Here is a 57,671-nt window from a genome sequence, read left to right as displayed (position 1 = left end):
ATAGAGAGCACGGGTCATACCGGCACCGGCGTCGGTGCTTTGTAAGCTGGATATTAAGGCAACACCAGTAATGCCAGGAATACCAAGAATGGGACGCAATATGGGAGAAAGCAGCTTTTGAGCCGCTTTTAGTCCACCAAGATGCTCAACTACTTCAATAATACCTAAAGCCAGCATGACGCCCGGAACAAGGCTTAGTGCAAACATGAATCCGTCCTTGGCTCCAAAGCCTCCGCTGCCGACGAATGTTGCTTTTGCGGCATCTTTCATAGTACCAAATTTGCCGTTGAGGGTATCAAAATCAAAGACAGTAATCCACCCTTTAGAGCTAGCAAAGATACCGGAAAAAATTAGAATAGCAACTACTAAAATAATGTAACCAGATAAAGGAACGGGGGAGTTCGACTGGGGCTCGTGATTTGGTTCATTAGTCTTCAATTTGTTATCCTCCTTAAAGTTTTATTGTTAATCCACTACATGAGTATGCAAGTATTGTGCCAGTGGCCGTTTGTGTGTGTTATTGTAATAATGCCTGGATTATTTGTTGTTTTACCTGTAAAATAAACATAAAAGGGATGAAAAGGGAATCCCTTTTCATCCCTTTTATACCGATTGAAGTATAATAGGACCGGTAATGGAGGATGAACTAGTGAGAAAGCTTGCGCTTATTTCCAAACGTCAAAATACTTCCAAGGCGCTGACCAGACAATTGCAAAACCTATTAAAAGATAAAGTTACCGTTACCGGATACTACTTAGAAGGCAATATCAAATTGTTGAGCGGGGAAGATCTTGTTGTGATCACTAGTCAGCAGATTTATCACGAGGCACAGCAATATATTGACCCCGGATGTCCGGTGATTGTTGCAAGGCGGTCGATTAATTACCACGAAATAGAGCGTCTTTTTACGATTCCGGCAGGTTCAGAAGTACTATTAGTGAGTGATTTGCTGACAACGACGGTAGAAACAATCCTGCTGCTGGAGACGCTGGGGATAAATCACATTAACTACTATCCTTGTGCCCCTGATGCTAAGCTGTATCCTCGCTTAAAAACAGCTGTTACTACCGGGCAAGAGGAGCTTGTTCCGGACTTTGTTGAGAATATCGTGGATATTGGGCACAGGAATATTGATTTTACAACACTGGTAGAAATTTTAGGAGCTTTTTCCTTATTAGATGATACGGCCAATTTGCTATCGGCTAATTATGTTAGAGAAATCATTGAGTTCATCAAGCAAACCCGGCAGATGGCCGATAGACATAGTCAAATGCAGAATCAACTGCAAGTCATTATTAATAGAGTTCATGACGGTATCATCGCCTTTGATGAAAAAAATCATGTTACGGTAGTGAACGCTATTGCCGCGCAGCTCTTAAACTTAAGCAGCGCTGAAATTGTTGGTAAAAAACTAAATCCAAAGCAAATGGATAAAAACAGTTTCAGGCTGTTTTCCAAGGAGGCTGACAAAGAACAGATTATCAAAATCGATAACCGGCAGTGGATTGTGACGGCAGCCTCTCTGATGCAGGGGGATAGCTCTGGCGGCAGAATCTATACTTTTAAAGATGTAACGGAAATTCAAAGAATGGAAGAAGAATTAAGGCGGAATTTGGTTCGGCAGCAAAATTTTGCCCGTTATACATTAGATCAAATTATTGGTGAAAGTGAAGAAATTCAACGAGCAAAACAATTAGCACGCAAATTAGGAAACTCAGAATCGCCGATTTTGATTCAAGGCGAAAGCGGAACAGGCAAAGAGTTATTTGCTCAGGGCATTCATAATGTATCATCACGAAGAAAGGGACCCTTTATTGCAGTGAACTTTGCAGCACTTACCGAGAGCCTGCTGGAAAGTGAATTATTTGGATATAGTGAAGGTGCTTTTACTGGTGCCAGAAAAGGCGGAGCGCCTGGATTATTTGAGCAAGCGCATAAAGGCACTATCTTTCTAGATGAAATCGGTGATGCGCCTTTATCGTTTCAGGTTAAGCTGCTGAGAGTTCTTCAGGAAAAGCAGGTCCGTCGTATTGGCAGTTCTCAGATTATTCCCGTTGATGTGCGAGTAATATCGGCTACTAATGTTGATTTGAAAGCACTCATTCACCAGGGGAAGTTTAGAGAGGATTTATATTATCGGTTAAAGGTTTTGCCAATTAAACTTCCGCCTCTCAGAGAGAGAAAACCGGATATTCTCGTTCTGGCAAGTAGTTTTTATCGTGAATATTGCAAATCGTATCCTGCGTTGAAGGTGGAAGAATACTTTCAGTTTATTGCTCCCTATCTTACGGCATACAACTGGCCTGGTAATATCCGGGAATTGCAGAATGTAGTGGAGCATCTGGTCAGCCTTTCCCCTCAAGAGAGCCCGGACGAGCAATTGCTGCCGGAAGAATTACTAGCTGACTATTCTGGTTGTAATCATCGTCAAAAAGCGAATCCTGCTATTCGGGAAATACTATTGTTGATTGCCAGCGCCAATAATGGTTACAAGCCTATTGGGCGCAGGTCCTTGGCAAATCAGTTGAACATACCAGAAAGCGCAATGCGCCATTATATCGCATTATTGGAAGAGCGGCAATTCGTTATTGTAAGCCGGGGGAGAAATGGACTTGTACTGACGGAAAAGGGAAAAGAGTTTTTGTACAGTTCGTTATAAGCAAATAAAAAACAGCTCAGAAATAGAACGGATTCTATTTCTGAGCTGTTTTTATTGTGAATCACTGCAATACTAGTCTTGCAGAATGGGTACGGTATTTGCGGCATGAGCCATAACGGTTATTGTGTAATCTTTGCGGCCCAGCTTTTCTTCGGCTATCGCCATCGCTTCTTCCATGGTCGTTACGGCGATCATCCCTGCCTTTTCAATAAAGGCTTTGTTTTCGGGAAGAGTTACAACGATATGGGGGATTTGCTTGGCCATCAGACCGCATTTTACAGCAATAAAACCAGGAACAGTAAAGCCTTCGCGAAGTGCAACTTCCCGGTCGTATAATGACTCGTAGTTGAACCAGCTGCTGAAGTCAGGCGGCTCCATAATATCACGGCACTCTAAAAGCAGAATAATAACTCCATCTTCTTTGGTGGCCATGAAGGCATTATCAATTGTTTTAGAGCCTTGATACAGATTAATGTCTTTAGGGAAACCACCGGCTGAGGCAATAACCAAATCTGCTTTCGCGGTAATGGGAACGCCGAAAATACGCTCAACTGTGCGGGTGCCTTCCAGCCATGCAGTATACCAATGACCAGCTACAAACCGCGAGAACTTTCCTTCTGCATTGAAAACAACATTTAGTAGAAATGCTGGTTTTAATAATTCGGCCATTTCTGTCATGTCTTCATGCATGTTATTGCCTTCCAGTTTACCGGAGATACAGTGCGGACTAACGCCCTGCCCAACTACATCATGGAGGCAGAAACTATGATTGCCTTGAATGGTTGCGTATCCTGATATACCAGGCATAACCGCCTTGCGGCCGCCGCCGAAACCGGCCATCAGATGATAGACAATTCCGCCTGTCAGAATAACTTTATCTGCATTAACGACATGCTTATTGAAGTAGGTGTCGACACCGCGCGAGGTTTTGCCAACATAGACGAAGTCCTCTTCCGTTGGAGCATGACTTTGTACGATTTCAATGCGACTGACTGTTTCCTGACCATATACTAATATATTTTCCTGATCAGTATGGTGTCGATGGGCTCCAAGGGCAACAACCAGTTTAATAGCACTGTCCGGTATGCCTGCTGCGTTTAATTCATCAAGTAGTACCGGCAGGAACTGATCATGTTTAATCCACTGGCGAGTAATATCACTGGCAATAATAGCAACTGTATCGCCTGGAGTTACCACCTCTTTTAATGGCGGCGAGTCAATGGGATTAGCCAGTGCCTCTTTTACTGCTGCGGCAATATCGCTAATGGCATTGGCTGGCTTACCTTCAACCACATTGATGACTTGTTCTTCCGGCAAGGTGACTTTCAGTTCTTTATCACCAAACCCCAATGAAAATTCTTTTACCAATTTTAACCCCTCCTAACAGGTAATACTAAGCGGTAGCAGGCATATCCTGCATAAATAAAGTAGAGTTTCAAGCCATTTAAAAAAATAAACTCCGGCAGAAAGTCGCAAAGTACGACCTTCCACCGGAGGTATCTCCGCGGTGTAGTGCAGCGCTGCACCTGTACTACTTGGTTAAGACCGAACAGAGCAAGTAACGGTCTCGTGTACATTTATTACATCGATGTATTTTGTGTACACACAACTATGCTTGAGTATTATTATAGACATTGTTCAGTGTACAGTCAATACAAGGTTTAATTATTTAACGGCAGGTTAGTAAAAAACAAGAACCCGTTGATCATTCAACAGGCTCCTGCAATAGGGATATATGTTATCTTGTGTATACTATACGCATGATAAATGAATAGGATCGTACGAAGTTTCCGAGAAATTACGGAGCTTTTGTTATTAGCAGCCCTGACCAATAGAAGTAATAGCGCACAGATTAACTGTAACATTACTTAATTGGAAGGAGTAGTCTAAGCCGGGCGGAAATACTGCTACATCTGTAAGCAATGCTAACCGGTCTTCTACGCGGGCCAGGCGCCCTTCGGCATTAAATTGAAACAGGCCTACTGTTCTGATATTTACGCCTTCTTCGCCTTCTAATCTCCGTAAAACATGAAGAAGACGGCAGTTAAAGTCGCGATTTACTAATTCGTCGCTCACCTTTATTTCCCTCCTCTTTCGCAGTCATCTTCCTCAAATGGGTTTTCAACTACATTTTTCGATAATGCAACGATCGTGCAAACATCGATATACGATAACTCTTCTGTAACTATGTCGCCGCCAGGAGTTAATATGAAAACCTCATTTTCCCCTGCAGCCGGAAGCAAAATAACGATACCATCTTCTACACGGTCTAATAACCCGAAGAAGGCGAAGCCGTCAGCTGTAAATAATACGACATTAATTCCGCAGCTACACTCTAGCTCCTCGCACCAATGTCTATTACATATGTCATCAAAGAATCCCATATGCACTTTTCTCCTCCTTTTTGCTGATTGCTGGTTCTATTACAATCTATGCAGACACAACAAAAAAGTACACAATACAGATAAATTTGTTGCAGAGTCTCGCAAATAATAAGGTGACGATAACGCAAAAACGCTTAAGCAGCAATGCTTAAGCGTTTTTGCGTTATCGTATTATTTTTGATCGGGAGCACAATGGGGACCACGTTTGGGGCCGTGCTCAGGGCGAAGGGCATCAGCAACTAATTTCGCCTGATCCTCAGACAAATCACCGGCAGCGGCTAACTCAGCGGCCAAATCGGGGCGGTCATGATGTTTTTGCTCAAAATAAGCTTTACGTTCATCTTCTGTCATGCCTTTTAATTTTTCAAACTCGGCTTGGCGCTGGGTGTGTTTTTCCTTAAAAAAGGAGAGAAGCTTATCCGATTGTTCCTGTGTTATACTACCCTGGCTGACTAATTCACTAAGTTTGCCAGTCATGCGTTCTCCCATTTTTTCATGCATTTGTGGCGGGCGAAGAGCCTCCAGTACAGCTTTAGTCTGTGTTTCAGTCAGGCCGGCAGCTGATGATAATTCTTTAGCCATTTGCTCATGGTTTTTTTTGAACTGCTGGAATTTTTCGGCCCTCTCGTCGGGACTGGCATTTTTCATTTCTTCTCTGTTGGCACGGTGTTCGGCTCTTTTTTCACGAAAGAAATTAGCAATTTTATCAGACTGCTGCTGACTAATGGTACCGTTTTGCACCAGAGCAGCAAGGCTGCTGTTGAAATGCTGCTCCATACCACCATGATTGGGTCTGCAGGTCTGGGCTGTTTGCTGTCTTGTATCGCCTGTTTGCTTTGCTTCCTTTGCAAGTACTAAGCCACCAAGGGAAAGAAGCAGGCAGCCTATTGCAATTCCACTAACTACTTTTTTTGACATTCTTGTTTTCATGTATTTCACTCTCCTGAGAAATATTGTGTTCTGATTGTTATTATGCAGGAGAATTGTTACAGTTTTGTTACAAAAATTTAAACATATTAATTATTTTCAGCTTTTGTTAAATCAAACCAGAATGCGACACCCCCGGCCATGTTGATACTGCCGTAGGTATTGCCGTGCAATTCCTGGAGCACCCGTACGATAGATAAGCCCAGCCCATAACCACCATATTCTCTTGTGCGGGCTTTATCGATTTTGTAAAAGCTAGTCCAAATTTTTTCCTGGCTGTCTTCTGGTATAGGCTTTCCCGAATTATAGATAAAAAAGCGGAGCTTATCAGCTACAGGTGTAATATAGATTTTAATTGATTTGGTAAATTCGGTATGATCAATAGCATTGTTCAGCAGATTGAGGATGATCTGTTCAATTCGAAGTGAATCGCCATTAATAAGGATCTCCGCTTCTTTGGTAACCTCTAGAGCGATCCCTTTGTCGTGTAATACCGTTTGATATTTCAGCAAAATATCATCAAGCAAGAGAGAAAGATTAAAGTCAGTCCGGTTAAGCTGATAGAAACCAGATTCGATTTGGGATAAATTTAATAAATCTTTAATTAGCTTATCCATCTTTTCGGCCTCATCAATAATGACGGAACAATAGTAATTTTTACTTGCTTCATCGTGAATGACATTTTCTTTTAAACCTTCTGCATAGCCCAACAAAAGGGAGAGCGGTGTTTTTAATTCATGAGAAACACTGGAAATAAAATCTTTGCGCATTTTGTCCAACTTACGCTCTTTTTCCACGTCTGCCAGCAGCTGCTTGTTTTTGGAATTGAGATCGGTTATAGCAGTATCGAGCTGATCCGATAAGTGATTAATATTCTGGCCAAGCTCACCAATTTCGTCGCTGCGATTTACGGTATATTTCTGCGAGAAATCAAGCTGAGCCATGCTTTGAGCGAGACGATTGAGCTCCAGTACAGGCTGAGTAAATTTCCTTGCAAAAAAGAAGGCCCAAATGCAGCCGGCAAGCAGGGAAAGCAAGCCGGTAAAAGCAATAAAATGCGCAGTAGCCTCTGCACTCTCTGACATAGGGGCCAGCGGCTGCCTGATCAGCAAAATATCTTCATTATTTAACTGATGCTTAAGAACAATGAAATCAATTTTTAAATCACGGTCCTGCTGCATTTCAAGCATTGTTTGGGGGCTGATGATTTCTTGCTCTCTTAGCGACGATAAAGGAATATTTGGCAAGCGAAACGATCCTTGGCGGGGATGATCAGGGGGAACAGCACTGGGAGGATGATGGAGCATACCGGGCAAGCGCTCCATGAGACGCTGATTAAAGATGCGGCCAAAGGAGCTGTATTTGACATAGCCGTCTTTAGTGAAAATCACGATGCCTGCACCTAGCCTGTTGCCGATTCGTTCTAACTCAAGTGATATTTCTTCCGGATTTCCCGGATACATTTCATCAACGGTTTGGCTGGTAGCTACGAGAATATTTTTCTTTTGCCAAATATAAAACTTTTCTAAGCCCAATAATGTCAAAATTAAGGAAAGACAGACAAAAAACAATACGAGGGCAGTGAGGCTTAAGAATAGTCTTGTGCGAATGGATACTCTCATTTGTCCGCCTCAAAGCGATAGCCATAACCCCGTATGGTTTGAATAAGGCCGCTTTTATGATTTAATTTGGTGCGAAGCCGGTTAATATGAGTATCTACTGTACGAAGGTCACCGAAATAATCGTAGTTCCATACTTTATCTAGAATTTGCTGGCGACTGAGCGCACTGCCGCGGTTGTCGGTTAAATAAATGAGCAATTCATATTCCTTTGGGCTCAAATCAAGTGTTTTTCCGTCAATTGAAGCCTGCCTCGCGGTAGTATCGATTTCCAACCCGCCAAAGGAGAAGGCCCTATCTCTTTCATGACGGCGAAAAATAGCATTTACCCTTGCTGTTAAAATTTTAGGACTGAACGGCTTGGTAATATATTCGTCAGCACCTATTTCAAAAGCGAACAGTTGATCAATTTCCTCTCCTTTGGCAGTAAGCATGATGACCGGAATAGCGGATTTTTTTCGTATTTCCCTGCATACTGTCCAGCCATCATGTTCAGGCATCATGACATCAAGAATGACCAAATCTACCTTTTCTCTGGCGAGAATATCCAAAGCGGCCCGTCCATCCGCTGCTTCCAGAATTGCATAGCCCTCCCGTAGGAGAAAGTCTGCAACCAGTTTTCGCATACGCAATTCGTCATCGACGATTAATACCGTTTTATTCATTAGTGGGTCACCTCCTGCCAGTTTTCGTTCTGGCTATTTTAGTGAAGCTGGGAAGTCAAGGACTTGGCGATATTTCAGAAGTAAAGTCACAAAAAAATCGCAGGATTTTTTTAATATGAGGGGAATTGTAAAGGCAACAGTAAATAGCAATAGGATATACGAGGTGAATACGATGCCTGACATACTAACGCTAGGTGAAAGTATGGTTATGATGGTTGCCGATCAAAGTGATTCGCTGCAGTTTGTAACTAACTATAGCCGAAAAATTGCGGGTGCCGAGTCTAATGTAGCAATTGGGCTTGCCAGAATCGGCCACAGTGTAGGCTGGTTGAGCGCACTTGGTCAAGATCCGTTCGGAACTTATATTCGTAATACCATCAGAGGAGAGGGTGTTGATACTTCGCAGGTTTCTTTTTCAGTTGAATATCCTACGGGGTTATTAGTTAAGGAGTTAAATGAAATTGGCGATCCGTTGGTGTTATATTACCGGCGCGGCTCAGCGGCCAGTAAAATGACACCGGAAGTATTAAAAGCCGATTACTTTGCTGATGCCAAGCTGCTCCATGTTACCGGTATTTTTCCGGCGCTTAGCTCTTCTTGCCAGGATACTCTGTTTGCGGCAATTACCATTGCAAAAGAAAAAGGCTTATTAATTTCATTTGACCCTAATATTCGTCTGCAGCTATGGTCAAAAGATGCTGCCCGGGAAACGCTTCTTAAGATTGCTGGAATGAGTGATCTCATTTTACCGGGAATTGCAGAGGCTGAACTGCTGTTAGGTACGGCAGAATGGGACAAGGTGGCTGATTCTTTTCATAAGCTGGGGAATAAATACGTAATTATGAAGAATGGACCTGATGGGGCCTATTATTCGACAGATAATCAGGATGAAACCTGTGAAAGAGGCTACCAAAAGGGGTTTCGGGTTAATCGTGTTATTGATACAGTCGGTGCCGGTGACGGATTTGCCGTTGGCGTTCTTTCCGGCTTGCTAGAGGGGTTGCCGCTGGCTGATGCCGTTGTTAGGGGAAATGCTATTGGTTCGCTGGCAATCACTGTAAGAGGCGATGTGGAAGGGTATCCTACACGGAACCAGCTTGATGCCTATATTGCTCATCACGCCAGAAATATCTAAGTAAATATAGGAATAAGAGGAGAATGCACAGTAATGTACTTTTGTCTTGATACAAAAGTACCAAAAAATCAAGACCTGTACAGAAATGGCCTTGAAAACAGGTTCCTTGCTGAAATTCCGAAACTCGCTGCGCTCAAACAGTCGGAATTTCTTTACGCAAGAAAGGCCTGTTTTCACCCTGCGGGACGGCAATTTCAGTAACGGTCGACGGGACTAAAACAAGGAACGGAGAGGATACGGGACTTACGTTCTTTCGTAACTATTTCTCTCCTCTTTTGGCCCTTCTGGAAATAGCCGGTCCGAAGGATGGAAAATTGCCGGATTACGTTAAGAAATTCGTACTGTTTGAGCGAAAACGAGTTTACGAATTTTAGTAATCCGGCAATTTTCTAAGGCTATTGGAAGATTAGGCCTAGACTTTTTGGTCCTTTTGTGGCAATGACAAAAGGACGGAACCGGGCTTTCCCCTCCTGCTATGAGAGGGCTGTCGCACTATATTTGATAGTGCGACAGCCCTCTTATTTTGTTGTTACATCAAACAAAAGCCTCCCTGACACATGGCCAGGTCAATATCCGGATCGTGCTCCATTGGCAAGTTAACGCGGGTTGTTAATTGGCAATCAGGGCGCATATAGCGAATTTCATGTACGACCAGACGGTAAATCACTAAGCTGTTTTCGTCTTTGTCGGCAAAGTAATGCTTCATATCCGGTATTTCAGCTACCATCAGGTCCCGCAGAGCTCTGAAAACCGGTGATCCTGGCTTGGTATCATCTTTGAGACGTCCATAGATACTCAATACTTCCTGATCTTTTCCCATCAAACACAATTCAACTCTTGGATTGGATTGTAAGGCCGATATTTTTTGGGAGTCATAGCGGCTGAACAGCCAAATATGTCCGTCTCCATCAATATAAGGCTTCATGGGCCGCACCCGAGGGCGGTTATCATCAACACTGCCCATGAATGCTACTCCTGAGCGCACCAAATCAATGACTTCTTTTTCGTACATAATGCTACCTCCTAATTTGAATACCTTTTGTTCTACTTATTTTGTTAGACGACAGCAGTCGTTTTCCTGCAGGCTTTGTGTTTATTACATGAATAGTTCCCGGATTTCAGCTTCCGTTAATTTTGTTACAAGAGTTTCTCCCGGTTCTATGAGTGTATCAATTAATTCTTTCTTTTTTTGCTGCAGAAGGTAAATCTTTTCTTCAATGGTATCCTTGGTGATTAACTTGTAGACTTGAACGGAATTATTCTGACCGATACGGTAAGCCCGGTCAGTTGCCTGTTCCTCAACAGCCGGATTCCACCAAGGGTCATAATGAATAACCATGTCAGCACCTGTCAGGTTTAGGCCTGTTCCACCTGCTTTGAGGGAGATGAGAAAAACGTTTTTGTCACCTGCGTTAAAGGCATGGACTAAACGAATGCGCTCTTCTGCTTTAGTGGCACCATCCAAATAATGAAAAGATATATCAAGCTCAGTCAATACTTGTCTAATTAGATGGAGCATACCGGTAAACTGAGAAAACAATAGAATACGGTGGCCGCCGCTAATGGCATCTTTAATAATTTCCTGGAGTGCTTCCAGCTTGCCGCTGCCGCCTTGATAATTTTCAATAAATAAGGAAGGATGACAGCAAATTTGACGCAGTCTGGTAAGCAGGGAGAGAATTTTTATCTGACTTTTTTCAAAGCCGCTTGTGTTCAGTTCAGTTTCTAATTCGCTGCGAGCTTGTAATAGCCAGGCCTCATAGAGTTTAGCTTGCTCACCGGTCATTTCGCTGACCATTTTACTTTCAATTTTTTCGGGTAATTCTTTAAGAACAGTCTTTTTCATGCGCCGTAAAATAAAGGGCCTTATATGGCGGGCTAACTCCTGACGAGCAATAGTATCGTCATTTTTCACGATAGGGATTTCAAAGCGGCTGGTAAATGCTTTGTGGCTGCGTAAATAGCCAGGCATAACAAAGTCAAATATGGACCACAATTCGGTTAAGGTATTTTCAATGGGAGTACCGGTTAAGGCAAAGTAACTTAACGCCTTGATCCTTTTTACCGCTTTTGCATTCAGGGTATTAGGATTTTTAACATGCTGTGCTTCATCAAGAAAACAATACTTGAATTTTTTTTGTTCGTATAGAGATATATCCCGCTTTATCAAGCCATAGGAAGTTACAATCAGATCAGCCTGCTCAAGTCCCTGCAATTGCTCTACCCGATTACTTTGCTGGCCTGCCACCACGATGATTTTGAGATCAGGAGCGAATTTAGCCACTTCATCCTGCCAATTGTAAACTAAAGAGGTTGGTGCAATTACAATGGATGGTCCAGGAGCAGTTTCTTTCTCAGACAAAAGGAAGGTAAGCACCTGTAACGTTTTGCCCAGCCCCATATCATCGGCCAAAATTCCGCCCAGACCATAGCTGGCAAGTGATTTTAACCATTTAAAGCCGGTTTTCTGGTAATCACGCAGTTTTCCCTGAATACCTTGGGGCAAGTTGTATTCAACATCCTGGGGTTCGCGAATATCTTGAACCATTTTTTTGAAGGACCGGTTGCGTTCAATTTGAAAGTCTTCGCTTTCCCGTGCGAGGCTGTCCAAGTAAAGCGCCCGGTACTTGGGTAATTCAACGGTTTGTTTTTCAAGGTCTGAAGAACGCAGGCCAAGTTGATCAATTAATTTGGCGGCTGTCTGAAAATCCGGTGCGTCAAGCGAGATGAACGAGCCATCCTGCAGGCGGTGATAGCGCTTCTTTAACTTGTATGAAGCCAAGAGGGCAAGCAGTTCTTTCGGAGAAGTACCTTCATGATGAAGGGAGAACTCCAGCATAGTGCTATCAGCGTTTAACCGGATACCGGCGGTGATTTTGCCTGTACTGGATAATTTCATATGCTTAAAGTCATCGGCATAGAAGATTTCAGCAGTACTGCGCAGCTCAGGGAGAGCTTGCTGCAAAAAAGTATAAATGGCATCTTCATCAGACTGAACCAGTTTCCCCGCTGCGTCAGTAAATCCATACCGTTTAAACAGGCTGAGCAAGCGACTTTCTTCCAGAGTGGACCTTACAACCCATTTACCATTGGCATCTGGCTGCTGCAGCACAGGTGCAGCTAAAGGGTTAATAACAATATCGCCATAGCGGAATTCAATTCGGGCACTCATGCCGTCCCCGAATCGATCAAAATAAATCAGCTTTTCCAGAGGTTCGTGATAAAATTGTTCTTGAACTGCGGCATCTACCTGTACCGGGATAAGGGACTCAAGCGCAGGCAGTACGGTAGTAACAAAATCGGATACCGCAGCAGAGGGGATGCGGATTTCCGGTTTTTTGACCTCCTGGAAGCAATTAATCAGTGGTTTCATATGACTGGCAAATAAAGAATCGACGTGATATAGCTTTTGCTCGTGAAAAAGATAAGAGAAATCGGCGTCAAGTCCATAGATGGCTGATCCAGCTAAGTCGGCAGAAACCAGCAAACCGCCGTCGATTGCCTGTACTGCCATGGTAAGCGATGGCCGTCCATCGTGAATACAGATAGCGGGAAAGCTTGTATTATTGAATTGAGCGGCAAATGGCTGTTTCCCTACAGCATCAAAAAAACGCAGCAGGTTAGTGTTAGTAAGTCGAAACCGGCGTGCTTCAGCGAATGCGGAAGTGGCAGCACCGTATTGATAGCCCCAGGAAGAGCGTTGTTTTTCCTCTTGGTAAGCATGTTGTAAAATAGCAAGTAAGGACTGTGAAAAAGGGTCAAACGATGCCTCTTGCGGGCGTAACGTAAAACTTTTTCCATAAATTAATTCCTGACCGCTGTCAAGTGCGGCCATAAGTTGAGGAATATCTCGCACAACATACATTCGTTCTGTGCCAATCATAAATTCGAGCCAGCTTATTTTTTGATAGGATGTGACGCTGAAGCCATAGGTGGGCCGAAGTGTTACTTGCTGCGAAGCAGTAGGTTCAAGCGTGGCTAATGCGTTGCGCTGAAAAAATGTTAGCATTTCTTCTGTAGCCCGGGTTAAGGGAAGCTGCTTTTCTAAGCCGAAATATATCGACCAGTCCCGCTGGAGCGTTTTCAAAGCGGCAATGATATGTTTGCAGGCGCCATTGTCGCTATAAAATGCCGGGCAGTCACATTTGAATTGCTGAACTTCCTGATCGTCATTAAAATTTATGTAAGCGGTGTAAAGCTCCCGGCCAAGCACTCTGGCCTCAAAGGTATAATCACTGAGCAGGCGTAATTTACGGACATGCCTATCGAGGTAATACTGGCATCCCTTAGTATAAGCAGAACTTGTAGCTGCTTGGAGACGAATAAGCTCATCAGTTAACATAGGTATTCGTTCCTTTCTCCAAGAGTGACTTATTATTTCAGTATAACACATTTTTGGCAAAGACCGATGCTTCTCAAAGGAGTTCGTCAGTGTGTACAGAATAGATAACGTAACGATTTATCCTTTAGCTTGTTCAACTATGATGTATTTCATTTATGGAATAAAGGAAGGATAATGCAATGAAATACATACAATATGGCGGGTAGTACGCGACTACTGTGAGGCGTGAATTGTACCAGCCAGGGTCTATTAAGGGAGGGAAAACTATGTTTTTTAGCCGGATCGCTAATAAAGAGGCAGATAAGGCGATACTAACTGAAAATTTACATGCAGGGCTGGAGTATATTTGTCATTCTGACTGGACAAACATTCCTGATGGCCGGCATGAAATTGATGAGCATAACTATGTAATAGTATCGACGTATACAGTAGAGCCTCCGCAAGACAGAAGGCCTGAAGCTCATAAAGAATATATTGATATTCAATTCATTATTGAAGGGGAAGAACTGATCGGGTACGCTGATCACAGTCAGGCTGGCAAGCTGCAGGAGCAAATTCCCGAAAGGGATTTGTATTTTTATGAGTCAGTGACAAATGAAACATATCTAAAAGTGACTGCAGGCAGTTATGCAGTATTTTACCCGTGGGATATTCACCGACCTAATTGTCAGAGTGTAGCAGGCTCAAAAGTGAGAAAAGCGGTTATAAAAGTTTTATATAAAAGATAAACATGAAGGTTAATTACAGAATGCAGCTTGAGTGGATGTGGACTCAAGCTGCATTTCTTTTGCGGCAATTATATAAAACGGTAACATGAAAAAGGATTTCTTTTTTGATACGGGAATACATTGCTATATAAATTTGGTGAAAAAAGGAAAAGGAGTGAAGTAGAGTGAAATATCGTGCTTTAGGTAACACCGGCTTAATCATTTCGGAGGTCGGTTTCGGCTGTATTCCTATTATTCGTTTGCCGGCAGATGAAGCAGTGAGGGTATTGCAGCACGCTTACGGTCAAGGCATAACATTTTATGATACAGCCAATGCATACCGGGACAGCGAAGCCAAGATTGGAATGGCTTTTCAAGGCATTCGCGATAAGGTGATATTGGCAACAAAAACAATGAAGCGCGATGCGGCGGGGGCAAGAGAACATTTAGAGACCAGTCTGCGGATGCTCAAGACCGATTATATTGATTTATTTCAATTGCATCAAGTTGCTCAAGAGAAAGATTGGCAGTCAATTACAGCTGCCGGAGGTGCCCTAGAGGCGGCAATAAAAGCGAAAGAAGAGGGAAAAGTACGCCATATCGGCATTACCTCTCATAATTTATCTATGGCCATCAAACTGATGAAAACAGGAATCTTTGAGACCATCATGTTTCCTTTTAATTTCATAGAAGATGCCGCTAAAGAGGAAATGATCAGCCTGGCTCAGGAAAGCAAAATGGCCTTCATTGCGATGAAACCTTTTGCCGGTGGCGCAATTGACAATGCAGCTTTAGCATTTAAATTCTTACGTCAATACCCGGAAGCTGTTGTTATTCCCGGTTTTGACTCGGTTTCTTCTGTGGATGAAGTGTTGTCCTTTTATGAGAAAAATAATACGTTCAGCGAACAGGACAACGCTGCGATAGAACAGGTTCGGCAAAAATTAGGTAAGCAGTTTTGCCGTCGCTGTGAGTATTGCCAGCCCTGTCCCCAGGGAGTGGCAATCACACCGGCAATGGGATATCCTATTGTAGCTGCCCGGATGTCGCCGGCGGTATCTGTTGAGTTTTCCAAAGGGCCGATGGAAAGCGTTCCCAAGTGTGTAGAATGTGGAGTATGCATCAACCGCTGTCCGTACGAGCTGCCTATACCTGAAATTTTGAAAAGAAACTATGCCTTATATGAACAACACAAACAGGCTTAAAAAGGGGGAGCAGCTGACGGATGATTACAAAGGAAATAAAAGAACAAATTAAAAAAATAGTCGGGCCGGAAAATGTGCTCGACTCCGATCTTGATCGCTTCGGGTACTCGTATGACTCGTCCTTCGTTCCCCTGGTGCCTGCCAATAAACCTGAAATCGTAGTGCGTCCCTTAACTGCAGAGCAAGTAGCAGCAGTCATGAGAATTGCCTGTGCAAACAGGATTGCCGTAACACCCCGGGGGGCATCCAGCGGTCGTACCGGCGGCAGTATACCGTTAGCCGGAGGAATATCACTTTCGCTTGACCGGATGAAAACGATCATTGAGCTAGACCAGGAGAATATGATGATAACGGTAGAGGCCGGTGTTCTAACGGGTGATTTGTATAATTACTGCGCAGCGAAGGGGCTTTTTTATCCGCCTGATCCGGCCAGTTATAAATACTCGACCATAGGGGGCAATGTTGCCGAGAATGCCGGCGGTATGAGGGCCGTAAAATATGGTGTCACGAACAATTACGTGATGGGTCTGGAAGTGGTGCTGGCTGACGGTTCTATTATCAATACCGGTGGTAAAGCAATAAAAAATGTAACTGGTTATAATCTCACTCAGCTTTTTACTGGCTCAGAAGGTACGCTAGGGATTATTACGAAAGTATTGCTCAGGCTGATTCCCATGCCCAAGGTTCGCAATACGCTGCAGCTGATGTTTGGCTCTCTTGATGAAGCCTGTGCAACTATCCACAAAATGCTGCAATCCGGTATCGTACCGGCAGCAGCGGAACTAATGGATAAAATCAGCCTGCAAGCGGTTGCCCGCCATCGTAAGTTGGAGATTGATCCTGCTACTGAAGCCTGCGTTATTACCGAAATAGATGCCGATAATCAGCAAGGACTGGCAATGCAGGCAGAACAAATTGAGGCAATTGCCAAAAACTTTGGGGCGCTAGCTGTACGAATTGCGCAATCAGCACAAGAAGCGGAAGATATATGGGCAATTCGTCGTGGATTAAGCTCGGCAGTAGGCGCAATGGCTCCAGACCGGCTGGGTGAAGATATCTCTGTACCTCGCAGCGCTTTTCCCGAAATGGTTCGCCGTATTCGTGCCATCGGAGAAAAATATGAGCTGACTATTGCCGTTTATGGACATGCAGGTGACGGTAATCTTCATCCTTCTATACTCTGTGATTTAGCCGATAGCGAGCAGGCTGAGCGCGTACACAAAGCAGTGCATGAAATTTTTGCAGAAGCACTTGCTGTTGGTGGCACATTATCAGGCGAACATGGTATTGGCATTACCAAAAGACCCTACATTTCCAGTGCGTTGGGTGAGGCCGGTGTTACTACCTTAAAGCTGATTAAGCAGGCGCTTGACCCGCAAGGTATTTTAAATCCGGGAAAAATCTGGTGATTATCAGGGTAGTGGAGGTAAGACCGTGAAGCATAATGTGCAAGAAGCTTTACTAAAGGAAGCTAATCAAATTGCCAGTCAATGTGATCGCTGTGGCAGCTGCCGGCTGGTATGTCCTTTATTTGGAGTTAACGATATCGAGTCAGCCAGTGCCAGAGGGAAAAATAATATTGCCCGTTCTTTGGCGATGGGCGGACTTGAGCCTACGCCAGAAGTAACCGCAGCTGTTAACTTTTGCCTGCTTTGCCGGGCTTGTGTGGAGAACTGTCCCAGCAAAGTAAAAACTGATGAGGCAATGATTGCTGTTCGGCAGCATTTAGCTGATTACCAGGGAGGTACCAGTGTAAAATACAAATTTCTTGGTACAATGCTTAAGACGCGGGTGCTTGTAAAAATAGCTGCCGGGGCTATGGGGGCAATGCGCAAGACCGGGATTCACCGTATCATTCCGAGGGGAATGGTACCGGCAGCGTTTACGCGGCAGCAATTTCTTTCCGCTTTTGCCGGTCCGGCCACACTGGGAGAAGCTGCCGCTGTTTCAGCCACGCCGGTATCAACTCAGGCTAAAGTTGCCTATTTTTACGGCTGTGGTATGCGAATGATGTTTCCCGAAGCTGCCGCCGATACCTTGGCTATTTTGCGCAGTCTTACTCAGCCACAGTTAGTCGATAATGTTTGCTGTGGCCTGCCTCATCTTGCCCATGGTCTGAGAAAGGATTTTCTTGAACTTGCCAAAGAGAATATCCGCTTATATGAAGATTGTGATGTAGTGGTGAGTGACTGTGCAAGCTGCAGCAGTACGCTTAAGCACATTGCCAGTTACTTTGCTGATGATCATGAATGGCGGGAGCGGGCACTAAAGTTCAGCCAAAAAGTAATGGATCTTACGGAATATCTGGTGAAAGCCGGCTATCATCCTCGTCAGCGGATCACTGCAAAAATGACGTTTCATGAACCCTGTCATTTAGGCCGGGGCCAGGGGATTAAAAAACAGCCACGGGAATTACTGCAGGCTGCAGGTGATTATATCGAGATGGCCGGAGCTGATACATGCTGCGGAGGCGCAGGGTCCTTTCCTATGGATTTTCCCGCTGTATCAGATCAGGTTCTTGCTAAGAAACAGGCTGCTATTGAAGAAACTGCCGCACAAATTGTTGTCACCGAGTGCCCTGTCTGCTTAAGCCAAATGACTAAGGCTGCTGAGCAGAGCGGAGGAAAGTTTCGTGCTATGCATATTAGCCAGGTCATATAGAATTGTTGCTTAGTGTATCATCCGGCGGGAAGCTGAAGTAGAGCGTCGAGGATTTTTGTCGCCAGGCGAGGCGGAGGAAACGCGCATATCGGCAATATGTAAGTCGACGACAACGAAGCCTGACGACAAAAAGACCGGCGGCATACTATAGATTCTCGCCGGGTGATACACTGTAATACTTAACAGAATAAAAAGATTATTCTTGTGAAAACGCCTATTGAGTTGCCTGATTCTTGTGATATAATGATTTTGAACGGCCAACCAACCAGAACGAACTTCCTGGTGAGACTAGCAGGACTGTGTTTTCCGATAAAAAGGGGAGCTGCAAGGAATGTTAGTGACAGAAAATCTGCTCCAAGAAGTTCTCATCTAACCGGATGTCCGCCTGCATATTATATGGAGGTGCATTCGAGTGAACGGACAGGAAATCGTGCTTCTCGTTTTGGTAGGAATCGGTTGGTGCTCAGCATTGTACTATCAGTCATGCAAGATCCTGAGCTTAGAAACCCAGAACAAATAGTACCCTTTTCTACACAGCAAACCCCACTAGCAGCAGCTAGTGGGGTTTGCTGTGTATTAGTGACTCCAAAATATTTGCTGAATCTCAGCCGAATCAGTAGTCTTAGTTAGGGCCAGCATTAATAATATCCTCGCTTTTTGCGGGCTGAGGGTATCTGCGACTACAAAACCGCATTGATCATCATCAATAGCTCCATTTCGTGTTACGACCCCATTGCTAACACGCGTACTGCGTACCACGATAATTCCTGTTTTCTGGATATGACTGAGCGTTGTTCGAAGCTGCTGTGACATATTGCCATTGCCCAGTCCCGCATAAATAATCCCTTTTGCACCGCCGGTTACGGCTGCCTGAGCCAGTGTACCGCTATCGTTGACATGGCCATAGAGAATTTCCACTTGTGGGAAGTCGGTAAGGTTCTCAATGGAAAAATCGGTTAGATGTGTATGCCTGCGTGTCGGCATGCGATAGAAATGCGGCTGCCCATCTATGATATATCCCAGATATCCCAGCTCTGGAGCTTTAAAGGTATCCTGCAGAGAAGTGTTAGTTTTCGTAACATCGCGGCTGGAGTTAATCGTATCATTTAATGCTACGAGGACTCCTTTGCCGTAGGCGGCAGGGCTGGCTGCCAGAAGGATAGCATTATACAAATTCATCGGACCATCTGAGCTGATTGCTGTGGAGGGGCGCATGGCACCTACCAGAATCACTGGTTTGGCGGATTGAATCACCAGATTTAAAAAATAGGCTGTCTCTTCCAGGGTATCTGTTCCGTGAGTAATGACAATACCATCGACGGCTGGATCTTGTAGTAGACCGTTAGCTCGTTTGGCTAGCCGCAGCCATAGGTCGTGATTCATATCTGCACTATCGATTTGCGCAATTTGTTCGCTGTAGACATTGGCAATCGTATGTAGAGAATCGATTTCAGCCAGTAATTCTTTAATGGGAAGAATGGCAGATTGATAGCTGGTTGTGTCAGTGGAGGAGTGGGAAACTCCGGCAATTGTACCACCGGTTGCTAAAATAACGATATTTTTCATCAGTAATCTCCCTCTATATCCTAATAATGATTAGATTACAGCAGAACCATATATACCGGAATCGCCACCATAGAAGCGAGCGTAGTGATGGAAGTCATGACGGCGGCATATTCTGTGTCTGCCTCATAAATTTTGGCTAGTATCGCTGTTTGAGTCATAGCGGGCATGGCCGCCTGGATAACAAATACTTTTAACATCAGTTCAGGGATAGGGAAATAATGAGCAACAAGTAAAACCATCAGCGGGGAAATAATAAACCGGCCAATCAATAAGACGAGCATATCTTTCGTAACCTTGACTTGCTTTAGATTAACAGAATAGATGATCATTCCGATAAAGAGCATCGAGAGGGGAGTGGTCATAGAACCTAAATTCTTGAAAGTAACGGCCAAAAAGTCTGGTAAAGGAATTCCCAGGAATATTAAAGCTGTGGCAATGGTAAACGCAGTAAGGGGCGGGGAGAAGATATTTTTGACAGTTGCCAAGCTAAAGTCAGGCTTGACAAAGTTTTTTCCATCAGAACTGATACAATATACCCCAAGTGTCCAGAATAAGACGGCATTAGCCAAAAAGAAAAGTAATACTGAAGGAACACCCGCATCACCGAAGAGTGCTAAGTTTACCGGCAGGCCAACAAAAATAGCGCTGGAAACAAAGAACATAGAGCGGAAGAGGCCGCGCCGCCCAGTTGGTAATTGCAGCATATTGGCAGCTACATGGCCGATACAATAAGTTAATAGCATGGCAATAAACGGCACTAGTGTGCCAGGCAGTATTGCCAGCAGCTTGTCATGGGTAAAGGTAGTCATGAGATTCCATGTCATATAAGTGGGCAGCGCCACGTAATTTACCAATCGCGGCAGCAGTGTTTTTGCCTCGGCAGTAAGCCAGCCTTTATGAGTAAGCAGATAGCCGACCATTACCATAAGCAAGATGGTTACTACGCCCTGGAGGGCTTGAATAAAAGGCAAAGGTTATCACCTTCTTGTTTAGACACTTTTTGAAAAGGGGACAGTCCCCTTTTTTAAGCTTACAGGATAGAAGCATAAGCAGCTACGATCATAATAACATTTAAAATAAAGACGGGCCGCAGAGTTTTAAGAAAATCAGCATGAAAATAATCCAGGGTAACGAGTAAGCACATGTGAGCGGGAGAAAGCATTTGTCCGGCAGTGCCCATGACAAAAGAAATCATCGCCAAGGTTAAGTCGCCAGGTGCCATGACGGCAATAAAGGGGAAGGCAATAGCGACAAACCCCTGGGAAGTACCCGTTAAGAGTCCTGCAACAAAGGCAATAATTCCAATAACGACGGTAGCCGGAATAGAAATTGCATTAAGCAGCAGGGCGATTTCATTGATGGCGCCGGATTGTTGTAAAACCTGTTGAAAAAAGAGAATACCGACAATGCCCCAGAGGAGTTTACTGTCTAGTGCATGAAGCAGCATAGCGCGGATGTCGGTTAAGCTTTGCCGTAAGACAAGAATCATTGCACCCACAACGAGTGCCATAGAAATAGAAGCAGGCATTTTCAGGAAAACCACCAGAATAAAGTTAGCTATAATGGGGGCAGTTGCCAGCAGTAGAAAATGATAGCTGGTGCTGCCTGAGTCAGAAATAATTACAGTATTGCCCGATAGCTGATTTTTTTTGAGCGGTGATATAAGTAACAGCCATCCGATGACGGCAGATAAGACCGTTAGCCAAGCCATATGAGAAATCAGGGCGTTTAGTGAAAGCCCGGAAATTTGACTGGCAAGCAGCATGCCGGTAAAAATAGGGTTCGTGTATTCCCAGATGTGACGGAACCAGTAGTTAATAGCAGTTTTAGTTTCAGCTGAAAGGCTGAAAGGCTTACTGGCGCTTTCCACTAGCGGGGCAGAGAAGATCGCTCCACCCAAAGACGGAAGGAACCCTAAAAATGCCGGCATCATTGCCAGCAGGACGCGGTCACTTCGCAGCAGACTGCGGGCTGTAGCCATCAATCCGTCAATAATTCCGCCAGTGCGGAACTGGTATTCAAGACACATGACAAAGTACAGGGCAAAAAGAATTTCCCAGGTGCTGTGGCTGGTGGCAGTACGAAGGGCGGCATTTGCCAGTTTAGCTAATGTTGGCTCAGACAGGATAAATAGAATAGCCGACCCGGCCAGCATGGCATTACCCATTTTTACTTTTCGGTTAAGAGCTATAACAATAACAGCCAGCGTGGCAAGAACTTTTAGTACAGCGAACATCTACGATTGCAACTCCTATGCGAAGAATTGAGAGCATTTTTAAAAAGGTATTCCCTATAAATATAGGGTATACCTGCAACAAAAAAGAGACTGAGGTGGAATTTCTCAGTCCCTGTAGTGCTAGCTTAATTTAATTATGACGAATTCGTTTAAGAAAGGCTTTTGTTCGATCCTGCTCGGTGTTCTCAAATAGCTTCTGCGGTGGACCTTCTTCTACGATAACACCCTGATCCATAAAGATAACCCGGTCTGCAACCTCACGGGCGAAAGCCATTTCATGTGTCACCACAACCATTGTCATACCCTCTATTGCTAGCTCCCGCATAGTAAGCAGAACTTCACCCACTAATTCGGGGTCAAGAGCAGAAGTAGGTTCATCAAAGAGCATGATTTTAGGCTTCATGGCTAATGCCCGGGCGATAGCCACCCGTTGCTGCTGACCGCCTGATAATTCACGGGGATAGGCATCTTGTTTGTCAGTCAGACCAACCTTTTCTAAAAGCTCCAAACCGAGGGCCTCTGCTTCCGATCTGGGAGTGTTTTTTACGATTATCGGTGCTTCAATAATATTTTCCAAAACTGTTTTATGCGGAAAAAGGTTAAAACGTTGAAAAACCATACCGATTTGCATGCGCAGCGCACAAAGATCGGTTTTTGCATTGAGTTCACGACCCTCGAAGGAAATATGGCCTGACTGAATGCTCTCAAGCTGATTAAGACATCTCAGAACGGTACTTTTTCCTGAACCGCTGGGTCCAATGATGACAACTTTTTCTCCTTCGCTGAGGTTAAGGGTAAAGCCTTTTAGTACTTGAACCGCACCGAATGACTTGTGAATGTCCTTCATTTCAACGATATAACTCATTGTCTGGCCATCCTTTTCTCCAGTTTGTCTGCAATGATCATAAAGACGGAATTCATAATCAGATACAGTACAGCAATTGTTGTATAGACCTCAAATGTTCGAAAAGTAGTATAAATAAGTTGCTCGCCAGTACGGAGCAGTTCGGTAATCGTTACAAGAGAAGCGATTGATGAATTTTTGAGTGTCATGATAAATTGATTAACAAGAGGTGGGATACAAATCTTAGTTGCCTGTGGTCCGATGATCCGCAGCATTGCCTGACGGTAATTCATGCCAAGCGACATGGCGGCTTCCATCTGCCCTTTGTCGACAGCTTGAATGCCTGCCCGGATAATTTCGGTAACATATGCTCCTGTATTAATTGCTAATCCCAGTATGCCTGCCGTCATGCTGGATAGTTTAATGCCAAGCTGGGGCAGACCGAAATAGAGGATAAAGAGCTGAACCATTACAGGCGTGCCGCGAATAATCCAAACATAGAGAAAAGCGAGTGTGTTCAGCAGCCGGTTGGAGGATGTCCGGAACAAAGCGCCGCTGATGCCAAATACCATGCCTAACAGCAGAGAAAAAAAGGAGATTTCCAGGGTTACTAGACAGCCTTCTAATAAAACAGGAAACTTAGCTAGAATGATAGAATAATCAAGGTTCATAAAGATGTCCTTTCTTATCAGTTAGTTAGGTGAAGTTACCCATTTTTTATAAAGCTTATCAGCTTCACCGTTTTGTTTCATTTCAGTGAGAACGCTATTAATAACGGTCAGCAGTTCCTGATCCCCTTTTTTGACTGCAATCCCTAAAGACGATTTGGTAAAGGTGTCGCCAACTACTTTAACGCCAGGATGAGCTTTGTTATACTCCAACTGATTCAGCAGGTCATTAACGGCAGCATCTAAGCGGCCATTTTCTAAATCAAGTAAATAGTCAACCGTTTCTTTATAGCTTTTGATTGTGATAGCTGCTCCCTTTTCTTTCAATTCATTGGCGACTTTTTCGCTGGTAGCACCTGTTTTGACGCCAACAACTTTGCCGTTAAGATCACCGGTAGATTTAATATCGTTGTTTTCCGAGCACACAACCAGTACCATTCCGGTATCCATGTAGGGATCGGCAAAATCAACTACTTCTTTGCGGGCATCCGTTATGTACATGGCAGCGATTACTAAATCAGCCTGTCCGTTTTGAACAGAGGGAATCAAACTGGTAAATTGCATTTCCCGTACTTCTAAAGGAACACCAATCTTTTTGGCGATAGCCTCGGCCACATCAATATCATAGCCTACGATTTTATTGGTCTTCTCATCGTGATATTCAAAGGGGCGGTAATTGCCTGTAGCCAAAACCAGCTTTCCGGCTTTTTTAATCTCATCGATACGGCTTGTTTTTTTTGCGGTGTCACTGGTAGCGACCGGTGTCTGACCGCAACCGGAGAGCAAGGTCGCAACGAATACCAGTATTGCCAGCAGGCCAAGGGCTTTTCTGAATGTTTTCATATCCTATCCCTCTTTCTTAAATGAATTATAGTAAGGCTTTTGCCTTATTACCAAATAAAGAGACGGAGCCTGTGTTTGGTTAACACAAGGCTCCGTTGCCATAAAAAAACAGAAAAACCCCGGAATATATTTCCGAGGCTTCATTGCCGAAATCATCTATAGAATTTATTTAAGCATAACAAATTAAATGAGAATTGACAAGACGTTTATTTAAAAGGCTGGAACTTTTCTAGAAGATTTCAGTTGATAATGGATGAGTAGTTGATATAATATTCTAATTATAGTAAAATATAATGGAATATTCTATATTATATGGAGGAAAGTGGAATGAGAAAACAGATTGCTTTTTTGCTGGCTGCATTATTAATTGTAACTATGGTAGTCGCTGGCTGCGGCGGTTCGCAGACGGCCAAAAAAGAGGAAGTAAAATATCCTACTAAACCGATTGAGCTTATTGTACCCTTCGCTGCAGGCGGTGGTACAGATGCAGTGGGCCGCGCTTTTGCCGAAGCGCTTAAAGGCAATTTAAAACAAGAGGTTGTTGTAGTAAATAAAACGGGTGGCGGCGGTGCTGTCGGTATGGCAGAAGGCTTGAAAGCCAAAGCAGATGGCTATACGCTGACCATGGTTACCCGCGAGGTAGTTTCGCTGCCGCTTCAAGGGCAAGCACCTTTTAAGACTGCAGATTTTCGTCTCATTGCCAATGTTAATACTGACCCTACTGTTATTGTTGTATCTACAGATTCAAAGTATAAGACCATTGAGGATCTGCTCGCTGATCTGAAGGCTAATCCAGATAAACTTAATTTTGCTGCTTCTGTAACACCAAACTTTTATGCTATCCAGTTTTCGCAGGCCGCAGGTGTCAAATTTGTCACGGTGCCTTTCCAGGGCGCAGCTCCAGCCATGACGGAGATCCTCGGGGGAAGAGCAGATTTTGGTATTTACGGACCGGGAGAAGTAAAAGCACAAATTGACGCAGGAAAATTACGTCCTTTGGCAGTTATGGCTGATAAACGTTTTGACGGCTTAAAGGATATACCGACGCTGAAAGAAAAAGGAATCGATGCCTCGACAGGTACCTATCGCGGAATTGCTGTTCCTCCTGGAACACCGGATGCGGTTGTGAAAGTGCTGGAGGAGGCAGTAGCCGCTGCTGTTAAGGATGCTAAGTTTGTTGAATTTATGAATAAATCCTTTTTAGGAATCGACTATAAAAATGCCGCAGACTATAAGACATTCCTGGAGAAGGACACTAAAATACTTGAACCGATTATAGAGGCTGGCAAAAAGAAGTAAACTGTAAGCAAGTGGCGGAGCGAAGACTGATAAGCTATCAATCTTCGCTCTGATGTTTTTGAAAGGATGTGTTACGGCGTGAGCAACGCTGGAATATGGGCTGGCAGTATTATATTACTGTATGCAATCATTATATTTTATCAATCTTTCTCACTGGACTATTCAACCCGCCTTGGGCCTGGACCTGGCTTTTTCCCAAGATGGCTGAGTGGTGGATTAATTCTTTTGACTCTTATGTATATATGGGATTGCGCGAAAAATAACAAGGTTTCAACTAGTGAGCTATGGCCTAAAGGAAGAGCTTTGGGAACTATCCTGTCTATGCTGGGCGGGCTGGTTGTTTTTACCGTTATAGTAAATACTACCGGCTTTGTGATAGCAGGCAGCATCTTGCTGTTTGCCATGTTTATCCGCGATTACAAGTGGTATTACGCACTTAGTGCCTCTGTTGCTATAGCGGTGCTATTACTGTTTGTGTTTCAATCGCTGCTGGGAGTTTCACTCCCCGTTAATGAGTATGGATGGTAGGGGGAGAGTAGGAAATGGATTCATTTATACCGTTGCTTGACGGTTTTGCAACAGCGTTAGCAGGCTGGAATTTGTTATATTGTCTTATTGGTGTAACAATCGGCATGCTTGTGGGAATATTGCCCGGCCTGGGGCCAACAACCGGCACGGCTCTGCTGCTGCCAATAACATTTTCCATGGAGCCTGTACCGGCCATTATTATGCTGGCAGGTATTTACTATGGTTCACTATATGGCGGAACGATTACGTCCGTGCTGATCAATACACCTGGGGAAGCAGCCTCGGTGGCAACTTGTTTTGATGGTTACCCAATGGCCAGGCAGGGGCGGGCAGGAACCGCTCTAGGAGTTGCTGCCATTGGCTCTTTTATTGGTGGAACCTTTGCGGTTATCAGTTTAGTATTTATTGGGCCTCCGTTAGCGGAATTCGCCTTGAAATTTGGTCCTCCCGAGTTTTTTGCGTTAATGGTGCTTGGTTTGGTTATGGTTGTCGGGTTAATGGGAAAGTCGATTATTCGCGGTATTATTTCTGCAGTTATCGGCTTGACACTATCCTTAGTCGGTATGGACCCAATTTCTGGCGCTCTCAGATTTACTTTTGGTGAACTTCACTTAATGGAAGGCTTTGATTTTGTAACAATCGCCATGGGTTTATTTGGTATTTCCGAAGTGCTGCAAGGTATGGAGTCCTCTCACCATGCCGGAAAGCCTCCTAAAGTGGGCTCCCTGTTTCCGCGCCGCGAAGAATGGAAACCTACGCTGATGGCTATTGCCAGAGGAACAGGTATCGGCTGCCTCACTGGCTTAATTCCCGGCTCTAATGCCGTTATTCCTACAATATTATCGTACACGGTGGAAAAGAAAGTAGCAAAAGATCCTTCCCGGTTTGGCAAAGGCGCCATTGAGGGAGTTGCCGGTCCTGAAACCGCTAATAATGCGTATTGTGGCGCGGCGCTTATTCCTCTATTTACGCTGGGAATTCCCAGCTCTCCAACGATTGCGGTACTGTTCGGAGCTTTTATTATGCATGGTCTGACGCCTGGACCGGCTTTGTTTCAAAGCAATGCCAATTTCGTCTGGTCAGTTATTGCCAGTATGTTCATCGGCAATGCAATCCTGCTTGTTATGAACCTGCCCTTAGCCCGGATGTGGGGAAAGATTGCTACCATTCCGCCCAAAATGCTCTATCCGGCAATTGTTATTGTATCTGTTCTGGGAGCATATAGTGTGAGCGGCAGTGTGTGGGATATTTGGGTAATGATCGTATTTGGAGTGCTCGGTTATATCATGAAGAAACTCGATATTCCCATGGCACCTGTTGTGCTGACTTTTGTGCTGGGCAAAATGATAGAAAGTTCATTGCTGCAATCCTTGATGTATTTCAAAGGGAGCTTTCTGGGGTTCTTCAACCGGCCTATTGCCGGTACACTGCTGGTCTTAGCGATGCTGCTGTTAATTTTGGCCATAGTGGCCAGCGTGAAAAACAAACGGGGTATATTGGCTGATGATGCTGAGGTGTAATCGTAAGTATGTAAAAACCGGAACACTCATGTTCCGGTTTTTACATTACTGTCAGGCCTCTTCTTTTTGTTCTTCGCTTTGCTCTTCTTCTGGCACACTGACTTCTTCAGGCCGTTCTAAGGATTGGGTGCCATTCAGGCGGATTTTCTCCAGTAATTCGACCATCTGTTTGTTTTGCACAATGATAATTTCCTGGTTCTTTATCATGGCCTGCAGGGGTGTTAATGCCGTTTCAAATCTGTCCGTCACATATTTAACCACTTTTTCGTAGGAAGCCAACTAAAATCCCCTCCTTAAACTATTGCGGTACTTCATCATATTGCAGGACGAGTAAAAAAGTGACTAGTTAAGGAAAGGTTTGCATATTTAGTTATTATATATTAGTATTACAGTAATGGAATATGGGCGAGGGGTGCCGGAGAGACCGGCTGAGATACAGAACGTGTTCTTCTGTGACCCTTAATTCACCTGATCTGGGTAATGCCAGCGTAGGAATAGCCAATAAGGTCTTGTATGTGTCTTGATGCGCATCCCTTATGGGATGCGCTATTTAATTTTAAAAGAAGGTGAAGGAATGAATAGTACAGGCTCTGCCATGGAGTTTAAGCATTTTCTATTTTTGTGGTTTGGTGCAGCAGTGTCTATTGCCGAAATTTTTGCCGGTGGTATTCTCGCTCCACTCGGATTTGCCAGTGGTATTAGCGCGATCCTGTTAGGGCACCTCATAGGGATTGTGCTGTTAGTATTATGCGGTATCATTGGCTCCCGCGAGCGTATTTCCGCTATTGAATCAACCCGCATATCTTTTGGCAGTTATGGAGTGTACTTATTTTCTATATTAAACGTGCTGCAATTGGTTGGCTGGACAGCCATTATGATTATGTCAGCGGCAAAGTCTGCCAATGAAGTCACAAAAATGCTGTGGCAAGGGGATTATCTCGTTGGTTGGCAGCTGGCGATCGGTGGACTTATTATGCTATGGATTGCTTTGGGGCGTGAAGGCGGCTGGAAGAAGGCTAACATCGCAGCAGTTGTTATGTTGTTTGTACTTACTCTGGTTCTGAGTGGCCTGGTTTTTAATAATATCAGCGGTCTCTCTCAAATTCCAGCAGTCGGTGGAATGCCGTTTAGTGCCGGATTAGAGCTTAGTGTAGCGATGCCTCTCTCGTGGCTGCCGCTTATTGCCGATTATACCCGGTATGCAAAATCGGCGAAAAGCTCGGCCTGGGGCAGCGGCCTGGGATATTTTATTGGCAGCTGCTGGATGTATATCATCGGCTTAGGGGTTGCACTTACCGCCGGAACTGCCGATCCCGCTTCCATTATGGTGGCAGCAAATCTGGGATTAGCGGCTCTGGGGATTATTATCCTGGCTACTGTAACTACGACATTTATGGACGCTTACTCGGCGGGGGTCAGTTTTTCCAGTCTTTGCCCCGGATTGAATGAGAAATATATTGCCTTGTTTATGGCTGTAATAGGCACAATGCTGGCCCTTATCGTTAATATGGAGCAATATGAAAGCTTTTTGCTTGCGATCGGCTCCGTTTTTGCTCCCCTGTTTGCTATTGTACTTACTGATTATTTTTGGCTTAAAAATCGCCGTATCAGGCCGGAATTAAAAGCAAACTTTCTAGCCCTGGCAGTATGGGGGCTGGGCGTAGCGCTGTATTACAAGTTTCTTGCATGGGAGCTTGCAATTGGAGCAACAATTCCGGTGCTTGTATTGGTTAGTCTGCTATATGCTATTGTAGGGAGGGTGGCCAATCCATGGATGTATTGCAAGCTGTCTGCCAAACACTCGAGCAAGTAAAAGCACAGAACCCGCTTGTACACCAGTTAACCAATTTTGTTACAGCTAATGACTGTGCGAATGTAACACTGGCGTTGGGAGCTTCGCCTGTAATGACAAATGATCCCGGCGAGGTTGAAGAAATGGTGAGCTTTGCCTCAGCATTGGTTTTAAATATTGGTACATTGAACGGTCAATTGGTTGATTCCATGATTCTTGCCGGCCGAGCAGCAGCGCTAAAGGGAATTCCAGTAATTTTTGATCCCGTAGGAGTTGGCGCCACTAAACTGCGCACTCAGGCAGCCGAGCGGATTATTCGGGAAATTCCACTGGCAGTGATCAGGGGGAACATGTCGGAGATTAAGACACTTGCAGGAATAAATGAGGGAATCCGTGGCGTTGATTCTACAGCAGGTCAAGAGCAGGGACAAGTGGTTGCAGCAAGCCTTTCTAAACGACTGGGGTGCGTTGTGGCAATAACGGGAGCAGTCGATATTATTGCTAGAGAAGATGAAGTGTATCATATTACCAATGGTCATCCGCTGTTAGCGGATGTTACCGGAACCGGCTGCATGTCTACTGCTTTGACAGGCTGCTGCTGTGGTGTTGCTGATTCTGTTATTGGCGCCGTTGCCGGTATTGCCGTTATGGGCATCGCCGGTGAAATTGCCCAAAAGTCTCTGGCAGAGAAGGAAGGCCTGGGAACTTTCCGTGTCCGGCTGATTGATGCCATATCTGCTATGAACAGTGATACGTTTAAGACCTATGCTAAGATAAAAGGAGCGTAAGCAGATGGATATAAGAAGAATGAGCTTTGCGGCTTTGTTTATAGCAGTGGGAGTTTTTTCCGCTCATTTAATCTATATTCCAGTGGGGATTGCCAAGTGTTTTCCCGTTCAACATGCCATTAATGTACTGTTGGCGGTGCTCTTAGGAACGCGTTATGCCGTGAGTGCTGCTTTTGGGATTTCAGTGCTGCGGGTACTGCTCGGTACCGGTTCGCTGCTTGCTTTTCCCGGCAGCTTGTTTGGGGCAGCGCTGGCTGGAATCCTTTATAAACGGACGCAGCATATCGGTGGAGCGGTGCTGGGAGAAATAATTGGCACAGGAATCATCGGTTCACTGGCAGCGTATCCTGTAGCTGCATATATTATTGGATCAAAGGTTGGAGCTTTGTTTTTCGTTGTTCCTTTTCTGGTCAGTACTGCAGGCGGCAGTCTTATTGCCTGCATACTATACTATACGCCTATTACTGCCTATTGCCGTGAGCACCTGGATCATAAATCTGCTTAAGCAGGAATGGTCTATCCTTGGTCGAACTACTTTGTAGTAAAGCAGTACAAGGAGATGGTAGCTATGACCAGAACAGCTTATTCGGCTGAGGGTGCTGTTGCGGTAGGTCCTTATTCACATGCAGTTGATGCAGGGCAAACCATATTTTTTTCGGGGCAGACTCCGATTGATCCGGCAACAGGTGAATTAGTTAAAGGTGATATTGCTAAGCAAACAGAACAGTGCTTCTGTAATTTATTTCAAGTTTTGCAAGCTGCGGGCTTAACACCGGATGACATCGTAAAGGTAACGGTGTTTTTAACCGATATGGCTGATTTTAAGGCAATGAATGAAGTTTATGCTAAGCAATTTCAAGTTCCATATCCTGCAAGAACCACTATCGGAGTAGCTGCTTTGCCGCTGGGAGCGAATGTAGAAATTGAAATGATTGCCCGCAAGGCAACAAAATCCGGGGAGTGAGTGCAATTATTACGTATAAGACAAAAGGGGTATGTGCTACTGAAATCCGTTTTGAAGTAGAAAACGGTGTTGTCACCGATTTGGTATTCGTCGGGGGATGTCCTGGGAATTTAAGTGCAATGACCACATTAATTAAAGGTATGCCTGTTGGTGATGTGATTAAGAAACTGCGCGGAACAATCTGCAGGAATGCAACTTCCTGTGCTGACCAGCTGGCTCAGGCTTTGGAGCAGCATGCAGCGACAACAGAATAATAGGTTGTAAAATGATAAAGACCATTGCTCTAGTGGAGCAGTGGTCTTTTTTTGTTAAAATATGTGTACACATTTACGACATAAAAGTATATCAAAGTACAAATTAAAGTGATATACTTATTGTGACTAATCAGTCATATTTTTAAAATGCTGCTGCTAACTAGGAAGGGTGAAGGTAAGTGCCTTTAACGAATAAGAAGAAGATGGCTATTGTTCTTGCTATTGTTATTACCCTTACAGGGGTAGTGGGGTACCGAATTTATCAAAATATAGCTGCGAGCAAAGCACGTGCCGGCAATATGCAGGCAAAGGCTGCCACTGTTCAAGTCGCCCAGGTTGGCAGGAAGGATATTATTCCCAAGGTCGAGTACTCAGGCAGTCTGGAACCTGTCTGGAGTGCTGACGTATCTGCAAAAGTTGACGGCCGTGTAAATACGCTGACCGTATCTGAAGGAGATCTTGTAAAAAAGGGAACTGTAATCGCGACTCTTGATACGAGCGAACTGGCGGCACAAGTGTTGCAGGCACAGGGAAATCTGATAGCAGCCCAATCTGGCTTGGAACAAGCAGAGTTGGATTACAATCGTTATGCAGTATTAGCCGAAAAGGGAGCAATTGCTGCCCAAATGCTGGACGGCGCCCGCACGAAGAGAGATTTGTCACTCGGTCAGGTCCGGGCTGCTGAGGGGAGTCTGGCTTTAGTACAGGAAAAATTGAATAATGCTAACGTTCTTGCTCCACGGGAGGGAGTCGTTACAAAGCGATATTTACAGGCTGGAGCCTATACCAGAGCTGGTTCGGCAATTGTAACGGTGGCCGATGTATCCAGCTTACTAGCTAAAGCTACTGTTGGTGAGGCACAGGTTGCTGACCTGGCAGTAGGTACGCCGGTTAAAATTACAATAAACGCCCTAAACGGACAGGCGTTTACCGGTACAGTTGCCCGTGTATCACCGGTAGCTGCTTTACCTGCCCGAACTTTTACAGCTGAAATTATTGTGCCAAATGAAAGCGGAATGTTAAAAGCTGGGATGTTTGCCAAAGTGGAACTGGCAACCCGTACCCATCCCCAAGTGATCACTATCCCCGAAAGTGCCTTGGTAATGAGGGAAGATCAGAAGACGGTATTTGTTGTTAGTGCTGATAATAAAATCCAGCAGCGCTTAATTAAGCCAGGCTATATCGGGGATGGTCTTGTAGAGGTGCTGGAAGGACTGACTGACGGAGAAACCATCGTTGTTGACGGCCAAAACAAGGTAAAGGATGGAGCGGCCGTTTCACCAGTGAAAGATGGTGGTAACTAATGGGAGGAATTGCAACATTTATCAAACGACCTGTATTTACTACTATGCTGGTCATGCTGTTGGTCGTTTTCGGGCTGGGAGCATATCCGGGGCTCGGGATTGATTTGAATCCGGATGTGGATTTTCCGCTCGTCATGGTATCAGTAAGTTTTGCCGGGACTTCACCGGAGGAAATGGAGAGTTTGGTAACAAAGCCAATTGAGGATGCGGTCAGTTCTCTGTCCGGTATCAAAAATCTCTCATCAGTAACGCGGGAAGGAAGTTCCCAAATTACCATTGAATTTGAATTTGGTACCGATCCGAAGCTCGCGGCAAATGAAGTTCGCGAGAAAGTATCGGTTGCACGTAAGCGGTTGCCTGATCAAGCTGACGAACCTGTAATTCAGCGTTTTGACATGGGAGCTCAGGCTATTGTCTACTACAGCCTGTCATCGGACAGTCGCAGTCCCGGCGATATCCGCAAATTAGCTACGGATATTGTAAAAGATGAACTGCAGCGCGTCGATGGCGTAGCTGATGTGACCGTATCAGGTGGTTCCGAGCGGGAGATTCGAGTAGCAGTCGACTCCAAAAAACTCGCTGCTTATAATATTTCAATGACCCAGATTTTAGACGCTGTTAACAGCCAAAATCTAAATGCTCCTGGCGGCCGGGTCAGTGATAAAGGTACTGAGCTGACGGTGCGCACCATCGGCAAATATAAAAATGTTACCGATATTGAAAATGTGATTGTCGCCAACAAAGAAGGACTTTTGATCCGTCTGAGCGATGTTGCAGCCGTTTCCGATACCTGGGCAGAAGAACGTATGCTGGCCAGGGCCAACGGTCAGCCGAGTGTGCTGATTGCCGTTCAAAAGCAATCAGGCACCAATACAGTTGCGATTGCCGATAAGGTAAAAACAACGATGTCCAATGTGCAAGCCTTGCTGCCTCCGGATGTAAAAGTGGCAATCACTCGCGACAGCTCACAATATATTCGCAGCAGTGTAAATGATGTTATGGAATCGATGATTTTTGGCGGTTTGCTGGCAGTAGCAATAACGTTTCTTTTTCTTCAGAATGCCAGAGCAACCGTGATTGGAGCTATTGCCATTCCTACGTCAGTAGTGGCTACCTTCTTTCTATTAAAGATGATGAATTTTACGCTGAACAATATGTCGCTTATGGGGCTTAGTTTGGCTGTTGGTATTCTCATTGACGATGCCATAGTCGTTATAGAAAATATCTACCGCCATATGGAACTGGGAAAAACGCCAATGGAAGCTGCCCGTGACGGTACTTCTGAAATATCGCTGGCTGTTATGGCAACGACCTTGTCCATATTAGCTGTGTTTGTTCCTGTCGGCTCTATGAATGGCATAGTAGGACAGTTTTTTAAACAGTTTGGTTTAACAGTTGCTTTTGCAGTTGCTTTTTCGTTGTTTGTTGCTTTGACACTGACACCGATGCTTTCCGCCTATTGGCTTAAAGCCGGGCACGGTCAAGCTGCCGCACACACAGGAAAAAAGGGCTGGCTGCGCTCGCTGCTGGACCGTTTTGAAGCAGGTTTTCAGGAGTTTCAGCAATTCTATCGCCGCGTGCTGAGCTGGGCGCTGGCACATCCTAAAAAGCTTGTAGCCATTGCTGTTCTATCCCTGTTTGCCAATGGTCTCCTATTACCTTTTCTCGGTTCTGAGTTTCAACCTACGTATGACTCAGGTGAGTTCAATATTACGATGAATGCTCCGGCAGGAACATCGCTGGAGAAAATGCGGGAATTGGTAAAACCTGTGGAAGCTCAGGTCCTTGCAATTCAGGAACGAGAATCATCGTACCTGATTATTGGTTCTGGAGGTCAGGCCGGCAAGGCTACGATGGGTGTTAAGCTGGTACCGTCAGGTGAGCGATCCCGTTCAATGGATAAAATCATGGACGAACTGCGTCTGCATTTCCGTGATATTGGACGTCTAAAGGTTACTGTAACCAATAACCAGGGGATGGGCCGGGGTGATTCCCGTCCGGTACAAATTGCCCTCAGGGGACCGGAATTGGATAAACTCAATCAAATGGCTCAGCAACTGGTGGAAAAGATCCGGCAGATTCCCGGCACAACCGATGTAGATGTATCTGCGGAGCAATCGTCTCCTGAAATTCAGGTAGCGGTTGATGCTGTACGGGTGAGTGATGCCGGACTTGACACAACTACAGTTGCCACGACTATTCAAATGGCGTTTCTGGGAGCTACGACTCGCAACGAGTTTAATCCCAGTGATAAGGACTATCAAATTCGAGTTCAATTGGAAGAACAGGGACGCAGCAGTCTAGATGATGTAGCCAACTTGCTGATTGCGTCCAAAACAGGAAACTTTGTACGGTTAGGTGATATTGCCAACGTAACGCTGTCATCAGGGCCGACTCAAATTGACCGCGAATCACGGCAGCGCCAGGTTATTGTTTATGCTAACGTAGTAGGGGTATCTGCTGGTGATATTACGACTAAAGTCAAGGAACTGATGCCAGGCATGAATTTGCCGCTTGGATATTCGTATAAGTTTGTGGGGCAGGCTCAGACTATGCAGGATTCGTTTATGGAAATCGGCAAAGCGCTGCTGCTGGCAGTAGTGCTGATTTATATGGTGCTTGCCGCACAGTTTGAAAGCTTTATTCATCCCTTCACTATTATGCTTTCTTTACCGTTTTCCTTAACGGGAGCAATCCTGGGGCTGTTGATTGCCGGTCAGACGATGAATATCATATCGCTGATCGGGGTCATCATGCTGATGGGGCTTGTAACCAAAAATGCCATTCTGCTTGTTGATTATGCAAATCAGCTGCGGCAGCGGGGGATGCCTATTATTAATGCTTTGATTGAAGCAGGAGTAGTCCGCCTCAGGCCGATTTTGATGACAACAGCAGCAATGATTTTTGGCATGATGCCGATTGCTTTAGGTATTGGCTCAGGTGCTGAAATGCGCCAGTCAATGGGAGTAGTGCTTATCGGTGGCTTGATTACGTCAACCATGTTAACATTAGTTGTTGTTCCTGCCGTATATCTGTTAATTGAACGAGTAATGGAACGCTTTAAAAAAGCGTAAATGCTTCGGATAGGAAAAAGAGAGAACCCCGCTGCGCAGGGTTCTCTCTTTCGCGTGTAGACAAACGTACCTGGAAAGAGATTGCCGCGTCGTTTTACTCCTCGCAATGACAGTAAAGTCGGGTGTCATCGCGAACGTAACGCGGCAATCTCCTTTGCTTATTTTTATTAGCTATTCAGTAAATAGTCGATAAGCAGCCAAATATTTAACCCGCTTACAATAGCGCCGATAATCAGTAAGGTGATTTTTAACCGGAGGTTATTGGCGTATTTGCCCATTATTTTGGGCGAAGAGGTTAAATAAATTTGCAAAAAAATCGTAATAGGCAATTGAATGCTAAGCAGCAGCTGGGAGAAAATCAGCCCTCCAAAGGGGTCGCTGATGAAAAAGATAATTAATACGGCACACACATAGGTGAGCAGAACGCCTATACGGGAGTGGGGATCTTTAATATTGTAAGCCTCGCCAAAAATACCGGCAAAGATACTGCCACCTGCCATTCCGGCAGTACTGGTAGAGGCAAAACCGGCAAAGAGAAGAGCTACTGCAAAAATGAGAGAGGCAGAATCGCCAAGCAGTGGACGGAGCATGGCTTCCGCTTGCTCCATGGTTTCTACGTGAATGCCTGCCTGGAAAAACGTGGCCGCTGCTACTAAAATCATAGCACTGTTGATTGCCCAGCCAATGATCATTGAGAATAGCGTATCCAAAAATTCATAGCGCAGCTGACGGCGAATCAGCACATCGTCCTCTAAATTCCATTGGCGGCTTTGAATGACTTCAGAGTGCAGAAACAAATTGTGAGGCATAACAACCGCCCCTAAGACGCTCATGATAATCGGCAGTGATCCTGTTGGTACTTCGGGCACCACCCAGCCGCGAGCAGCCTGCATCCAGTCAATGTTGGCCATATTCAATTCCAGTAAAAATGAAAAGCCAATTAAAGAAACAAAGCCAATAATCCATCTTTCTAATCGGCTGTATGAGTTGGTCCACAAAAGACCCGCCGAGGTTATGCCTGCAAGAACGGCGCCGATGTTAAGCGGAAGGCCGAATAGGATGCGTAAGGCAATGGCCATACCCAAAATTTCTGCCACAGCAGTGGCAATGGCAGCGCCTACAGCTGAGCCTAGAACGAATCGGGACAGCCATTTGGGTAAATAGGCTGCTGCTGCTTCGGACAGGCAGTAGCCGGTAGCAATGCCGAGATGAGCAGCATTATGCTGGAGGATAATTAACATGATGGTTGAAAGGGTTACCATCCACAAGAGAGTATAACCGTAATCCGAACCGGCAGCGATATTGGCCGCCCAATTTCCCGGATCAATAAATCCTACGGTAACAAGTATACCAGGTCCCAGATAACGAAGCAGTTCTCTGGCTTTAATATCAGGCAGATGAACTTCTTTCGGTAGTAAATTATGCCAGTTCATAGTAACTCCTTCAAGTAAATTTTACTAAATACTAATTCGCACAAGAGAAGAGCGAATCCTTTTGTTCAATAGGTATTTTGTCTTTTTAAAAACTATACGTACCAATCATTGACATCCGGATAAGGGTCTGATAGCATAAGAACATGGTACCCAAAAAACTGTTTCGGTTTCCACAGTAATATTAAGTTAGGAGGTGTAGCGTTGCACCATAGAATTATGGATGCTGCTGTAGAAGAAATAAGCCTGAGAGGAATCAAATTTACCATGCATGATCTGGCGATCAGGCTAGGTATCAGTAAGCGGACCTTATATCAGTGCTTTTCTTCAAAAGAGGAATTGGTTGCGTCAATTATTGTTGCTAAGCTGGATGATGTAAAGCAGCAGCGTGATGAAGTTATTAGCGACGATCAACTTCCTTTTGATAAGAAGCTATATAAGGTACTTACACTTTGTCCACGTATATACTCCTCGGTAAACGGCAGTCACCTTGAGGAGATCCGGCGTTATCTCCCGGGTGTTTGGAATAAAATAGAGCAGTTTATTGATGCTGACTGGAGTACGGTCGAAACCATTCTTCAGCAGGCAATTGAAGCAAAGTGTTTTCGTCCTATTTACATTCCCCTTGTCATAAATATTCTCAAGGGATCTACGAAACAGATTCTTAGTTACGATTTTGCTGCCTGTGGCGATATTTCTAAGCCGGATATGTTTAATTTACTGGCAGAAGTGGTTTTATATGGGGTTGTTAATCCTAACAATGAACAGGGCATTAAGCCTTGATCTATATAATCTCCCGGCGTAGCCAGGGAGAACTAATTTAGAGGAGGAATAACGGTGAACAGAAAAAGCATCATTTGGCTAGCTGTACTTCTTTTACTTGTTACTACAGGCTGCAGCAAACAGCAAGCTGCCCGTCCACCGCAAGAGGTCGCGGTTAAGGCGATGCAAGTTATACAGAAGGATACGCCGGTTACATATGAATATGTCGGTGAAATAGTACCAAAAGATGAGGTCCAAATTCAGACGCGGGTTTCCGGCAATATTTCCCGTAAGCTGGTGAAGGGCGGCGATACCGTTCGTGCCGGTCAGCCTTTGTTTGAAATAGACAACCGCCAGTATACATCATCCGTAGCTGATGCCCAGGCACAGGTAGCACAGGCTCAAGCATCGCTCAGTAATATCCGCCGTGATGTAGCCCGTTATCAAAGTTTGGCAGCTCAAGGTGGCATTGCAGCACAAACGCTGGATACGTCCCTTGCACAGGCCGAACAGGCGCAGGCTCAGGTGGAAGCGTATCAGGCCAAACTAATTCAGGCTAATAACGATTTGACTGATACAGTGATTGTTTCTCCTGTTAATGGACGAATTGGTGTTGGTGAATTAAGTACCGGCCGTTATGTCCAGGCAGGGAGTACTGTGTTGGCAACCGTTTCAACTGTTGATCCGGTACAAGTCCGTTTCAGCATGAGTGAAAATGAATATTTGAAATTTGCTCGCATGGGTAACTCACCGGATGCCTGGGGACAAAATCTCAAGCTGCTCTTAAGTGACGGCAGCGCCTATCCGCTTGCCGGTCATTTGGAGCAAATAGACCGTGGTATGGCTAATCAAACAGGAACATTGACGATGAAAGCTGCCTTTGACAATCCTCAGCAGCTGCTAATTCCCGGAATGTTTGCCCGCATCGTGGCTGTTGGTGAAAACAGGACAGGAGCAATGCTTATTCCGCAGCGTGCTGTCCAGGAAATGTTAGGCAAAACGTTTGTCACTGTTGCAGGTGCCGATAATAAAGCGGAGACCCGGGCTGTCAAATTGGGAGCAAAAATCGGCAGTCTGCAAATCGTAGAAGAGGGCCTTACTGGACAAGAAGTGATTGTTGTCGAAGGATTTGCTAAAGCGCAGCCCGGTTCGCCGCTCAAGATTACTATGATCGGGCCGGATGATCTGAATATTCCGGTCGCGAAGTAAGGGGGCGGGTTTATGGCAAGGTTTTTTATCAACCGACCGATTTTCGCAATCGTTATCGCAATTCTCATTACGTTGGCTGGAGGCATTGCCGCATTTAACCTGCCGATTGCTCAGTATCCGCAAATTACTCCGCCCCAGGTTAGTGTTAGTGCGATATATACCGGTGCTAATGCGGATGTTGTAGAAAAAACAGTTGCTCAGGTTATTGAGCAGCAGGTTAACGGCGTAGGTGCCGTTGCCATGAGTTCAACTAGTGCCGATTCCGGCCGATACTCGCTGAATGTTAAGTTTGAATTGGGCGAAGACCCGGATATGGTAACGATGTATACGCAGAACCGGGTAGTTCAGGCTAATGCCGGTCTGCCGCAGGATGTACAGTTGACCGGCGTAACAACCCGTAAAGTTTCCCCTGATACGGCTTTGTACTTTAGCCTTGTATCGCCGAAGGGTGATTATGACAGTGTTTTTCTCAAGAATTATGGCAGTATTAATATCATAGATGATATTCGCCGCGTCAAAGGCGTAGGTGATGTTGGCGAATACGGTACCGACTTCGGTATGCGTATCTGGCTGAAGCCCGATAAGCTGGCGCAAATGAAGATCACCGCTGCCGATATTGCCAGTGCTATTAAAGAGCAGAATGTGCAGGCTCCGGCTGGCACAATCGGCCAGTTGCCTTCCGTTGCGCAGCAGGAGTTTCAGTACACTGCCAGCGTGCAAGGCCGCCTAGTTACGGAAGAAGACTTCCGAAAAGTAATTATCCGGTCTCAGCCCGATGGTTCAGCAATTCATCTGGGTGATGTTGCTACCGTTGAGCTAAGTGGTAAAGATAATACCTTTAAAAGCAGCTTCGACGGTCAGGATTCGGTTGTTTTTGCCGTTCAGCTGACAACAGAAGCGAATGCCCTTGAAACGATTGCCGGTGTCCGCCAGGTTATTGAAGATGCGGCAAAACGTTTTCCTCCAGGTATGGAATACAGTATCCTTACTGATAATACAAAATATATCCGTGAGTCGCTGGAAAAAGTATTCCATACCTTTATTGAAGCATTAGCGTTGGTGCTTATTATTGTATACTTATTCCTGCAAAGCTGGCGGGCTACGCTGATCCCAATGCTGGCAGTACCGGTTTCGCTAATTGGGACATTTGGTGCGTTTGTTTTGCTCGGCTTCTCTATCAATACGCTTACATTATTCGCGATGGTTTTAGCCATTGGGCTGGTCGTCGATGATGCTATCATAGTTGTGGAAGCAGTAGAACATCATATGAGACACTCGGGCCTAGGTCCCAAAGAAGCAACAATTCGTGCCATGGACGAAGTGTCCGGTCCGGTTGTCGCCATTGCGTTTGTACTGGCATCTGTTTTCATTCCAGTAGCGTTTTTTGGTGGTACTACTGGTGTTCTCTACAAACAGTTTGCCCTGACAATTGCTGTATCGATGGCATTGTCGGCCATTGTTGCACTAACACTGACACCAGCATTATGCACCTTGCTGCTCAAGCCCTATACAGGTGAAAAGAGCACAGGAATGCTGGGGAAATTCTTTGACTGGTTTAACAATTGGTTTGACCGTATGACAGAGAGTTATTCCAACGGTGTTAAACGCTCGATTCGCCGGGCTGGCCTGTGGGGTGTGGGATTGGTAGTAATCTGCATATTGTGTGTGGGTATGCTGAAGATTATTCCCTCGACTTTCGTACCAAGTGAAGACCAGGGTTTTATGATGTCTGTTGTCAGCCTGCCTGAGGCAGCCAATATGAACCGTACCCGTGCGGTTGCTCAACAGGTAGGTGAGATTTACCGTTCGCTGCCAGGTGTTGAAAATACTGTAGAAATAGCTGGCTACGACATCCTGGCAGGCGGTCAGAAATCGAATGGCGCAATGGTCATTGCCAGTACGAAACCTTGGGCAGAACGAACCGAAGCGAATATGCAGTTAAATTCGATTATTGGTCAGGCAATGGGTAAGGTGAAAGATATACCGGAAGCTACTGTTTTTGCTTTTAACCCACCTGCATTGCCGGGGATCGGCGCTGTTGGCGGTCTGACATTTATGATCCAGGACCGGGGCGGATCCTCCCTGGAAGAAATGAATACAGTATCACAGCAATTCACGGCTGCTGCCCGTCAGCGTCCGGAATTTGCAATGGTCCAATCCAGTTTCCGGGCAGACACTCCAGCCTACCGATATGACATAGACCGGGAAAAAGCGAAAGCACTGGGAGTTCCTGTTCAGGATATATTTACAGCCCTGCAAACTTTCCTTGGCGGTGTGCAGGTTAATGATTTTAACCGCTTTGGACGAACCTATAAAGTTATGCTGCAGGCTGAGCCCCAGTTCCGGTCTGATGCAGAAGCGACCCGGTTCTTCTTTGTCCGTAATTCAGCTGGTGATATGGTGCCGCTCAATACACTGGTTAAACCTGTTGTAACCAGCGGTCAAACATTAATCAAACGCTTTAACGGTTATCCGGCTATGCAAATTAATGCAACAACCGCTGCCGGATATAGCTCGGGCCAGGCCATGCAGGCTCTGGAAGAAGTAGCGGCTCAGACACTGCCTAATACCTTTACCTACGAATGGGCAGACTTAAGCCGTGAAGAAAAGCTTTCCAGCGGTCATACACCGGTTATATTCGGCTTTGCCCTGCTGTTTGTATTCTTGTGTCTGGCAGCTTTATACGAAAGCTGGAATATTCCTTTTGCCGTATTGCTTTCCGTTCCCACAGGGGTATTAGGTTCTGTACTGTTCCAATATGCCCGTGGACTTGAGAATAGTGTATATATGCAAATTGGTCTGGTTATGCTGATCGGTCTGTCTGCTAAAAATGCCATACTGATTGTCGAGTGGGCCAAAGTCAGGACCGACAATGGTATGGAACCGGTACAGGCTGCTATTGAAGCAGCGAAACTCAGGCTGCGCCCCATTTTAATGACTTCTTTTGCCTTTATTTTGGGCTGCATACCGTTAGCATTATCAACTGGAGCAGGTGCTGCAGCGCGGGCTGCTCTAGGGACAACCGTTGTTGGTGGTATGCTGATGGCCACCTGCCTGGGAATTTTTCTGGTTCCTGTATTGTTTGTTGCTATCGAATATGGAACTGCTAAGTTCAAAGCTTTTCGGGCAGGACACGCCAGTAAGCAAGCTTAAAAAAAAAAACAAACCTTCTGTTGCAGCATATTTGCTGTAACAGAAGGTTTTGTTATTTCCTTATTTATTACTTATAAAGACCGCATCATGAAAAATAATGAGCTGTGGAAGGATATGTGGAAACCTATCTTGTAGTAATTAGGATGTATTTTTATGAGGAGATGATCTTATGATTTTGGCAAAAGAAAATGCGATGATTAAACAGTTGAATGAAAAATGCAGCCGGAGTATACTCGTCTACAGTGATGCAATTATGCTAGTTGAATTCCGCTTCAAAAAAGGCGGTGTAGGTGAAGCTCACAAGCATGCCGATCATGAACAGGTCGGATATATCGCGAAAGGATCGTTTGAACTGACTGTAGGAGATGAAAAACGGATTGTTTGTGCTGGTGACAGCTATTATGCAGCCCGTAATGTACTGCATGGCGTAGTTGCATTAGAAGATGATTCAGTAATTATCGACACCTTTACACCAAAACGGGATGATTTTTTGCTGTAATTAAGCTATGATGTTCTAACAAGGCCTTTCCTGCGGACTGGTCGCTTGCAGCAATTATAGTCATAATGAGCGGGTTGATTTTGCACAGCATTGAGCATAAGATGCACAGCATATAACGATACGGCAGGTGATCGATCTTGGAAACTAAAAAAGACAGACCAATTTTTTTACTGTTGCTGTTTGTGTCGATGCTCTGGGGTGCAAACGTAGTATTGATTAAATATCTTACTCAATATTATCCGCCTTTAGCATTGGCACCTATCCGTCTTACATTGGCTACCTTTTTGCTAGTGCCTCTTGTTTTGTACAAGCATGGTTTACAGATACCAACACGACAGGCCTGGCTGCCTATAACTGGAGTAGCGACCTTTACTATTTTTCTTCATCAGATCACACTAAATCTGGGAGCGGCAACTACCAGCGGCACACATGCCGTGCTTATCCTTGGCTTGAATCCGCTGCTGACTACAGTATTGGCAAGCTTTCTTGTGAAGGAGTCATTTTCATTGGCGAAAGGACTGGGAATTATTCTCGGTTTCAGTGGCGTTTTGCTTGTTGTATATGGCAAAACAGAGACATCGACGCTGTACGGTGATAGTATCATGGTCGGTGCTATGGTTACATTTGTGATTGGTTCACTTTTTGTGAAGAAAAGTACGGCCTTATTGTCACCGCTGCTGGTTACTGCCTACAGTCATATCCTGGCCTCTGCCGGATTGGTGATTGTGGGATTGTTTGCCAATACAGTCTGGTACTATGAAGGCGCCTTTGATTTCTGGCCGCTGTCTTTAGTGTTATTCTCAAGTTTTGTTTGTACTGCGCTTGGTGCAGTTTGGTGGAATACGGGAATACAGCGGGTAGGTGCTTCAACCGCCTCTGTATTTCAGAATGGTATTCCGATATTTGGTGTTTTTGCTGCTGCTTTGTTCTTAGGGGAGACCATTAACTGGAATCATGTGGCTGCGTTAGCACTTGTATTAGCGGGTGTAAGTCTCGCAACTGGAATATGCCGTCCTGATTGCCTGCTGAGAAAATCTCGGGCTGCAGAAGGGGATGAATAATAGAACGGGGCTGTCTCAAATAGATTTAAAAACCTAATTGAGACAGCCCCGTTTGTAGCTGGAGGGGAAAGCCTGGGCTCGTCCTTTTGTCATCGCCACAAAAGGACCAAAAAGTCTAGGCCTAATCTTCCAATAGCCTTGGAAAATTGGCGTCTTACTAAAATTCGTAAACTCGCTTACGCGAGTTTCGGAATTTTAGCAAGCAAGGCCTTCTTCCAAGGCTATTTCTGTACAGGTCTTGATTTTTTGGTGCTTTTGTATCAAGACAAAAGTACATAACCGTATATTTGCCTATTACTAAACTAAGGGAAACAAAAAGAGCGGCTGCCTCAAGCGTTAGTGCGACAGCCCCTTTCTATTATATTTACTCAAGCAAATCGATGGCGGTCATCGCCATCGCCTTTGCCCCGACCAAGATTCTCTGCTGTGCGTAGTCTGATGCTGCCGCTTCAGCAAATTGGGGTGTGTGGGCAGTAATGCCGCTACCGATAGTAATATCGGGATGAATAGTAGGAATGCAATGGCTGACATTACCTACATCCGTAGAACCGTCGGCATCGTCTTCTTCCAGGAGCGTTATTTCTTCTCCTAATAACGACATATTATGCTTATAAAAAGTTAATAGGGCAGGATCATTTTTAAGCTCTTTAAACAGAGGCTCATAATGAACTGTTTCCACTGTAGTGCCGGTGGCCAGCGCAATTCCCTCGGCTAAGCGCCGCATACCAGGAAGGACAGTGCCTTCTAAATAATCAGAGGATAAAGCCCGAACCGTAAATTTTGCTGCCGCCTGGTCAGGAACTATATTAGGGGCTGTGCCGCCGTTAGTAATAATACCTGCTAAAATAGTTTCTTTTGTGAAGGTTTGACGGAGTGTTTTTAATCCCTGATAAAAGAGAATGAGTGCATCAAGTGCATTGACACCTTTCTCGGTTTTGCTTGCTACATGAGCGGGTCGGCCATAAAATGTTACTTTCAAGGGATGAGTAGCATAAGAAGTTCCGCCCATATAATTTCCGTCTGCAGGATGAATGATCAGCGCTGCCCTGAGACCTGAGAAAACACCGTCAGCCGACAGCTGCACTTTGGAACCGGTTGTTTCCTCGGCAGGGCACCCGATTAGATAAGAAGTAGCCTGATTACCGGCAACAGCTGCAAAGGCTGCAGCCGCTCCGAAGCTCATAGCTGCAATTAAATTATGGCCACAAGCATGGCCTAAGCCAGGCAGTGCATCGTATTCGGCTAGAAAGGCAATTTTGGGATTCCCCTTACCTTTGGTGGCAATAAAGGCTGTTTCGTAGCCGCTGATACCACTTTGTACGGAGAAGCCTTTTTGTTTTGCCAAGGAAACAAGGCAATTAGCAGCCTCATATTCCTGACTGCCCAATTCAGGGTTCTTGTGTAGAAATAAACTAAGTTCCCTCAATTCAGGAGCCATGGAATCTACTGTAGTAATGATTTGTCTTTTTAAAAAATCTTTATTCACTGTTTACCTCCTAGGGGGCATACAGCCCTTAGTCAATTGTCGCTGCTTCCGTTATAGTGAGGCCTCCCCGTTCACTGCACAGCGTTGCAGCAACACCGAGCGGAAGGGTTGCTTTATGAGGAGTATGCCCAAAATGCAGATAATAGAGAACCGGCTTGCCAAGAGTACCCAAGCGATCCTCAAGTACCTGAGCAACTGTAAAGTCAGCAGCTTCTTCATCGGGAGTGCACCCCGAGCAGACATCAACAACAATTCCAGCCGATTGCTGTAGTTTACCAGCCAGCAGGAGTTGAGTCAGCATCCGGTCGAGCCGGTAGGGTGCCTCGCCAACTTCTTCCAGACAAAGAATCTTACCCCTGGTATTGATTTCATATGGAGTGCCGAGCGTAGCTGCAATCAGGCTTAAGTTGCCTCCGGTGAGTATGCCGTGAGCGGTTCCGGGAGCAATGAATATGGGGGGGGGAGTAAGCGGCGGGTTAATGATGGCCCCAATGGGGGAAGCAGCAGTGAATGCTTTAAAAAAATAATCCTGTGTATAAAGAGGGATATCCCGTCCCATATCAGAAGCAACCATCGGTCCGTGGAAGGTTACAAGACCTGTCCGCTGACCTATACTAAGATGGAGAGCCGTAATATCGCTGTAGCCGACAAACACTTTAGGATGGTCTCGGATAAGAGCGTAGTCTACTAGGTCCAGCAGCCGCATTGTACCATAACCACCGCGAAGGCAAATAATGCCGTTGACGGTAGAGTCAGCAAACATAGCATTAATGTCGGCAGCTCTCAGATCATCAGATCCTGCCAGATAGCCCCATGTTTGATCGAGGGTTGCTCCTGTTCTAACATGAAATCCCTGGGCTTCTAACCAACTTATTCCTGCTTGAGCCGACTGCATATCTCCTGGGCTGGCCGGGGCAATAACGCCAATTGTGTCTCCGGGGGAAATTTTCTTGGGCTTAAGCGAATGCAAGCTACCGCCTCCTCATAGGTAATTTCACTAAGCAAGGGATATGCGCAAAGTTTGCAGCATATCCCTTATTTAATGTGTTAGATTATTTATTTTTCGATATAGGCAGTTTTAAAATCTGCCAGGCCGAGGACTGACCAAAAGTAGCCTTTGACAGATGGCTTGACTACAAAAGGCTGAGTCGTATAGTAGATGGGAATAATGACTGCGTCATCAAAAAGCAGTTTTTCAGCTTCATGCATAGCTGTGAGGCGCACAGGCTGATCTAGTGTTGACTGAGCTTTTTCAATTAATTTGTTATAAGAAGAGTTATGATATTTGGCATCATTGCCGGGATCCGTAAAGACATCCATGAAGGCCATTGGATCAGCGTAATCTCCGATCCAAGAGGCCCTGGCAATTTGAAATGTTCCCTGCGAGCGGGATTCTAAGAAAACTTTTGATTCCTGATTGGATAGAGCAACAGTTACGCCCAAGTTTTGCTTCCACATTTCCTGAATGGCCTCAGCAATTGATTTGTGCATTTCACCAGTGTTAAATAAAAGCGTAATAGGTGGTAAGCCCTGGCCGGCAGGATAACCAGCTTCCGCTAGCAGCTTTTGAGCCTGCGCTTTATTTTCTGTAGCATAATTATTGCTTTCATCCCGGAAATCCTTGCCGTCAAAGGACAGCCCGGGAGCTACCCAGGCATAGGCAGGTTTTTTGCCGCCTTTGACCACATTGTTAACAAGTGCTTCCCGGTTGATCGACTGGGAAAATGCCTGTCGGACTTTCACATTATCAAAAGGGGCTTGCTGCGTATTAAATACATAGTAATAAATACCCAGATAAGGTGAAATTTTGAGCAAGCCGGCTTGTGTAAGGCGGTCATGTTCAACAACAGGCGGTTCTACCATCATGTCAGCCTGATTGTTTTCGACCAGAGAAAGGCGCGTGCTTTGAGAGTCGCTGATAGGCCACTCCATTTTTGCTAGTTTCACAGCTGTGGCATCCCAATAGTGGTCATTTTTAGCAAATTCAATTTTGCTGCTGTGAACCCATCCGGTGATTTTAAAAGGTCCATTGCCGACCAAAGTGGCTACTTCAGCAGACCACTTATCGGGGCTGGCGGTTACAATTTTCTTGTTGACGGGATAGAATGCATGGAAGGCTGTTAAGCTTAAAAAGTAGGCTGTTGGCTTATCAAGAGTTACTTCCAGTGTATGGTCATTAATTGCTTTTATGCCTACCTGATCAGCGGTAACTTTTTTTTCATTGTAGGCTTGAGCATTTTTGACAGGAAATAACATGTAGGCATTTTCTGAAGCTAATTCGGGGCTCAATGCCCTTTTCCAGGCAAACTCAAAATCATAAGCAGTGACCGGGTCGCCGTTGGTCCATTTGGCGGCATTTCGCAAATAGAATACATATTTAAGACCGTCAGGTGAAACATCCCATTTTTCAGCTACTCCTGGTACAGGCTGATCCTGTGTGTTCAGACGCGTTAAGCCTTCGAATAGCTGAAGCTCAACCAAGGATTCAGGAATTGCTGTAGATTTTGCGGGATCTAAGGTAGCTGGTTCAGCTTCCAGCACATAGCGGAGAGTCTGTCCAGTATCACTTGATTTGCCACATCCTGCTAATAAAGTTGGTAGCATTGTAAATATTGTTATAACGGTTAATACAGTAATTACTTTTTTAACACCCATGTTAGTGCTCCTTATGCATAAGATATTCATAGGTTACCTTGCCAATTAAGGCAACTAACTGCAGGCCTTCATAATTAGCCGCATGGCCATCTGTTAATACACAAACTATGTAAGGCGCATGTGGTAAATATAATATTCCGCCATCATGCTCTACACCAGATAATGTGCCGGTCTTATGGGCAATTACTATTTCTTCAGGTAGATAAAAGGGCAGCTTATCACGAACCTGTTGTCGTTTTAAAATATCCAGCATTAGCGTACCATATTCGCAGGGTACTATTTGCGAAGCATAAATATGGGAGAAGAGGAGTGCCAAATCGCCAGCAGACGTAGTATTCTCCAGACCACGTGATGCAGCTTCAAAATCCATCATTCGCCGTCTGAGCGTAGTAGATGTTAGGCCAAGCGTGGCCATGGTTTTGTTGACACTGTCCATGCCAATCCGGTCAATTAGTAAATTAGTAGCAGTATTGTCGCTAAGAATAATCATTAATGTTACCAGCTCCCGGATTGTCAGGTTTAACCCGGGTTGCAATTCGGTAAGAATGCCCGCGCCACCGGTTTGAACATCGCTGGTAACCGGCAGACGCTCGTCTAATGAAATTGTTCCTGCGGCTGCCTGAAGCATGACTTCAACCATAATAGGCAGTTTGATCATGCTGGCGGCAGCAAAGCTTGTCCTGTGACAGTATTCCCACTTTTCACCTGTGGGCAGATTGACTATGACTATTGAGCAGCGTCCTGGAAATGCTGCTAATAGTTCCTGTATTTTAAGCTGTAATTTATCCATATAAAAAGGCTCCTTTGCAGCTAAGCTAAATAAAAAATGCTATTGTTTCCCTATTAGATGGCAAGCAGTCATATGCCCTGCTCCATTGTCAATAAGCTCAGGCTGCTGTTCGGCGCAAAGGGGCACAGCTTCTTTGCAGCGGGAACGGAATTTGCAGCCAGCCAGGGAATCAAGCGGCTGTTGAACGTCACCAGTCAGGAAAATTCGTTTGCGGTTAGCCTCTACTGCCGGATCGGGAATAGGGATAGCGGATAATAATGCCCGGGTGTAAGGATGTTGAGGCTCTCTATACAGCTCAGCACTGTCGGCTATTTCCACAATTTTACCAAGATACATAACCGCTACCCTGTCGCTGATATGCTTTACCATTGCTAAGTCATGGGCTATGAATAAGTAGGTTAATCCCAGCTCAGCCTGAAGCCTTTCCAATAGGTTGACAACCTGGGCCTGAATGGAAACGTCTAAGGCGGAAATGGGCTCATCACAAATAATAAAGCTGGGGTTTACAGCTAGAGCACGGGCTATGCCAATTCGCTGCCGTTGGCCGCCGCTGAATTCGTGAGGAAACCGATTGGCCTGCTCGTGGTTTAGACCCACCAAATGCAGCAGCTGCGCGATTTTTTCGAATCGGTCCCGGCCGCTGGCAAGATTATGAATAGCTAGTGGTTCCCCTATAATATCGCCGGCAGTCATGCGCGGATTCAACGAAGCGTAAGGATCTTGAAAGATCATTTGCATGGAACTGCGCAGAAGTTGCTGCTGCTGCTGAGTTTTGATCTTCTGCCCATTAAATAAGATCTCTCCGTCAGTTGGTTTATAAAGGTGAATAATTGTCCGGCCAAGAGTAGATTTGCCGCAGCCGCTTTCGCCAACAAGACCCAGAGTTTCACCCTGACGAATAAAGAAGCTCACATCATCTACCGCTTTTAAGTAGGCAGTAGGACGTCCAAAAAAATCGGTATTAACAGTAAAATACTTCTTTAGATTATGTACTTGCAGAATGCACGGTTTTTCCATTTACTTGTTAGCCTCCCGGTGAATCTTTGATGCACCCGGATGCTGGAGCCAGCAATTTACACTGTGCTTATCAGTGATTACGCTGGTTTCGGGATAATAGTCAGCGCAGATATTCATGGCATAGGTGCAGCGGGGATGGAACGGACAGCCGCTAGGCATTTGCAGAAGATCGGGTGGCTGTCCTTCAATGATGGATAATTTCTGTTTCTGTGGTGCATCCATGCGTGGAACGGATTGCAGCAGGCCCCACGTATAAGGATGCTGGGAATTATGAAAAATATTTTCTGCTGGGCCTGATTCAACAATTTTACCTGCATACATAACAAGGACACGGCTGCACAAGCCGGCAATTACGCCAAGATCATGAGAAATGAGAATTATAGCCGTATTCAGCTTAGTCTGCAAGTCCTTCAGTAAATCGAGAATCTGCGCCTGAATCGTAACATCAAGGGCTGTTGTAGGTTCGTCGGCAATTAACAAACGGGGATTACAGGAGAGTGCCATTGCAATCATTGCACGCTGCCTCATACCACCACTGAACTGATGCGGGTAAGTATAAATGCGTTCTTCCGGTGAGGGGATTTCTACCATGCGGAGCAGCTCTATTGCCCGGGCATAGGCTGCTTTTTTGTCCAGCCCCAGGTGTAGCTGTAATGATTCGGCAATTTGCAGGCCAATGGTGAGCACAGGGTTAAGTGCGGTCATGGCATCCTGAAAGACCATACTAATAGCATGACCGCGCAGCTTCTCCAATTGCTGTTCAGACTGTTCAAGTAAGTTGTTGCCTTCAAAAAAGATTTTTCCACTTGTATACCGGCCGGGCGGTGTTGAGATTAACTGCATGATTGCATGAGCGGTTACGCTCTTACCGCAGCCTGACTCACCAACTATGCCTACAGCTTCCCCCGGATAAACATCAAAATGTATTCGATTTACTGCCTGTACAGTACCGGCATACGTTTCGAAAGCTACAGATAAATCTTCTATTGTTAACAGTGGGTACATTTATGACTGCCTCCTTACCGCCGTACACGGGGATCTAATGCATCCCGCAGGCCATCACCAAGAAAATTAAAGGCGAGCATAGTAATACTGATAGCCAAGGCAGGAAAAAGCAGCTGAAAGGGATAGGAGCGTAAGCTGGTAACGCCTTCTGATGCCAAAACTCCCCAGCTTGCCATGGGAGCAGCAACTCCTAGGCCAATGAAGCTTAAGAATGCTTCAGTAAAAATAGCTTCCGGAATGGCTAGTGTCATGGTAATGATAATAGGGCCAAGGCTATTGGGGATTAGATGAGAAAATAAAATGCGCCACTTGCTTGCGCCAATTGTCCGGGCGGCGAGAACGTACTCTTGCTCTTTTAAGCTTAAGATTTGACCGCGAACAATTCTGGCCATACCCAGCCAGTAAGAAATTCCAAGAGCAATGAAGATATTAGTGAGCCCTGGAGTAAGAAGTACCATTAACAGTATGACATATAAGAGTACAGGTATACCGTACAAAATATCTACAATATTCATCATAACTCGGTCAACCCGACCACCGAAGTAACCGGCGATGCCTCCATACACTACGCCAATTGTAAGATTAATCAGGCTTGCCACAATCCCAATTGACAATGAGATCCGGGCGCCGTAGAGAACGCGGATAAACAAGTCACGGCCAAGGTTATCGGTACCAAACAAATGCTCTGCGCTTGGCGGGCGATTGGTTGCATTGAGATTTTGATCGGAATAAGAAAGTGAAGACAGCCAGGGACCAATGACGGCAATGAGAACAATAAACAAAATGATATATAGACCAAGCATGGCAAGCTTGTTTTTTTTCAGGCGGCGCCATGCATCTTGATGATAGGAAGTAGTAGTCAGGGTCGCACCTGCAGCTGGCCCGTGCTGCTGAAGAGGACAAAAAGAATCGCTTTTTAGCTGCATGACTTAACCCTCCTGATTATCATTTATTTTTATACGAGGGTTGAGTAAGGGATAAATAAGATCGACAACCAGATTTAGCCCAATAACCAACACGCTGTAAAATACGGTTATACCAAGAATAACCGTATAGTCACGGTTGTATATACTAGTCACAAAATGCCGTCCTAAGCCGGGTATGGCAAAAATTGTTTCAATGACAAAGCTCCCGGTCAATACGGCGGCAGACATGGGGCCAATATAAGTAACTACCGGCAGTAATGCATTCTTAAGAGCATGACGGTATAAAATTACCGTTGGCGAAAGCCCTTTGGCCCTGGCTGTTTTAATGTAATCCTGAGCAAGGACCTCCAGCATACTTGAACGGGTCAGTCTGGCAATAAAAGCCATTGGATGCCCGGCAAGTGATAAGGCAGGCAGCAAGATGTATTCCGGGCCTCCCCACATGGCTGCCGGCAGCAGACTTAACTTTACTGCGAAGATATAGATCAGCAGGGTAGCCAGTACAAAACTGGGAACTGATACCCCCATAGTTGCCAAGAGCATGGTGCTGTAATCTTGCCAGCGATTTTGCCTGAGAGCCGCGAGTGCACCAGCCGGTACTCCCACCAGCACTGCTAATCCAATACTTACCATTCCTAATTGAAACGATACGGGAAAACTCTCCTTGATAATATCGTTGACAGTCCGGCCCTCATATTTAAAGGATGGTCCCAAATCAAACCGTATTAAATTGGTTAAGTAGTCAATGTACTGCTGCCAAAGCGGATCATTGAGACGATAGCGCTCTTCAATGTTTTTTAATACAGCCGCCGGAATGTTTTTTTCGCCGGTAAAAGGCCCGCCTGGAATCGCATGCATCAGCAGGAAAGTAATGGTAATAATGGCTAGCAGAACAAAAATAGAATTGAGTGTGCGGCTTACTATATAACGCAGCAAATAAAACACCTCTATTAATAAGAGTTATAACAGGTACATTCGGTACCTCAACTCACAGATAAGCTCCAATATTTGCATATTCAGGCCTGCGGGGAGTAATTATTCGCTAAAAAACAGCTAAAGTCCTGCATTATCAAAGTGATTCCCATTCTCACGGTTCCTGTAAACGCTTGTTGCTAGTCGCTGCCGGCTATAAGCCACAGTTTAATCTCAACCTGTAAATAGTATTTTATTTAGTCTGCCGTTCCTTACGATTATTAATGTAACCTTTCATAACAACAAGAATATTATACATTAGGCAGATAGCCCAACATGGAAAGGAGCGATAGAATATGGGTATTCCGAAATGTTTCAATTTCCTTGGTTGTTTAGAAGTAACGCTGGTCCTCCGTGATTATAAAACAGTTACAGGTAGAATCGTGGGAGATGTCGACAACGATCGCAAAAAAATTGGCGATCATAAGAAGGACTGGGATAACAAGAAGGAATGGGATCACAAAGAAGAAGATAAATGCTGCAACGAAGTGGATGTAAAAGTGAATGTAGAAGATAAAGCTGATTTTATTTTGATTGAGCTGACAAGAGCAGCTGAATCGGTAAGTCTTCAATCAATTGTTGTAGATGGTGGTTTTGAAATTACTTGGGTAAACGTATTATTTCCAATCGGCTCATGTATAGCTGTTAATGTAAGCGATATTATTTACGTTGGTGTGAATGCTACTATTGATACAGAATCATTTGGAACTCTTATCGCTACAACAACGCCATAACTTTTAGTTCTCTATCAATTACCATTTACATGCCTGGCAGATATGTCATAAGGCAGGTCGTTATTTGAGCTGCGGCACATAGTTGTGAAAGGCCCTATAGAAAATAGTCCGTTTAAACCGCCTAAGACGCTAAGTTTTAGGCGGTTTGCTTGTTTTTTGAAATAAGAATGGCATAAGCTGCCGCCTGGGTCCTAAAGGACTTGGTGTAGGCAAGTCTTTCGAATAAATAATCTGTAGATTTGCAGGGGATAACCATTAAAAGCGGAAATAAAAATAAAGAAAGATGTTAGGAGGGAATCATTGATGGGAAAAATTAATGTAGGGATTTTATTTGGCGGCAGATCTGCTGAACATGAAGTTTCTCTTCAATCAGCTAAAAATGTTATTGATGCAATTGATAGAGAAAAATACGATATTACGTTGATCGGCATTGATAAAGGGGGGCAATGGTATTTAAATGACAGTTCCCGCTTCTTGCTAAACAGCCATGATCCTAAGAAAATTACTCTTGATAAGACAGAAAAAAAAGTTGTATTAGTTCCTGGTGAAGAGAGTAAGGAGCTTGTTACTATTGCCAGCGGTGGCAAATCGAGTAATATTGATGTTATATTTCCCATATTGCATGGACCTTATGGCGAAGACGGGACGGTACAGGGGCTGCTAAAACTGACGAACATTCCTTTTGTTGGTGCCGGAGTACTTGGGTCGTCAATCGGAATGGATAAGGATGTAGCCAAAAGACTGCTGCGCGACGCAGGTATCCCGATTGCTAAATTCCTGGTTTTTCACAAATGGCAGCGCTCTGGTATTACCTTTACTGAGGTCCAAGAGCAGCTCGGACTTCCTTTGTTTGTTAAGCCGGCCAATGCAGGTTCATCAGTGGGAGTGAGCAAGGTAAGAACAGAAGAAGAATTCAAAAGAGCTTTAAATGAAGCCTTTGCTTTTGACTCAAAGATATTAATAGAAGAATTTATTGAAGGCCGTGAAGTGGAATGTGCTATTTTAGGCAATCAACAACCCATGGCATCGCGCGTTGGTGAAATTATTGCTCAACAAGATTTTTATTCGTATGAGGCCAAATACATAGATGAGAATGGGGCAATCCTGAACATTCCTGCGAAAATATCAGAGGATACGGAAAAGCAGATCCAAAAATTAGCTCTTGAGGCTTTCCAGGTGCTTTGCTGTGAAGGCCTAGCCCGGGTTGACTTTTTCCTTACTAAAGAAAATCGGATCATTATTAATGAGATCAATACGATCCCTGGTTTTACTAAAATCAGTATGTATCCAAAGCTTTGGGAAATCAGCGGAGTTCCGTATCGTGATTTAATTGATAAGCTTATCCAGCTTGCCCTGGAAAAACACGCTGCTGAACAGCAATTAAAAACATCCTATAATAGTTAGTACCTAGTTAAAATTCCAAAGGTCCATCGTTTCCTTGCCGGAAGCGATGGACCTTTGCTGTCTATAAGCTATTGAACTGTTACCCATAGGTCGGTAGCCCGATTTGATTCACTAGTATTGGGGATGACTTGGAGCTTTCCTTTTCCAGGACTTTTAGCGATAAATACAATCTTGCCAGTTGGCTGCTGTTCCTGCTGCTGCAAATAATCACCAAAGAAATTTGGCCCGCCGGAAGAGGAAAAACGGGTATTTTTGGTAAGACCCTTTGCGGGCTGAAGAATTAAGCGCTGGCCGACCTTTAAGGTAATATTATTGGCAGAGAGCTGTACTTTATCACTTTCTCCATAATTATAGGTTATCACAACATCGCTCATTTCTGCTGGTTTGCCGGGAGTTGATGGGACTGTCGGTTTTTGCGGGTCAATCGGGTTTAGGTTGTTGCCTGAGCAGCCTCCTAACACTATGGCGAGTAATAATAAACCGGTAGCGAGATAAATAAACCGTTTGCTGCGAATCATGTTCATCAAATAACCTCCATTTCTTGCTGGATTTAGTTTATTTATTCAATTAGACGGGCTGTCACTTGTAACCAATAAGATCCATTTCATACCAACGCCAATAACAGCTCCAATCAACATTCCTAGTATACCCAGCCAAATGGGACCGAATGTAATGGCAAAAAGTGTGAAAACTGGCGAAAGTATAACACCTATTGTTCCGAAGTAAGCACTGCAGACAGAAGGTAAAAAAGAGTAGCGAAAAGTAGTTGCTCCTGCATCGCGGTAAGCATCCCAGATCGCAAAAATATAGACGCAGGGATAAAATAACATCCATTGGTAGTTGGCAATTTCAATTGCTTGCCTTGTTTCACCCAGGAAGCTATAAAGAATAGCCTGATTAATGTTACCGTTCACATTAATTAGAAACTCTAGCCCTAAAAACACGAATCCTTTAACGATGCGGCCATTTAAAATTTGGCCAAAGCCAGGAAAAGCGATACTCCAGAAAACCATTTCAAGGGGTGATTTCATTTGTATGCTCATTCCTTTCGCTAGCGGATTTTGTTTTCCATTAGGAATACCAGCGGCTTAAGCGAGTTAGTCAATTCACAATAAGCCGAATCCTAAGTAGGGAGTCGCTATTTAGTTAGTCATTTTTTATCGAATAATAACCCTTGAAAATACTGTCGGTTGTACGCAATTTTAGGATCATCAGGAATATACTTGGCCGCAGCTTCGTTATGGGTATAGGCTTCTTGATGCTTGCCAAGCCGGTCATAACAGACACAAAGCTGCAGATGAGGCAGCCAGGTCCAGCAGGCATGATTAATGGTTCCCCAGTTCTCAGACGGTTTTTCTAGTTGTGTAGCCAGCTCATACCAAAACGCCGCCTGTTTATACTTAGCATCCAGCATGTGATGAAAGCCCAGGCGGCAGCAGAATTCTGCCCGCGGTGTATCATATGCAAAGGACTCAAGCATATAGCGGAAAGAATTTGTTCTGTCATTAATCCCGGCATAACAGTCTGCCAGTTTGCCGCAGGACGCAATATTGTCTTCTACCCAGCCTTGCTTGGTCGCTAAAAACCGTTGATAGTATTCGATCGCTTCAGCAGTACGCTGATGATCGCGCAGTTCATTCGCATAGTAGTACAAATCCCGCGGAGAAAAGTCCTCGCCGGCAGCCAGCCTTTTGTCATAAATTTCAATATTTCTATTCGCATCATGGCTAAGCGGCTGATGAGTAACTGCAATTTCACCATTAATAATATGACCATGTACGGCCAGATATTCATGGACCGCCCCAATCCATGTGAAATTTTTAACACGCTTTACCAGCCGGTTACGACGCAGACTGGAGTTCACTTGCCCGTTCTGATCAACGCTTAAATTATAATGCATCGTTACAGAATCTACAGCAGGATCGAGTGTTTCTTTCAGCTGGAGAAAACGCTTACGATCTTCTTCCAAAATAACATCATCGGCATCAAGCCACAGAATATAATCCATAGTCGCCAGACTGAAAGCAAAATTGCGGGCGGCAGCAAAGTCCTGTACCCAGGTAAAGTGATGGATTTTAGAAGTAAAAGTACTGCATATTTCTTTGGTTTTGTCAGTAGATCCCGTGTCTACAATGATAATCTCATCAGCGATGTTTTTTACAGATGTCAGACACCTTCCAATAACGTCCTCTTCATTCTTGACAATCATGCAAAGGCTAATCGTAATCAATCCTGTCACCTCTTAATTAATCGTTTGTTATCATATATATTCACAAAGGTGCAATATGATAAAAAAAGCCTTCTATTTTTCATAGAAGGCTGAAATAAATTAGATTAAGCGCAGATAGAGCTTTTAGTACTGTTACTCAATGGTCATTCCTGCGCTGGCATAGCCGGCGATTACGGTTGCTACATCCAGACCTGCTGTTACGGTTGCGGAGAAGACCAGTAACAAACGCGTCTGTGGAGTAACCGGTATGGCAAGACCTGTTGTAATACCATTGCTGATAGTTCCGAGTGCAAGAATACCGGTTAAAGCAGGCGCCAAGGTTACAAGAGCACCAGGCACTGCCGTAAACGTGTT

Annotated in this window: 51 protein-coding genes, 1 pseudogene and 1 riboswitch (1 of these 53 running past the window's edge); of the genes and pseudogenes, 23 read left to right on the top strand and 29 right to left on the bottom strand. The window is 44.9% G+C overall.

The window, feature by feature from the left end; translation table 11 throughout:
- Positions 1-438: the 5' portion of a nucleoside recognition domain-containing protein gene (locus RTR76_RS15785; protein WP_312522321.1), read on the bottom strand. 231 nt of this gene lie to the left of the window's left edge; 438 of the gene's 669 nt are visible here — the first part of the coding sequence; its start codon is at positions 436-438; its stop codon lies off the left edge, out of view.
- Between the two features lie 211 nt (positions 439-649).
- Here RTR76_RS15785 and RTR76_RS15780 point away from each other — a divergent pair, with 211 nt between their 5' ends.
- Complete coding sequence (locus tag RTR76_RS15780) at positions 650-2,659, top strand: sigma 54-interacting transcriptional regulator (RefSeq protein WP_312522319.1); 2,010 nt, start codon at positions 650-652, stop codon at positions 2,657-2,659.
- Between the two features lie 72 nt (positions 2,660-2,731).
- On the opposite strand, the gene larA is transcribed toward RTR76_RS15780, so the two are convergent.
- From larA to RTR76_RS15750, 6 genes are all read right to left on the bottom strand, one after another.
- A complete protein-coding gene (gene larA, locus RTR76_RS15775) occupies positions 2,732-4,027 on the bottom strand; it encodes a nickel-dependent lactate racemase (protein WP_312522317.1) in 1,296 nt (431 codons plus the stop codon).
- Positions 4,028-4,474: 447 nt separating this feature from the next.
- Positions 4,475-4,735, bottom strand: coding sequence for a hypothetical protein (locus RTR76_RS15770; RefSeq protein ID WP_312522315.1), 261 nt, complete (start codon positions 4,733-4,735; stop codon positions 4,475-4,477).
- 2 nt (positions 4,736-4,737) lie between these two features.
- Positions 4,738-5,043, bottom strand: coding sequence for a hypothetical protein (locus tag RTR76_RS15765; protein ID WP_312522313.1), 306 nt, complete (start codon positions 5,041-5,043; stop codon positions 4,738-4,740).
- 171 nt (positions 5,044-5,214) lie between these two features.
- A complete protein-coding gene (locus RTR76_RS15760; protein ID WP_312522310.1) occupies positions 5,215-5,973 on the bottom strand; it encodes a hypothetical protein in 759 nt (252 codons plus the stop codon).
- Positions 5,974-6,059: 86 nt separating this feature from the next.
- Positions 6,060-7,592, bottom strand: a complete 1,533-nt coding sequence (locus RTR76_RS15755) for an ATP-binding protein (RefSeq protein ID WP_312522308.1) — start codon at positions 7,590-7,592, stop codon at positions 6,060-6,062.
- Complete coding sequence (locus tag RTR76_RS15750) at positions 7,589-8,254, bottom strand: response regulator transcription factor (RefSeq protein ID WP_312522307.1); 666 nt, start codon at positions 8,252-8,254, stop codon at positions 7,589-7,591. The genes RTR76_RS15755 and RTR76_RS15750 overlap by 4 nt, the downstream gene beginning before the upstream one ends.
- Before the next feature lie 172 nt (positions 8,255-8,426).
- Between RTR76_RS15750 and RTR76_RS15745 the strand changes: the two genes are divergently transcribed.
- Positions 8,427-9,389 carry a sugar kinase gene (locus RTR76_RS15745; protein WP_312522306.1) on the top strand — a complete coding sequence of 321 codons (963 nt, stop codon included), beginning with the start codon at positions 8,427-8,429 and terminating at the stop codon, positions 9,387-9,389.
- A 529-nt stretch (positions 9,390-9,918) separates the two neighbouring features.
- On the opposite strand, the gene RTR76_RS15740 is transcribed toward RTR76_RS15745, so the two are convergent.
- Both RTR76_RS15740 and RTR76_RS15735 read right to left on the bottom strand, forming a co-directional pair.
- Positions 9,919-10,401: a pyridoxamine 5'-phosphate oxidase family protein gene (locus RTR76_RS15740; RefSeq protein ID WP_312522304.1), complete on the bottom strand. Its 483-nt coding sequence runs from the start codon at positions 10,399-10,401 to the stop codon at positions 9,919-9,921.
- An 84-nt stretch (positions 10,402-10,485) separates the two neighbouring features.
- Positions 10,486-13,731 (bottom strand): DEAD/DEAH box helicase, encoded by a 3,246-nt coding sequence (locus RTR76_RS15735; RefSeq protein WP_312522303.1) that lies wholly within the window; start codon positions 13,729-13,731, stop codon positions 10,486-10,488.
- Between the two features lie 266 nt (positions 13,732-13,997).
- On the opposite strand from RTR76_RS15735, the gene RTR76_RS15730 reads away from it, so the two are divergent.
- The 4 genes from RTR76_RS15730 to RTR76_RS15715 all read left to right on the top strand — a co-directional run bounded on the left by RTR76_RS15730 (position 13,998) and on the right by RTR76_RS15715 (position 18,304).
- Positions 13,998-14,459 (top strand): YhcH/YjgK/YiaL family protein, encoded by a 462-nt coding sequence (locus RTR76_RS15730; RefSeq protein ID WP_312522301.1) that lies wholly within the window; start codon positions 13,998-14,000, stop codon positions 14,457-14,459.
- A gap of 164 nt (positions 14,460-14,623) precedes the next feature.
- Complete coding sequence (locus RTR76_RS15725; protein WP_312522299.1) at positions 14,624-15,643, top strand: aldo/keto reductase; 1,020 nt, start codon at positions 14,624-14,626, stop codon at positions 15,641-15,643.
- A 20-nt stretch (positions 15,644-15,663) separates the two neighbouring features.
- Positions 15,664-17,052, top strand: coding sequence for an FAD-linked oxidase C-terminal domain-containing protein (locus tag RTR76_RS15720; protein WP_312522296.1), 1,389 nt, complete (start codon positions 15,664-15,666; stop codon positions 17,050-17,052).
- 25 nt (positions 17,053-17,077) lie between these two features.
- Entirely contained in the window at positions 17,078-18,304 is a 1,227-nt protein-coding gene (locus RTR76_RS15715) for a (Fe-S)-binding protein (RefSeq protein ID WP_312522291.1), read from the top strand.
- A gap of 576 nt (positions 18,305-18,880) precedes the next feature.
- On the opposite strand, the gene RTR76_RS15710 is transcribed toward RTR76_RS15715, so the two are convergent.
- The 6 genes from RTR76_RS15710 to RTR76_RS15685 all read right to left on the bottom strand — a co-directional run bounded on the left by RTR76_RS15710 (position 18,881) and on the right by RTR76_RS15685 (position 24,461).
- On the bottom strand, positions 18,881-19,870 hold the full coding sequence (locus RTR76_RS15710) for an asparaginase (protein WP_312522290.1): 990 nt from the start codon (positions 19,868-19,870) through the stop codon (positions 18,881-18,883).
- 35 nt (positions 19,871-19,905) lie between these two features.
- Entirely contained in the window at positions 19,906-20,841 is a 936-nt protein-coding gene (locus RTR76_RS15705; RefSeq protein ID WP_312522289.1) for an AEC family transporter, read from the bottom strand.
- A 59-nt stretch (positions 20,842-20,900) separates the two neighbouring features.
- Positions 20,901-22,106: a DUF401 family protein gene (locus RTR76_RS15700; RefSeq protein ID WP_312522287.1), complete on the bottom strand. Its 1,206-nt coding sequence runs from the start codon at positions 22,104-22,106 to the stop codon at positions 20,901-20,903.
- A 130-nt stretch (positions 22,107-22,236) separates the two neighbouring features.
- Entirely contained in the window at positions 22,237-22,962 is a 726-nt protein-coding gene (locus tag RTR76_RS15695; protein ID WP_312522419.1) for an amino acid ABC transporter ATP-binding protein, read from the bottom strand.
- A gap of 5 nt (positions 22,963-22,967) precedes the next feature.
- The gene (locus tag RTR76_RS15690) at positions 22,968-23,621 is read right to left on the bottom strand and encodes an amino acid ABC transporter permease (RefSeq protein WP_312522285.1); all 654 of its coding nucleotides are present in this window, start codon (positions 23,619-23,621) and stop codon (positions 22,968-22,970) included.
- A gap of 21 nt (positions 23,622-23,642) precedes the next feature.
- Entirely contained in the window at positions 23,643-24,461 is an 819-nt protein-coding gene (locus tag RTR76_RS15685) for a basic amino acid ABC transporter substrate-binding protein (protein ID WP_312522283.1), read from the bottom strand.
- A gap of 327 nt (positions 24,462-24,788) precedes the next feature.
- Here RTR76_RS15685 and RTR76_RS15680 point away from each other — a divergent pair, with 327 nt between their 5' ends.
- The 3 genes from RTR76_RS15680 (at position 24,789) to RTR76_RS15670 (ending at position 27,808) form a co-directional block, all read left to right on the top strand.
- Positions 24,789-25,760 carry a tripartite tricarboxylate transporter substrate binding protein gene (locus RTR76_RS15680; RefSeq protein ID WP_312522281.1) on the top strand — a complete coding sequence of 324 codons (972 nt, stop codon included), beginning with the start codon at positions 24,789-24,791 and terminating at the stop codon, positions 25,758-25,760.
- Positions 25,761-25,838: 78 nt separating this feature from the next.
- Positions 25,839-26,288, top strand: coding sequence for a tripartite tricarboxylate transporter TctB family protein (locus tag RTR76_RS15675; RefSeq protein ID WP_312522279.1), 450 nt, complete (start codon positions 25,839-25,841; stop codon positions 26,286-26,288).
- A gap of 14 nt (positions 26,289-26,302) precedes the next feature.
- A complete protein-coding gene (locus RTR76_RS15670; RefSeq protein ID WP_312522277.1) occupies positions 26,303-27,808 on the top strand; it encodes a tripartite tricarboxylate transporter permease in 1,506 nt (501 codons plus the stop codon).
- A 51-nt stretch (positions 27,809-27,859) separates the two neighbouring features.
- Here the strand turns inward: RTR76_RS15670 and RTR76_RS15665 are convergent, their stop codons facing one another.
- Positions 27,860-28,087, bottom strand: coding sequence for a hypothetical protein (locus tag RTR76_RS15665; protein WP_312522275.1), 228 nt, complete (start codon positions 28,085-28,087; stop codon positions 27,860-27,862).
- A gap of 119 nt (positions 28,088-28,206) precedes the next feature.
- Positions 28,207-28,321, top strand: a riboswitch (TPP riboswitch).
- Between the two features lie 61 nt (positions 28,322-28,382).
- On the opposite strand from RTR76_RS15665, the gene cytX reads away from it, so the two are divergent.
- The 7 genes from cytX to RTR76_RS15630 all read left to right on the top strand — a co-directional run bounded on the left by cytX (position 28,383) and on the right by RTR76_RS15630 (position 35,984).
- Positions 28,383-29,621 (top strand): putative hydroxymethylpyrimidine transporter CytX, encoded by a 1,239-nt coding sequence (gene cytX, locus RTR76_RS15660; protein ID WP_312522274.1) that lies wholly within the window; start codon positions 28,383-28,385, stop codon positions 29,619-29,621.
- Positions 29,579-30,388 carry a hydroxyethylthiazole kinase gene (thiM, locus tag RTR76_RS15655; RefSeq protein ID WP_312522272.1) on the top strand — a complete coding sequence of 270 codons (810 nt, stop codon included), beginning with the start codon at positions 29,579-29,581 and terminating at the stop codon, positions 30,386-30,388. Before cytX ends, thiM begins: the two co-directional genes overlap by 43 nt.
- 4 nt (positions 30,389-30,392) lie before the next feature.
- The gene (thiW, locus tag RTR76_RS15650; RefSeq protein ID WP_312522270.1) at positions 30,393-30,893 is read left to right on the top strand and encodes an energy coupling factor transporter S component ThiW; all 501 of its coding nucleotides are present in this window, start codon (positions 30,393-30,395) and stop codon (positions 30,891-30,893) included.
- Positions 30,894-30,956: 63 nt separating this feature from the next.
- Positions 30,957-31,352, top strand: a complete 396-nt coding sequence (locus RTR76_RS15645) for a Rid family detoxifying hydrolase (RefSeq protein ID WP_312522268.1) — start codon at positions 30,957-30,959, stop codon at positions 31,350-31,352.
- Positions 31,349-31,606: a TIGR03905 family TSCPD domain-containing protein gene (locus RTR76_RS15640; protein ID WP_396145282.1), complete on the top strand. Its 258-nt coding sequence runs from the start codon at positions 31,349-31,351 to the stop codon at positions 31,604-31,606. Before RTR76_RS15645 ends, RTR76_RS15640 begins: the two co-directional genes overlap by 4 nt.
- Positions 31,607-31,785: 179 nt before the next feature.
- Positions 31,786-32,910 carry an efflux RND transporter periplasmic adaptor subunit gene (locus tag RTR76_RS15635; protein WP_312522266.1) on the top strand — a complete coding sequence of 375 codons (1,125 nt, stop codon included), beginning with the start codon at positions 31,786-31,788 and terminating at the stop codon, positions 32,908-32,910.
- Positions 32,910-35,984, top strand: a complete 3,075-nt coding sequence (locus RTR76_RS15630) for an efflux RND transporter permease subunit (RefSeq protein WP_312522264.1) — start codon at positions 32,910-32,912, stop codon at positions 35,982-35,984. Before RTR76_RS15635 ends, RTR76_RS15630 begins: the two co-directional genes overlap by 1 nt.
- Positions 35,985-36,151: 167 nt before the next feature.
- Here RTR76_RS15630 and RTR76_RS15625 read toward each other — a convergent pair whose 3' ends face one another.
- On the bottom strand, positions 36,152-37,417 hold the full coding sequence (locus RTR76_RS15625; RefSeq protein ID WP_312522261.1) for an Nramp family divalent metal transporter: 1,266 nt from the start codon (positions 37,415-37,417) through the stop codon (positions 36,152-36,154).
- Between the two features lie 201 nt (positions 37,418-37,618).
- Here RTR76_RS15625 and RTR76_RS15620 point away from each other — a divergent pair, with 201 nt between their 5' ends.
- The 5 genes from RTR76_RS15620 to RTR76_RS15600 all read left to right on the top strand — a co-directional run bounded on the left by RTR76_RS15620 (position 37,619) and on the right by RTR76_RS15600 (position 44,098).
- On the top strand, positions 37,619-38,197 hold the full coding sequence (locus RTR76_RS15620; RefSeq protein WP_312522259.1) for a TetR/AcrR family transcriptional regulator: 579 nt from the start codon (positions 37,619-37,621) through the stop codon (positions 38,195-38,197).
- A gap of 48 nt (positions 38,198-38,245) precedes the next feature.
- The gene (locus RTR76_RS15615; RefSeq protein WP_396145303.1) at positions 38,246-39,385 is read left to right on the top strand and encodes an efflux RND transporter periplasmic adaptor subunit; all 1,140 of its coding nucleotides are present in this window, start codon (positions 38,246-38,248) and stop codon (positions 39,383-39,385) included.
- A gap of 12 nt (positions 39,386-39,397) precedes the next feature.
- Positions 39,398-42,538, top strand: a complete 3,141-nt coding sequence (locus tag RTR76_RS15610) for a multidrug efflux RND transporter permease subunit (RefSeq protein ID WP_312522256.1) — start codon at positions 39,398-39,400, stop codon at positions 42,536-42,538.
- Positions 42,539-42,707: 169 nt separating this feature from the next.
- Entirely contained in the window at positions 42,708-43,037 is a 330-nt protein-coding gene (locus RTR76_RS15605) for a cupin domain-containing protein (RefSeq protein WP_312522254.1), read from the top strand.
- 137 nt (positions 43,038-43,174) lie between these two features.
- On the top strand, positions 43,175-44,098 hold the full coding sequence (locus RTR76_RS15600) for a DMT family transporter (protein ID WP_312522252.1): 924 nt from the start codon (positions 43,175-43,177) through the stop codon (positions 44,096-44,098).
- A 364-nt stretch (positions 44,099-44,462) separates the two neighbouring features.
- Here RTR76_RS15600 and RTR76_RS15595 read toward each other — a convergent pair whose 3' ends face one another.
- From RTR76_RS15595 to RTR76_RS15560, 8 genes are all read right to left on the bottom strand, one after another.
- Complete coding sequence (locus RTR76_RS15595) at positions 44,463-45,584, bottom strand: amidohydrolase (protein WP_312522250.1); 1,122 nt, start codon at positions 45,582-45,584, stop codon at positions 44,463-44,465.
- Positions 45,585-45,612: 28 nt separating this feature from the next.
- Positions 45,613-46,554 (bottom strand): LD-carboxypeptidase, encoded by a 942-nt coding sequence (locus RTR76_RS15590; protein WP_312522248.1) that lies wholly within the window; start codon positions 46,552-46,554, stop codon positions 45,613-45,615.
- An 86-nt stretch (positions 46,555-46,640) separates the two neighbouring features.
- The gene (locus RTR76_RS15585; protein ID WP_396145277.1) at positions 46,641-48,239 is read right to left on the bottom strand and encodes a peptide ABC transporter substrate-binding protein; all 1,599 of its coding nucleotides are present in this window, start codon (positions 48,237-48,239) and stop codon (positions 46,641-46,643) included.
- A 1-nt stretch (position 48,240) separates the two neighbouring features.
- The gene (locus RTR76_RS15580; RefSeq protein WP_312522244.1) at positions 48,241-49,029 is read right to left on the bottom strand and encodes a serine hydrolase; all 789 of its coding nucleotides are present in this window, start codon (positions 49,027-49,029) and stop codon (positions 48,241-48,243) included.
- A gap of 39 nt (positions 49,030-49,068) precedes the next feature.
- Positions 49,069-50,046: an oligopeptide/dipeptide ABC transporter ATP-binding protein gene (locus RTR76_RS15575; protein ID WP_312522242.1), complete on the bottom strand. Its 978-nt coding sequence runs from the start codon at positions 50,044-50,046 to the stop codon at positions 49,069-49,071.
- Positions 50,047-51,051: an ABC transporter ATP-binding protein gene (locus tag RTR76_RS15570; RefSeq protein WP_312522240.1), complete on the bottom strand. Its 1,005-nt coding sequence runs from the start codon at positions 51,049-51,051 to the stop codon at positions 50,047-50,049. It abuts the gene before it with no gap.
- Between the two features lie 14 nt (positions 51,052-51,065).
- A complete protein-coding gene (locus RTR76_RS15565) occupies positions 51,066-51,977 on the bottom strand; it encodes an ABC transporter permease (protein WP_312522238.1) in 912 nt (303 codons plus the stop codon).
- Positions 51,978-51,980: 3 nt separating this feature from the next.
- Positions 51,981-52,913, bottom strand: coding sequence for an ABC transporter permease (locus RTR76_RS15560; RefSeq protein WP_312522237.1), 933 nt, complete (start codon positions 52,911-52,913; stop codon positions 51,981-51,983).
- Positions 52,914-53,245: 332 nt separating this feature from the next.
- Between RTR76_RS15560 and RTR76_RS15555 the strand changes: the two genes are divergently transcribed.
- Positions 53,246-53,683: a hypothetical protein gene (locus RTR76_RS15555; RefSeq protein ID WP_312522236.1), complete on the top strand. Its 438-nt coding sequence runs from the start codon at positions 53,246-53,248 to the stop codon at positions 53,681-53,683.
- A gap of 303 nt (positions 53,684-53,986) precedes the next feature.
- Positions 53,987-55,087: a D-alanine--D-alanine ligase gene (ddlA, locus tag RTR76_RS15550; protein WP_312522233.1), complete on the top strand. Its 1,101-nt coding sequence runs from the start codon at positions 53,987-53,989 to the stop codon at positions 55,085-55,087.
- 68 nt (positions 55,088-55,155) lie between these two features.
- On the opposite strand, the gene RTR76_RS15545 is transcribed toward ddlA, so the two are convergent.
- From RTR76_RS15545 to RTR76_RS15530, 4 genes and pseudogenes are all read right to left on the bottom strand, one after another.
- On the bottom strand, positions 55,156-55,611 hold the full coding sequence (locus RTR76_RS15545; RefSeq protein WP_312522231.1) for a hypothetical protein: 456 nt from the start codon (positions 55,609-55,611) through the stop codon (positions 55,156-55,158).
- Between the two features lie 39 nt (positions 55,612-55,650).
- Positions 55,651-56,118 carry a hypothetical protein gene (locus RTR76_RS15540; protein ID WP_312522230.1) on the bottom strand — a complete coding sequence of 156 codons (468 nt, stop codon included), beginning with the start codon at positions 56,116-56,118 and terminating at the stop codon, positions 55,651-55,653.
- A gap of 119 nt (positions 56,119-56,237) precedes the next feature.
- Positions 56,238-57,317 (bottom strand): glycosyltransferase family 2 protein, encoded by a 1,080-nt coding sequence (locus tag RTR76_RS15535; RefSeq protein WP_312522229.1) that lies wholly within the window; start codon positions 57,315-57,317, stop codon positions 56,238-56,240.
- A 132-nt stretch (positions 57,318-57,449) separates the two neighbouring features.
- A pseudogene (locus RTR76_RS15530) lies at positions 57,450-57,671 on the bottom strand (spore surface glycoprotein BclB); the annotation flags it as partial.

The organism is Anaerospora sp. (assembly GCF_032013335.1).
In the GTDB taxonomy this organism is placed as follows: domain Bacteria; phylum Bacillota; class Negativicutes; order Sporomusales; family DSM-15969; genus Anaerospora.
This window is presented reverse-complemented; position numbering and strand designations above follow the sequence as displayed.

Coding starts and splice junctions, on each gene's coding strand:
- RTR76_RS15670 (WP_312522277.1), top strand. CDS start 26,303: ATGGATTCATTTATACCGTTGCTTGACGGTTTTGCAACAGCGTTAGCA.
- RTR76_RS15565 (WP_312522238.1), bottom strand. CDS start 51,977: ATGCAGCTAAAAAGCGATTCTTTTTGTCCTCTTCAGCAGCACGGGCCA.
- ddlA (WP_312522233.1), top strand. CDS start 53,987: ATGGGAAAAATTAATGTAGGGATTTTATTTGGCGGCAGATCTGCTGAA.
- RTR76_RS15630 (WP_312522264.1), top strand. CDS start 32,910: ATGGGAGGAATTGCAACATTTATCAAACGACCTGTATTTACTACTATG.
- RTR76_RS15575 (WP_312522242.1), bottom strand. CDS start 50,046: ATGGAAAAACCGTGCATTCTGCAAGTACATAATCTAAAGAAGTATTTT.
- RTR76_RS15740 (WP_312522304.1), bottom strand. CDS start 10,401: ATGTACGAAAAAGAAGTCATTGATTTGGTGCGCTCAGGAGTAGCATTC.
- RTR76_RS15720 (WP_312522296.1), top strand. CDS start 15,664: ATGATTACAAAGGAAATAAAAGAACAAATTAAAAAAATAGTCGGGCCG.
- RTR76_RS15710 (WP_312522290.1), bottom strand. CDS start 19,870: ATGAAAAATATCGTTATTTTAGCAACCGGTGGTACAATTGCCGGAGTT.
- RTR76_RS15555 (WP_312522236.1), top strand. CDS start 53,246: ATGGGTATTCCGAAATGTTTCAATTTCCTTGGTTGTTTAGAAGTAACG.
- RTR76_RS15745 (WP_312522306.1), top strand. CDS start 8,427: ATGCCTGACATACTAACGCTAGGTGAAAGTATGGTTATGATGGTTGCC.
- RTR76_RS15750 (WP_312522307.1), bottom strand. CDS start 8,254: ATGAATAAAACGGTATTAATCGTCGATGACGAATTGCGTATGCGAAAA.
- RTR76_RS15735 (WP_312522303.1), bottom strand. CDS start 13,731: ATGTTAACTGATGAGCTTATTCGTCTCCAAGCAGCTACAAGTTCTGCT.
- RTR76_RS15580 (WP_312522244.1), bottom strand. CDS start 49,029: ATGGATAAATTACAGCTTAAAATACAGGAACTATTAGCAGCATTTCCA.
- RTR76_RS15760 (WP_312522310.1), bottom strand. CDS start 5,973: ATGAAAACAAGAATGTCAAAAAAAGTAGTTAGTGGAATTGCAATAGGC.
- RTR76_RS15690 (WP_312522285.1), bottom strand. CDS start 23,621: ATGAACCTTGATTATTCTATCATTCTAGCTAAGTTTCCTGTTTTATTA.
- RTR76_RS15625 (WP_312522261.1), bottom strand. CDS start 37,417: ATGAACTGGCATAATTTACTACCGAAAGAAGTTCATCTGCCTGATATT.
- cytX (WP_312522274.1), top strand. CDS start 28,383: ATGAATAGTACAGGCTCTGCCATGGAGTTTAAGCATTTTCTATTTTTG.
- RTR76_RS15545 (WP_312522231.1), bottom strand. CDS start 55,611: ATGAACATGATTCGCAGCAAACGGTTTATTTATCTCGCTACCGGTTTA.
- RTR76_RS15685 (WP_312522283.1), bottom strand. CDS start 24,461: ATGAAAACATTCAGAAAAGCCCTTGGCCTGCTGGCAATACTGGTATTC.
- RTR76_RS15765 (WP_312522313.1), bottom strand. CDS start 5,043: ATGGGATTCTTTGATGACATATGTAATAGACATTGGTGCGAGGAGCTA.
- thiM (WP_312522272.1), top strand. CDS start 29,579: ATGGATGTATTGCAAGCTGTCTGCCAAACACTCGAGCAAGTAAAAGCA.
- RTR76_RS15540 (WP_312522230.1), bottom strand. CDS start 56,118: ATGAAATCACCCCTTGAAATGGTTTTCTGGAGTATCGCTTTTCCTGGC.
- RTR76_RS15570 (WP_312522240.1), bottom strand. CDS start 51,051: ATGTACCCACTGTTAACAATAGAAGATTTATCTGTAGCTTTCGAAACG.
- RTR76_RS15680 (WP_312522281.1), top strand. CDS start 24,789: ATGAGAAAACAGATTGCTTTTTTGCTGGCTGCATTATTAATTGTAACT.
- RTR76_RS15700 (WP_312522287.1), bottom strand. CDS start 22,106: ATGTTCGCTGTACTAAAAGTTCTTGCCACGCTGGCTGTTATTGTTATA.
- RTR76_RS15755 (WP_312522308.1), bottom strand. CDS start 7,592: ATGAGAGTATCCATTCGCACAAGACTATTCTTAAGCCTCACTGCCCTC.
- RTR76_RS15730 (WP_312522301.1), top strand. CDS start 13,998: ATGTTTTTTAGCCGGATCGCTAATAAAGAGGCAGATAAGGCGATACTA.
- RTR76_RS15585 (WP_396145277.1), bottom strand. CDS start 48,239: ATGGGTGTTAAAAAAGTAATTACTGTATTAACCGTTATAACAATATTT.
- RTR76_RS15610 (WP_312522256.1), top strand. CDS start 39,398: ATGGCAAGGTTTTTTATCAACCGACCGATTTTCGCAATCGTTATCGCA.
- thiW (WP_312522270.1), top strand. CDS start 30,393: ATGGATATAAGAAGAATGAGCTTTGCGGCTTTGTTTATAGCAGTGGGA.
- RTR76_RS15605 (WP_312522254.1), top strand. CDS start 42,708: ATGATTTTGGCAAAAGAAAATGCGATGATTAAACAGTTGAATGAAAAA.
- RTR76_RS15645 (WP_312522268.1), top strand. CDS start 30,957: ATGACCAGAACAGCTTATTCGGCTGAGGGTGCTGTTGCGGTAGGTCCT.